Origin of the sequence: Salinisphaera shabanensis E1L3A, from assembly GCF_000215955.2 — a bacterium.
GTDB classification, from domain to species: Bacteria; Pseudomonadota; Gammaproteobacteria; order Nevskiales; family Salinisphaeraceae; genus Salinisphaera; species Salinisphaera shabanensis.
Genome location: NZ_AFNV02000013.1, coordinates 56,989 through 114,659, shown reverse-complemented (window position 1 = coordinate 114,659; position 57,671 = coordinate 56,989). Strand labels below are relative to the sequence as shown.

The window sequence follows — 57,671 nt, the reverse complement described above, 5'->3', positions numbered from 1 at the left end:
GCCTGGTCAATTCCGGTCAGGAGTCGATCAATTACTTCGTATCCGGTGGTTTTCTCGAAGTCGAGCCGACGCTCGCGACCGTGCTTGCCGATACGATCGAGCGAGCGGCGGATATCGACAAAGCCGCGGCCGAAAAAGCACGCGAGAGCGCACGGGCGAGCCTGCGTGAGGCACACGAGCGTATCGATCGCGAACGTGCCGAGTACGAGCTGGCTCTGGCTGCCGCGCGTATCAAGGCGCTTGAGAAGGGGCGAAAAGGCTACTGACGCAACGCCGCCCGTCCACAATCGATAGACACGCGCCTATGGTGTGCAGATAAAGCTAGCGCGGGCCACTGATGGTCTGTCGGTGTGTCGTAGCGCGTTATTTGAACGGCGCGTGCGACAACCGACGATAACGCCCTAATCGCCGCGCTGTTGCTCGGCCTCGCGCAGCACGCGCCGACTGGTACGTGCCACGGTCCAACCGATGAGCACCACAACGACGATGGTCGCCACCAGCCCGCCGCCGTAGAGCAGCCATTCGTTTGTGCCCCATTCAGCCGGATTGGTCGCGCCCAGCAGTTTCTGGCCGCTGGCGCCGAGCCAGATCAGAAACAGTTTGATCGGCAGCATGCCGAGCACGGTCGCAACCAGAAACGTCGTCCAGCGAATGGTGCTGGCACCGAGTACGTAGCTGGTGAGGTTGAAGGGCACCGCGGGCGACAAGCGGATCAGCACCGTGATCCAGAACCCGCGTTGTTCGACCGCGGCTTCGATCTGCTGGGCGAGGCGGTTGCTGTTCACCTTGCTCGATACCCAGTCCCGTGCCAGCCAGCGTCCGCAGACAAAGCCGATATTGGCGGCAATGAGCGCGCCGACCAGAACCGCGGCACTCCCTGTCCAGAAGCCGAATATCGCACCCGCGATCAATTCCACCAGGCCGGTAGGCGCAGCGAGTGCGCCGAGTGCGCCGTAGATCAACGCAAAGATGACGGGGCCAGCCCAGCCGAGCGACTCGAACTGGCTGCGCGTATCGCGAAACAGTTGTCCGAAGTCGAATACGGTCGAGCCCAGTATGAAAACGAGTACGGCGATCGCGAGCAGCGCCACACGTAGTTTGGTTTTATTCGACAACGCAGGTTCCTAGGCAGACAGCTGGATCGGGCGGCTCTGTCGGCAGTTTGTACGCCGGCAGGCCCGGCCGGTGTCGGAGGGCTTGAACGCTATTGTCGCACCCGCGGGCCCTTGGGGCACGGCATTGAATGACGGCGTGCGACTAAAGATTTTGTATTCGCGGCCGCTATTAACGGTGCCATTTATATTGCGCACAATATAAAAGCGCATAAGGTAATAATGAATACCGTCGCATCCGACGCGGGTTTCGCGCCCGCTGTGTCAGACAATACCGCTTCCTTCGATACGGCCGGTTCGGCCGGGCAAAAACACAAGACCAAACGCAACACGCCGCTCAAGCACAAGATCTGCTGGGTCGCGGCTGCGCTCGTGCTCGGCTTGTCGGGCGTCGTCGCAGACGTGGCATGGGAATCGCGCAGCCGGTTGTATGAATCCCGCCAGCAGGGCCTGCGCGATAGCGTGGGCATGGCGGTTAATATCGTGGACGGACTCAAAAGCGCCGTCGACCAGGGCGAGATAAGCGTCGACGAAGCAAAAAGCCGGGCTGCGGCAGCGCTGTCCGATATGCACTTCGGCGCAAATGACAATAATTACGTTTTTGCCATCGATTCCGACCTGCGGGCCGTTGCCCACCCGCGTCTGGCTGCCGGTGAAGATCTGTCGAACGTCAAGGATCAGGACGGCGTCTTCATGTATCGCCGTATGCTCGAAATCGCGCGCGCGGACGGCAAGGGTTTCGTCTATTACGCGACCCAGCGTGTCGCCGACGGCCCCGAGCTGCCCAAGATGAGTCTGGTGGAGCATTTCGAACCGTGGGACTGGACGATCGGGGCTGGCGTTTATATCGATGACATTGCGGCCACGTTTCATCGTGAGTTGCTCAAGTATGCGCTGGTGCTGGGCGCGTTCGGCCTGTTGATGCTTCTGATGCTCGTATACCTCGCGCGCGCGATCTATCGTGATCTCGGCGGTGAAACGTATGAAGCGCGGGCGCAGCTCGAAAACGTGGCACGCGGCGATCTCGCGACGGCGTTGACGCTGGACGCATCGCGTGAAAACAGTTTGATGGGCAGTGTCGAAAACATGCGCCGGGATCTCGCAGAGCTGATCGCCGGTATCGGTCATGGCAGCGAGTCGATCGAAGGTGCGGCCCGCGAGATCGCACAGGCGAACGCCGATTTGTCGGCACGAACCCAACAACAGGCGGCGTCGCTTGAAGAAAGCGCGGCAAGCCTGGAGCAGTTGACGGCGACAGTGGCCAACAATGCCGAAACCACGCGGCATGCGAGTTCGATTGCCACCGACAGCCGTACGGCGCTCGATAACAGTCGGCAACTGGTGGGCGATGTCGTCGATGCGATGGACCATATCCGTCGCGATGCCGATGAAATTGCCCAGATCACGACGGTGATCGACGGCATTGCGTTCCAGACCAACCTGCTCGCGCTCAACGCCTCGGTCGAAGCGGCGCGTGCCGGCGAGCACGGGCGCGGTTTCGCGGTGGTCGCCGAAGAAGTGCGCAAACTCGCGGCCCGCTCGGCTGAGGCAGCGAAGAACATTACCGGTTTGACCGAACGCTCGGTCAAGCAAGCGCGCGAAGGTTCGGAGCGTGTCGAGCAGGCACGTGAATCGATGGCGACACTGGGCGAACATGTCGAGCGCACGCAAGGCTTGATGACCGATATTTCGAATGCGACCAGCGAACAGTCCCACGGTATCGGCCAGGTCAATCAGGCCGTAGCTCAGATGGACGAGATGACCCAGCAGAACGCAGCCATGGTCGAACAGGCTGCCGCTGCGTCCCAGTCGCTGCGCGAACAGGCCGAATCGCTACGCCAGCGCATTCTGCGCTTTCGTATTGGTTGATACGCGCTATCGACCGGCATGAGCGGTATCCGCCTGCCGGGCTGATAGCGGCGCTCGCTTGCGCCGATGGCCGTGCGATGACAAGCGGGCAGCTAAAGCCATTCATGTTACGCGCGCGGCGGCCTTTACTGTGTACCCTGCGTATCGGCCGCCCGCTCGTGGCAGGGCGGCACAACCCGACACGACAAGGAACAATCGGTCGCTATGAGCAATCTCTCCAAACTCGCCGCGGTCGTCGGCGGCCTCGTGATTCTGTTCGCCCTCGGGCTGATCGGCTACGTGGTCGCCCCGTACTTCGTTGGCGAATCGGCCGAAGATCGCAGCGCGTTTCTGCATGATGTCGCCGAACAGATCAATACGGATCTGCCCTCGCAGGTGGATGAGAGCACCCGCCTGGAGAGCACCACGGTCGATGGCGAAACGCTGCAGTTCAACTACACGTTGCTGCCGCCGCTGGCCAACGATCTCGACTCGGAGAATTTCATGGACCGCTATGGCGCCGGCATCCAGCAGATCATCTGCGAGAAGGGCCGGCTGCGGCGCATGCTGCAGAAAGAGTTTCGGATCGCCTATCGATACCGGCTCGACGACGGAACCGAGCTGGGCGATATCGATGTCGGCCGGGCCGATTGCGGGGTTTGAGTCGCCCCTTTTGTGTGTGGGCCTGGCCGGCGTGCTCTGCGCCGCCATCGCGTCAGTTCTCGCTAGCCCAACCTTGCAACGGGATTGATGTAGGCCGCCACCGTGGTCGATGCCAGCAAGGCGTCGACACTTGCGCCCGCTTCTTTGCCTGCCCTGATCAGGGCTCTCAACCACCACGTCGGGTTTTGGTATCGCGTGGTCTATAGCGATCTGGTCGGGGCAGGGCAGGCGGCCGGTCTCCACTGTATCCATCCGGTATTCGGCCATGCCGAAAGCACGGCACCGAGGGCAGGCATTTGCCGCGGCAATAGCACGTCACGTGGCGGACGCAAGTGGCGTATCGGTGCCGGGCGGTAACAGGTTCGCGGATTCGGCGTCGGCCCGCGAATCCTTCCCATCGGTTCGATTCAGCGCCCCAGGGGCGATTGCCGCGGTTCGAGCTGCGCGTTCGATTGCCTCGTCACACGGTACCGACGCTGGCTGCTGTGTTGGCGCATCCACCCGCTACCGTTCTGCGAGATAAGCATCTCCACTCTTGCATGAGACCGGTGAGTGCGCCGCCCCCGCCGCTGCGGCGGCCGTTAAAATTGATTGCTTTAAGCAACGTTATAATATAACGTTGCTGCAATCGCGCTGGGGCGCGCTTTTATTCGAGGGAGTCATGCCTGCTGTAGTCAAGAAAGTCCTGCCGGTAATCGGCTGGGGGATAGGCGCCTGCGTGCCTGTGATGTCGATCGCTGCGGAAAACGAAACCGCGCCTGCGAATCTTATGGTCGAGGAACTCGACCTGATGACCGTTTCGGCGCTACCGCTGGGTACCGATCCCGCGTATACGCCGGCATCGTTCGATCTGCTCGAAGGCGAGGCACTTTTCGAGCGCAGTGCCGCAACGCTGGGTAACACGTTGGACGGCTTGCCTGGCGTGCATTCCGATACGTTCGGCGCCGGTTCGAGCCGCCCAGTGATTCGCGGTCAGACGTCGCCGCGTGTGAGCGTGCTTTCCGACGGTTCGGCCCTGTTCGATGCCTCGGCCATATCGCCCGACCATGCGATTACCGTGGACCCGCTGCTCTCGGAGCGAATCGAAGTATTGCGCGGGCCGTCGACACTGCTTTACGGCGGTGGCGCGATTGGCGGCGTCGTCAACGTGATCGATAGCAAGATCCCCAAGGAGATGCCCGACGGCCCGTTCGAGGGTTTTGCCTCGGTGCGTGGCAATACCGTGGCCGACGAGCGCGCGGCGGCCTTCGGCGTGACCATGCGGGCGGGCGACAACTTCGCCTTGCGTGCCGAAGGCGCCGATCGCGATGCCAACAACTACGAGGTCAACGGTTTCACTCGGCCCACGATCGATGGCACGTTCGCCGAAAGCAGCGTCGGCTCGCTGGGTGCGTCGTGGATAGGCGAGAAGGGCTATCTGGGGGTGGCGTACACCGGTCGTGCGGATACTTACGGTTTGCCTGGCCACAGCCATGAATTCGAAGGCTGCTCGGCGCTGGGCAGCACCCTGGCCTGCGACGACGTGCACGACCACGACCATGGTCACGGCGCGCACGATGCACCGTTCGTCGATCTCGACAGCCAGCGTGTCGACGTGCGCGGCGAATACCGCGATCCGATCGCCGATATCGAACGCGTGAAGATGCGGTTTGGTCGCAGCGACTACCGCCACGACGAAATCGAGCACGGTGAGATCGGCACGACCTTCCGCAACAAGGGCTACGACACGCGTGTCGAGGTCGAGCATGCGCCGGTCAGGGGCTGGGCGGGCGTCGTGGGCGCCCAGTATTCGGACTCCCAGTTCAATACCCGGGCCTGGAAGCGACGATGCCCAAGACCGATACCGAAATCGTCGGCCTGTTCGCTGTCGAACGTTATCGAATCAACGACGAATGGCGTGCGGAGCTCGGCGCGCGCCAGGAATGGCAGGATCTCAGCCCGGTCGATGACGTGCGCGGCCGCCCCGATGTCGATAACACCGCGACGTCGCTGTCCGGTGGGCTGGTCTGGGAATTCCGCCCGGATTACAACCTGGCGCTGTCGCTTTCACGCTCGCAGCGCCTGCCCAATGCCCAGGAAACCTATGCACGAGGCGTGCATCTGGCCACCAACACCTTCGAGTGCGGCCTGCTCAGCTCCGAGTTCACCTGCGGTGGGCCGGGCAGCGGACATGACGTGGAGCCGGAAACGTCGCACAACGTGGGTCTGAACCTGCGCAAGCTGGCAGGTGATCTCACCTTCGATGCGGGGGCGTTCTACAACCGTGTCGATGACTATGTGTATGCGCGCACGCTCGATCAGATCGAGGAATTTCGCCTGATCAAGTACACGCAGGACGAAGCCGAATTCGTCGGCGGCGAGCTGGAAATGACCTATCGCTGGAACGATCTCGTTTCAACCACGCTGTTCGGTGATCTTGTGCGCGGAAAGCTGACCGGCCCCGAAGGCGATCTGCCCCGTATTCCGGCCGACCGTGTCGGCATGCGCGTGGATGGCACCTGGCGCGATTTTGAAGCGCAGGTGGAGTATTTGCGGGTACGCGATCAGCGTCGCATCGCGGACTTCGAAAGCGAGACGCCGGGCTACAACATGCTCAATTTCATCACCAGCTACCACCTGGACCTGGAGCAGCGCTACAGCGTCTACCTGCGTGGCAGCAATCTGCTCGGCGAAGAAATCTTCAACCATTCCTCTTTTCTGGCGCGCACGGTGCCCGAGCCGGGCCGCAACCTGACCGTCGGCGCGCGCGTCGAGTTCTAAAAAAACTTCATTATAAAACGTTATAACAAATAAAAAGGGAATCCGGTCAATGAAATTCGATTATCGTCGCGGCGTGTTCATAGCCGCTGCATTCTGCGCGAGTCTTGCTTTGACGGCGTGCAACAACGATACCGGCAGCTCAGAGCTGCCCGGGGAGAGCGACGAGCACGATCATGATCACGACCACGGCGGTATCGACTCCGCCGGGCGTTTGATCATTACCCATGCCGATGGCACCAACTCTCGCGTGCATGTCTACGACCTGGAAGACGAGGCCATCGTCGGCAGTTATGCGCTGACGTATCCGGCGAGCTCGATCTATGCCAGCCCCGAGCATCGGTACGCGCTGTTGTTTCAGCGTGACAACGACCAGATCCAGGTGCTCGATAGTGGCCTGCATTTGCATGACGATCACGTGCATGCGGATGATCCCGCGATGCTCGGCTTCATTCTCTCCGGTATTCGGCCGACGCATTATCGCGTGAATGACGGTCAGGCCGCTGTGTTCTACGACGGCAATGTGGACGCTGGTGCGCTGGCCGGATTCGCCCTGCTGACCGACGAAAGCCTGGCCGCCGGGGGCGTGGTCGCGAGTCAGTCGTTGTCGCCGGCGCATCACGGCATCGCCGAACCGCTGGATGGCTTGGTTCTGGCCAGTGGTGTATCCGGCAGCGACGGTCGGCCGGACGGGATCGATATCTACGAATTGCATGGCGATCATTTCCATGGCGAGGGCGCGCTTGCGACGGCGTGCCCGGGGCTGCACGGCGGCGCGTCGAATGAGAGCTTCTCCGTTTTCGGCTGCACGGATGGCGTGCTCGTGGCGGAGTTGCATGGCGATCATTTCCACGAGGCGAAGCTCGATATGAGCGAACGCGTGGCAAGCGTGCTCGGCCATCACGGTCTTGATCATTTCGCCGCGTTCGCATCGCCCAGCACCAACCTGTACGAGATCGATCCGTCAGTAGACAGTGTCAGTGAAGTGGATTGGCGCGGTGGCGCCGAAAGCAGTCCCGGACAGCCGGTCAATGCGGTTCGATATGCGCTGGACTCGCACGGCGAGCATCCGCTGATTCTCGACGATGCCAACACCTTGCACGTGCTGGAGACGAGCGATTGGCGCGTGGCCGCTCGCCTGGCGCTGCCACTCGGTGAGAATACGAATACAGCGCCAGCGCTGGCATTCAGCGGCGCGTCGCATCACGCCTTCGTCACCGATGCGGCCAACCAGTCCATTCATCGAATCGATCTGGAAACGCTGACGCTCGATAGCGAGACGATCGCACTCGATTTCGCGCCCGAGGGTCTTGCCTGGACCGGCATTGCCGGTGCCGCGGACGATCATGATGGCCATGGCCATGGCCATGGCCATGGCCATGACCACGACCAGTGATCGATAGGCGGCCCGTGGGGGCTATCTCGTAGCCGCCGGTCCGTTGTTTGCAACCGTGCAAGTTGTAAGTCCGCGGTAGCGCCCGCTTTGGCGATGGGCCATTGCAGGGACGGCGGGCGCAGGCTCAGGTGGTCGCCAGGTGGGCATGGGTCGCGAGAGCGCGTGGCGCAGGCCGAACGCGAGAACGGGTAGAGCGACCGCCACGCGAAGAGTCCGGTCGTCGACGAGGCGGATCGTTGTGATCCGCCTCGTTCGAACGAGAGCCGGCTAGAACATCTCGGAGGCGCCGATCTCGCGCTCGCCGCCCGAAGGATCGTAGCGATTGTTGATGTGATCGCCGGTGATCATTTCCTTGTAGCTCTTGCCGGGGCCGACCATCGGGTAGACGCCGGCATCCGGATCGACCACGACTTCGAGGAAGGCCGGGCCCTGGAATTCGAGGAATTCCTTGACCACGCGTTCCATGTCGGCCGGATCGCTTAAACGCACGGCATACTCGTAGCCGTCGGCTTCGGCGGCCTTGATGAAGTCCTTCTTGTGTAGCGACTTGTCCGAGGCGGACAGGCGGCCCTTGAAGAACAGCTTCTGCCACTGTTTAACCATGCCGTCGCCGTTGTTATTGAGCACGACGACCTTCACCGGCAGGTTGTAGGTGGTGACGGTTTCCATTTCGCCGATGTTCATGCGAATGGAGGCATCGCCGTCGATATCGATGACCAGCTTGTCACGACGCGCGAACGCGGCGCCGATCGCGGCCGGCAGGCCGAAGCCCATCGTGCCCATCGAGCCGGAGGTCAGCCACAACCGTGGCTCGCAGAAATCGAAATACTGTGCTGCCCACATCTGATGCTGGCCGACACCGGTGGCGATGACCGCACGACCTTCGGTGTTGCGGTTGATCTCTTCGATGACCGCGTACGGCTGAATCAGCGCGGTATCGCGATCGTAGTTCATCGCAAAGTCGCGCTTGAGCGCGGCGACTTCCTCATGCCACGTCGAATAATCGGCCGAGAAACCGTTTTCGCGGCCATACGCGAGCACCCGCGACAGGCTGGGTGCGAACAGGCCCACGTGGTGCCAGTCGACCGCCTTGACCTTGTTGATCTCGGAGGCGTCGGCATCGAAATGCACGAGCGACTTGGCGTTCGGTGCGAACTTGTCCGGCACCCCGGCCACGCGATCGTCGAAGCGCGCGCCCACGGCGATGAGCATGTCGCAGTCTTCCACGGCATAGTTGGCGAACGCCGTGCCGTGCATGCCGAGCATATGCAGCGACAGCGCGTCCGTGGTGTCGAACGCACCGATACCCATGAGCGTGGTCACGACCGGGATCCCGAACGCCTGGGCGAACGCAGAAAGCTGTCCGGCCGCGTCGGCGTTGATTACACCGCCGCCAGCATAAATCAGCGGACGCTCGGCTTCGCCGAGCAGTTCGAACAGCTTGGCGCATTTGTCGTCGGTGAGCTGGCTTTCACGCAGCGCGCGCATGCGCTGGCGGTAACCGGGCACGGCCAGCAGCCCGCGGCCGCGATATTTGCCTTCCCAGTTCTGCACGTCCTTGGGAATATCGATCACGACCGGGCCGGGGCGACCAGAACGCGCGATCTCGAACGCGGTACGCACGGTGGCCTCCAGCTTGTCCGGATCGGTGACCATGAATACGTGCTTGGCCGCGCTGGAAAAGATATTGGACACCGGCGCTTCCTGGAACGCATCGGTACCGACCGCGGCGCGCGCGACCTGGCCGCAAATCAGCACGATCGGCACCGAATCGGCCATGCAATCGCGCACCGGCGTCACGCAGTTGGTCGCGCCCGGGCCGGAGGTGACCATCGCCACGCCGACCTTGCCGGAGGCGCGCGCATAGCCCGCAGCCATGAAGCCGGCGCCCTGTTCGTTGGCGGGCACGATCAGCGGCATCTGGTCGTGATTGTCGGCGTTGTAACGAAAGATGGCGTCGTAGGTCGGCAGAATGGCGCCGCCGGAATAGCCGAAAATCGTGTCCACGCCTTCGTCGGCCAGCACCTGTACGATCATCTCCGCACCGGAGAGCGAGGCGCCCGACAGTGGATGAGAATCGGTCGGCGTGGCGGCAGACTGGGCGTTGCGCATGGGTGCACCCTATGACGGCGTGGAAAACGGGCGATTATAGCGCACAAGAAAGACGCATCGGCGCGCGCGTTGAGCAAACAAGGGCGATTCGGTTGCTTCGCTCGGGTATTGGGCGTATTTTGCGCCGTTTGCACGCGCGCGAAGCTGCCTGAAATAAAGGCTGGAAAGGGATGAGACACGTCATATCGGTTCTGATGGCCAATGAAGCCGGCGCGCTGGTGCGCGTGGCGGGTATGTTCTCGCAGCGCGGCTTCAATATCGAAAGCCTGAACGTAGCGCCTACCGAAGACAGCACCGTATCGCGCCTGACCCTGGCCACCACCGGCACCGAGGACGTGGTCGAACAGATCAATCGCCAGCTGCTCAAACTGGTGGACGTGATCGACGTGCTCGATATGACCGGCGACGCGCATCTGGAACTTGAGCTCGCGCTTATCAAGGTACGTATCAAGGACAGCGGCGTGTCGATCGAGGCGTTGGCCGATCCTTATGATGTGGACGAGATCAGCCGCCACGGCGATCTGGCAACGTTGCGTTATCTCGGCGACGGCGCGGGGCTGAACACATTCGTAGCCACGCTTGAGCAGGCGGATGTGCTCGTGGAACTCGCCCGCAGTGGCGCGGTAACCATGACACCCGGTGCCGAAGGACTGCACTATCAGGTGCCCACGTCCGAATCGGCCGAATATTTCTAGTCCATTCAGAATATTGCGGCGCGTAGTTCGCTGTATTGTTTAAAAAGCAGGAGAAAGACCTTGAGCATGAATGCGTATTACGACAAGGACGGCGATCTGTCCCTGATTCAGAGCAAGAAAGTCGCCATTATTGGCTACGGCTCGCAGGGGCATGCCCATGCAAACAACCTCAAGGACTCCGGCGTCGACGTCGTCGTCGGCCTGCGTGAAGGTTCATCGTCGGCCAAGAAGGCCGAGAACGCCGGCCTGAAGGTCGCCAGCATCGAAGACGCGACGGCCAGCGCCGACGTGGTCATGATCCTGACCCCGGACGAACACCAGGTCGCGCTCTATAACGAGCAGATCGAGCCGAACATCAAGCAGGGCGCAGCGCTCGGCTTTGCGCACGGCTTCAACGTGCACTTCGAGCTCATCGAGCCACGTGCCGATCTTGACGTGATCATGATCGCGCCCAAGGGCCCGGGCCATCTCGTGCGTGCCACCTACGAAAAGGGCGGCGGTGTGCCGAGCCTGATCGCTGTGGCCCAGGACGCCTCCGGCCAGGCCAAGGACGTAGCGCTGGCCTATGCGGTGGCCAACGGTGGCGGTCGTGCCGGCATCATCGAAACCAGCTTCCGCGCGGAAACCGAAACCGATCTGTTCGGCGAGCAGGCCGTGCTGTGTGGCGGCACCATCGCGTTGATCCAGGCCGGTTTCGAAACGCTGGTTGAAGCTGGCTACGAGCCGGAAATGGCCTATTTCGAGTGTCTGCATGAAGTCAAGCTCATCGTGGACCTGATCTACGAAGGCGGCATCGCCAACATGCGCTACTCGATCTCCAACACGGCCGAGTACGGCGACATCACACGCGGCCCGCGTCTGATCACGGACGAAACCAAGGCCGAAATGCGCAAGATTCTGTCGGAAATCCAGACCGGCAAGTTCGCGCGCGAGTTCATCGGCGAACACCAGGCCGGCAACCCGACCCTCAAGGCAAGCCGTCGTCTGGCGTCCGAGCATGAAATCGAGCGTGTGGGCGACAAACTGCGCGGCATGATGCCGTGGATCGCCAAGGACAAGATCGTCGACAAGTCGCGTAACTGATCCTGGCGCGCTGACTCGGCCACACTGAAACGGATTCCGCCGCATGCGGCGCAAGACGCTCTTTCATCTCGTGCCGGAAGGCTGGGCCGTACTGGTGGGTCTGGCTGTGGCGTTCTTTATCGTGAACGCCGTAGTCAGCTTCTGGGTGGCCAGCCCGATCCTGGTGTTGCTGGTCATGGCGGGTCTCTATTTTCGGGACTCGCCACGCAACGTGCCGGCCGAACCGCTGGCGATTATCGCGCCGGTCGACGGCAAGGTGATCCATCGGCGGGAATGCTACGACCCGTTTCTCGACCGCGAGGCCATCAAGCTGTCGTTACGGGTCGGCCTGCTGGCCAACTATCTGATCCGTTCGCCGGTCGAAGGCACCGTGGTGGAGCTTTCGGGCGAGGCGGTCGAAAACCTCGACGGCTGTGCGTCGCACATACGCACCGACGAGGGCGACCATGTTGTCATCGTCATCCGTGAGGGGCGGCTTTTCGGGCGGCGCCCTTGTCGCAGCAATTACGGCGAACGCGTGGGTCAGGGCCGCTGTTGCGGCATGCGCCGGTTGGCGCGGCGGGTCGATCTCTATCTACCGGTGAACTCACGGGTCGAAGTCGAACTCGGCGACTCGGTGCGCGGTGGGGCCTGCGTGCTCGCCAAGCTCGTGCATAAACCGACCACCCGTGGCACTGACGGCGAAGATGTTGCAACGGGATTCTCTGGCCCTATAGGTCTGCGCCGCTCGGTGCTTTAGACTTGGGCCATGAGTGATAACGAATCCGTGCGGGACAGCCGCCGCAAGCGGGGCATCTATCTGCTGCCCAACCTCTTTACGACTGGCACCCTGTTTGCCGGTTTCTACTCGATCATAGCCGCCACCCAGGGCCGCTTTGTCGTGGCAGCGGTGGCGATTTTCGTTGCCATGCTCACAGATATGCTCGATGGTCGCGTCGCACGGATGACCCATACCGAAAGCGATTTCGGCATTCAGTACGATAGCCTCGCCGACCTTGTCGCCTTTGGCCTTGCGTCGGGCTTCTTGGCGTATGTGTACAGCCTGGAAAGTCTCGCTTACTACAGCAATGTGGCGGGCAAACTCGGCTGGCTGGCCGCGTTTTTCTATACCGCAGCGGCTGCACTGCGCCTGGCGCGGTTCAATATCACCCGCGGCGGCGCGACCGAGAAGAAGGTCTTTCTTGGATTGCCCAGCCCTGCAGCAGCTGGCTTGCTCGTCGGTTTCATATGGGCCAGTGCCGATTTCGGTATCGATGGCAGCACGTTGGTGTTGCCGGTGCTGGCGCTCACGATCGCGGCGGGCGCGCTGATGGTGTCGAACGTGCGCTATGCCAGTTTCAAGGATCTGGATTTCGGCGAGCGCGTGCCGTTTCGCTATATTCTGATCATGTTGGTCGTGTTCGTGGCGATCGTGATCGACCCGGCGCGTATTCTGTTTCTGGGTTTTCTGATCTATGCCTTGTCCGGTCCGATACAGGCACTGCGCCGACGCCGTCGTCGCCATACGCCGGGCTGAACGCGGCACTTTCGTGGTGGCCGGGGCCCAGACCCGATTGAGCTAATGCCAGGAGCGAGCCATGACGCCCGGCGATCGTAAACGCATGCTGGATGCACTGGGGTTGGTCGACTGGCGGCCGCGCCCCGATCGTATTCATGCGTCCACCGGTAACGTGGCTGATGAACCCGCGGTTGCGGCGGCGGCTGACGTCGTAACGGACGAACAAGCAATGGAGCGTTCGCCGGCCCCACCCTCGGTCGAGCAGGGCGAGGCCGCGCCTGCACAGGCAGATGCGTCACTGGATGAGGCGCCGGCTGCATTCGCGAGCGCTCGTGCCGAGGCATCGGATGCGGTGGCGGAACACGATCAGCGCGACGAACCGGCCGATCCCGTACCCGAACCACCTGTCGAGCCGAGCACGCATGGTCAGCCCGGCGATGTCTCGCAAATGGATTGGGACGAACTCGAAGCCTGGCTTGCCACCTGCGATCATCGCGGCGCAAGCCGACCCGTATTCGGTATCGGCGCGCGCGATGCTGATGTGTTGATCGTGGGCGAAGCACCCGGCGCGAACGAAGACGCCCAAGGCGTGCCGTTCGTGGGCCGTGCAGGCAAATTGCTGGACCGCATGCTGTTTGCGATCGGCTGCTCGCGCGAGACGAATGTCTATATCACCAATATCTGCAAGTTCCGGCCACCCAATAACCGGGATCCGAACGCCGATGAAGTGGCTGCCGATTGGCCGGTGCTCGAGCGCCAGATCGAGCTGATGAATCCGAAGCTGGTGGTCGCGGTTGGCCGTGTCGCGGCCCAGACGCTGCTCGACAGCAAGCAAAGCCTGGGCAAGATGCGGGGCACGCTGCATCGCTATCCGCGCCGCGAGCTGGACGTACTGGTGACCTATCACCCGGCGTTTCTGTTACGTAGCCCCGGGCAGAAGGCCAAGGCCTGGATCGATCTCAAGCAGATCGCACGGCGGATCGCCCAGGCATGAGCGTCGAGCCACGCCAGCTTGTCGAAGTGCGCGGCATGCACGTGCGTGACGTGCCCGCGGTGCTGGAGATCGAACAGGTTTCCTACGGCTATCCCTGGAGCGAACGTATCTTTCGCGACTGTCTGCGCGTGGGCTATCGCGGCTGGGTGGCCACCGATCTCGACTCGCGCGTCGTCGGTTATGCGCTGCTATCGGTTGCGGTCGGTGAAGCACACGTACTCAACCTGTGTGTGGCGCCGGATGCGCGCGGTCATGGTGTGGCCGATCGGCTGCTCGATGCGCTGATCGCCCAGGCCGAGCATGAGTGCGCCGAGCGGGTACTGCTCGAGGTACGTCCATCCAACAAGGCGGCACGCCGGCTTTATAAACGGCGCGGTTTTCAACGCATTGCCTCCCGGCCGGGCTACTATCCTTCCCCGGACGGCCGCGAAGACGCTTTGCTGCTCGAACTGGCGCTTGTCTAGAACCACACGGACTTGAGGTATGAGCGAATCGCGCGACCGCCGGGCCCAGTTCGGCTGGGCTTTCTACGACTGGGCGAACTCGGCGTTTGCGACCACGGTCGTGGCCGGCTTCTTTCCCATATTTTTCAAAAGCTTCTGGAGTTCCGGCCATCCGGCAGAAACCAGCACGCTGCAGCTGGGTGTAGGCAGCGCGCTGGCCAGCCTGGTGGTATTGGTGCTCGCGCCGTTGCTGGGCGCGGTCGCCGATCGCAGTCGTCGCAAGAAACCGTGGCTGGCGCTGGCGACCGGCCTATCCGTGGCAGCGACTGCGGGCCTGTTTTTTGTCGGCGAAGGGCAGTGGTTGTTTGCCCTCACGCTGTTCGTGATCGCATCGGCTGCCTTTTTTCTGGCGATGGTGTTCTACGACAGCCTGATTGTGGATGTGGCCACGCCGGCAGATTACGACCGCGTATCGGCGTTGGGCTACGGGCTGGGTTACCTCGGTGGCGGCTTGTTGCTGGCGGTGAATGTGGCCATGACGCTTTGGCCGGAAATGTTCGGCCTTGCCGATCGTGCGGCCGCCGTGCGCTGGTCGTTTCTGAGCGTGGCCGTCTGGTGGGCGCTGTTTGCCTTGCCCGTGTTTCTCTGGGTGAAAGAAGAGCGTGACGCGGATACGCCCAGTGCCGGACAAGCCATGCGGGAAGGGGTCTCCGAGTTGCGTCGGACCGCGCGGCGTATTTTCGACGAAAAACCCGTGCTCACCTTCCTGATCGCTTACTGGCTGTATATCGACGGCGTGCATACGATTATTCGCATGGCCGTGGATTTCGGTCTCAATCTGGGCTTTGGCGAAACAAGCTTGATCACGGCACTGCTCCTGGTGCAGTTCATCGGCTTTCCGGCCGCGGTTACCTTCGGCTGGCTGGCCTCGCGCTGGGATACCAAGAAGGCGATCTATCTCGGTCTGGCGGTGTACGCCGCGGTCACTGCCTGGGGCTATTTTCTCGCTTACGAATGGCAGTTCTATGTCATGGCGATGGTGATCGGGTTGGTGCAGGGCGGGGTGCAGTCGCTATCGCGCTCTTATTTCGCCCGGCTGATTCCCGAGGGCCGTGCAGGCGAGTATTTCGGTATCTACAACATGATGGGCAAGTTCGCGGCTGTGATCGGGCCGCTGCTGGTCGGGGTCACAGCGGCGGCCACCGGCAGTGCGCGTCTGTCGATCCTGTCGGTGCTGATTCTGTTCGTGGCCGGCGGCTGGCTGCTCACCCGGGTTGACGCCCGCGCCGCGCCCAGCCCCGAGTGAACTTCGCCCTGTCTGGTGTTGCATGACTGAACAGGTGGCCTCTCGCGGATAACCCGGTGGGGAAACGCGGTTTGGCGCCCGGGCGCCTGTTTGCGGATCTCGCGAGGATGGTTGTGCCCGGCTAGGGGGCCGTCTGCGGCTGGGGAACGAAGGTCTTGATCACTGCCTCGGCCGCGCTCACCACGTTCTGTGCCGGGGCGTGCCGATCGTAGAACGTTAGCGGGGATAGATAGGCGCCTTCCCAGAGCAGCATCAACGTGTCGCCGAGTGCGTCCGGCGTCGGCGTTCCCAGCTCGGCGGCGAGTCGCCGAAAACGCTGGCGCATATCGGTTTTGTACTCTTCGATGATTGCCTTGGCCGGATGCTCGGTCTCGGAGAGCTCGACCGCGACGTTTGAAAGCGGACAGCCGCGCGAGGACTCGGCGCAGGTCTCGATCAGGTGGGCTTTGAAAAGCGCTCTGGTCTGCGCCAGCGGGTCGTCCTTGTACTGTTCGAGCGTGGTTTCCCAATGGGCGAGGCCTTGTTCGACTTCGTGGCGGACATAAGCCGCGACGAGATCGTCTTTCGACGCGAATGCCCGGTAGAAGCTCATCTTGTTGGTGTCGGCCTCCGAGACGATCGCATCGACGCCGCGGGCGACGTGGTGGCCGCTATTCGCGATCAGAATATCCAGGTCGCGGCCGGCCAGCTGGGCGCGCCGCAGGCGCACAGCAGCGCGGATTTTCAGCTGCTGATCAATACCAAGGGCCGGCTGAGCACCGCCGAAGAGTTCGAGAACATCGTCGTCAAGACGGGCGAGGCGGGCCAGATAACCTACTTGAAAGACGTCGCCCGCGTACAGATGGGCGCCAATACTTATGCGTAGCGGGCGCTGCTGGACAACGCTCCGGCGGCGGCTATTCCTGTTTTCCAGCGCCCGGGCAGCAATGCGCTCGAGATTTCCGAGCAGGTACGCGCGAAGATGGCGGAGCTCAAGAAGAGTTTCCCCCAGGGCGTGGATTATCAGATCGTCTACGACCCGACCGTGTTCGTGCGTGAGTCGATACGCGATGTGGTGCACACGCTCATCGAAGCGATCGTGCTCGTCGTGCTGGTGGTCATCTTGTTCCTGCAGACCTGGCGTGCGTCCGTCATTCCCCTGATCGCGGTGCCCGTGTCGCTCGTCGGCACGTTCGCGGTGATGTATCTGTTCGGGTTTTCCTTGAATGCGTTGTCGCTGTTCGGCCTGGTGCTGGCGATCGGCATTGTCGTGGACGATGCGATCGTCGTGGTCGAAAACGTGCAGCGTAATATCGAGAATGGGCTCACGCCGGTCGATGCGACGCGCCAGGCCATGCGCGAGGTCACCGGGCCGATCGTTGCCACGGCACTGGTGCTATGCGCTGTATTCGTGCCGACCGCCTTCATCAGTGGCCTGTCGGGCCAGTTCTACAAGCAGTTTGCGCTCACGATCGCCATCAGCACGGTCATTTCGGCATTCAATTCGTTGACTCTGAGTCCGGCGCTGTCGGCGCTGTTGCTCAAGGAAAAGGGCGCAGCACCCGATCGGCTCACGCGTACGATCAATGCGCTGTTCGGCTGGCTGTTCCGGCCCTTCAATCGCTTCTTCGCGGCGGCCTCCACCGGCTATGTCCGGGGTGTCGGCCGGGTCTTTCGCATGGGCGGCATTGCGGTGTTGATCTATGCCGGCCTGATCGGACTGACCTGGCTGGGTTTCACCCAGACACCGACCGGCTTCGTGCCGCAACAGGACAAGCAGTATCTGGTTGCCTTCGCGCAACTGCCGGATGCGGCCACCCTGGATCGCACCGAGTCAGTCATCCGCCGCATGGGCGATATCGTTGCCGAACAGCCGGGTGCCGAGAGTGCGATTCAGTTCCCGGGGCTGAATATCAACGGCTTCACCAATAGTCCCAATACCGGCATCGTATTCGTGTCGCTCGATCCGTTCGAGGCGCGTACCAGCGCCGACCTCAGCGCGAACGCGATCGCCGGCGCGCTCAATCAGAAGTTCGCGGGTATTCAGGATGCCTTCGTGGCGGTGTTTCCGCCGCCGCCGGTCAACGGCCTGGGCACGATCGGCGGCTTTCGTATGCAGATACAGGACCGCGCCGATCTCGGCTCGAAGGCCCTGTATGAGCAAACCCAGAAACTGGTTGCCGCCGGCAACGCCGACCCGGTGCTGGCCGGGCTGTTCACCGGCTTCCAGCAGAACGTGCCGCAGATCGATGCCGACGTGAATCGCGACAAGGCGATTGCCCAGGGCGTGAACCTGCAGCAGCTGTTCGACACCATGCAGGTGTATCTGGGTTCGCTGTACGTGAATCAGTTCAATCGGTTCGGGCGCAGCTATCAGGTCAATGTGCAGGCCGAGCCGGACTTTCGTCTGGAACCGGACGATATTCTGCACCTGAAGACGCGTAATGCCGACGGCCACATGATTCCGCTGGGGGCGTTCGTCACGCTCAACGCCTCGTCCGGCCCGGACCGGATCATGCACTACAACGGCTACGCCACGGCCGAGATCAACGGTGGGCCCGCGCCGGGCTTCAGTACCGGTCAGGCGCAGGCTGCAATGGAACGGGTGGCCCAGCAGACCCTGCCCAACGGCATGAGTTTCGAGTGGACCGACCTGACCTACCAGCAGATTCTGGCCGGCGATACCGGCATGCTCATCTTTCCGCTGGTGGTGGTGCTGGTATTTCTGGTGCTCGCGGCACAGTACGAAAGTCTCGGCTTGCCGCTGGCCGTGATCCTGATCATGCCGATGGTGCTGTTCTCGGCCCTGCTCGGCGTGCAGATTTCGGGCGGGGATAACAACATCTTCACTCAGATCGGGCTCATCGTGCTGGTTGGCCTGGCGAGCAAGAACGCGATTCTGATCGTCGAGTTCGCCAGCGACCGCGAGGCCGAAGGTGCCGGTCCGCTGCGGGTCGTACTCGATGCCGCCCGCCTGTGACTACGCCCCATTCTGATGACATCGGTGGCCTTCATTATGGGCGTCGTGCCCCTGGTCATCTCCACCGGCACTGGCGCGGAAATGCGCCGTGCCATGGGCGTGGCCGTGTTCTCCGGAATGATCGGCGTGACCTTCTTCGGGCTGATGCTGACGCCGCTGTTCTATCTGCTGGTGCGCAAGGCCACGCGCTCACTGGCGCGCCGGCGGGCAGGGCGTGCCGACGCCACGACACGTGCCGATCGACTGGCGCCGCCGGCCGGAGAACAGCAATGAAATATCGTTTTCTGATCTTTGTCGCGTTGTTGGGGCTGACCGCCTGTGCGGTGGGCCCCGACTACACCGCTCCGAGCACGCCGCCGGCCGAACTGCGAGCCATCGATGAAGGTGAATTCGTGGCGATAAGGCCGGAAGCAGCCTGGTGGCGCCAGTGCGATGACGCCGCGCTGGATTCACTGGTCGCCCGGGCGCTTGCCGCGAATCTTGACCTGCAACGGGCGCTGGCCCGTGTCCGCACGGCGCGTGCCGTGTTCACCGGCGAGAAGTACGACTATGCGGCGCATGTGCCGCTCGATGCCCGCTATACCCGCAGCGACCGGCAACAGCCGGGCGTGAGCGATCGTCCGGTCGAAACCGAGCAGTACAGCCTCGGCCTCGATGCGAGCTGGGAGATCGATCTGTTCGGCCGTGTGCGCCGCTCGGTGGAAGCCGCGTATGCGGATCTGGGTGCAGAACAGGAACAGCTACGCTCGGTCGAGGTGATGGTGGCAGCCGAAGTGGCACGCAACTACTTCGAGTTGCGCGGCGCGCAGCGCCGAATCGCGGTCGCCCGGCGCAACCTGGAGAACGCGCGCCAAACGCTCGACCAGACACGCGTGCGCTACGAGATCGGCACGATTTCGCAGGTGGACGTCTATCGCAGCCGCGCTCAATTCAAGGCAATCGAGGCCGGTATTCCGCCCTTGGAGGCCAGCGAGCGCCGAGCGGCATTCCGTCTCGCTGTCCTGCTGGGGCAACGCCCGGGCGCGCTGGATGATGAACTTCAGCCCGAGCGCATCGCGACCTATGCAAAAGCGCTGCCGATCGGTGATACCACCGACCTGCTGCGTCGGCGGCCCGACGTGCATGCGGCCGAAAGACGCCTTGCCGCAGCCACTGCGCGTGTTGGCGTGGCCACGGCCGAGTTGTTTCCGCGGGTCAGCGTGACCGGGTTCGTGGGGTTCATTTCAGGTGATTACGCCGACCTGTTCAACTTCAGTTCCGATGGCGCGCGTGCCTGGTCCGTCACACCGAGCGTCAGCTGGGCCGCCTTCGATTTCGGGTCGCTACGCGCTTGCCTCGAAGCCCGAGAAGCACAGGCCGATGCCACGCTCGCGGATTATCAGAAGGCCGTGCTCACCGCACTCGAAGATACCGAAAACAGCCTGACCGCCTACGCGAAACAACAGAGCCGGCTGTCGAGCCTGGTCGAGCAGGCAGATGCCGCGGCCCATGCCGCAGAGCTGGCCGCCGTGCAATACCGCGCCGGCAGTCTGGACTTTCTCAATTTGCTCGATGCGCAACGCGACAGCTGGCTGTCGACGACGCTGTCGCTGCTGCGCAAACCGCGGTCAACGTTAGCGTGGCCGGTATCTACAAGGCCCTGGGCGGCGTCGGCCAGCCTGAAAAAACCGATGTTCTGCGCCAACGATGAATACGAAATTCCTATCTGTATCCCTGCCTGTACCTAATTGTTTGGAGATCGCCATGAAACATGAACCGGCCAGCGCGCCTGCAAATCAATCCGATACCGCACCATTGCGCTCCGATAATGTGCTCTCTGCAGCATAGCCGATCGGACGTCGGCTGAAACACGATATGGATCGTTTGTTCGGTCGCGGCGAGTTGCGGGTGCTGGCCCGCGGGGACGACGAACGCGACCGTTCGTATTCGCTTAACCGATCCCGTGCCGTGCGATCGACGCCGAGCGGCCGGGCGTGCCGCATACTTAATCAATCCATTGCAGATTGTCTGGACATGCAGAGTCAGTCGCGCCAGGTCGCCTGGATGTTAGCGGGGCCAGGCCACCGGTCGGAACGGATGCTTCTCGCAAAGGCGGTTGCGCTCATCGAGCAGCAGGTGGATCAGCTCGGTCGACGTATCGTCGAACTCGGCGGCGCGGTGGAGGGTAGCGTTCGCCAGGTAGCCGCACGCTCCGGGCTGAATGAACACCCGGCTGCGGCCGACGACGTGGCAGCACATATCGAGTCGGTGGTCCTGGCGTTTGGGCTGGTCAGCGGTGCCATGCGCGAAGATTGCGGCGAACTGTCTGCGCTGGGCGACGAAACCAGTCGTAAAGTGCTCGGTCGTACGGCAGAGCAGTTCACCCACTGCCACGAACGGCTTGAAACCCTGTTGTCGGCTATGCGGGAAGCAGCTTTGCCGATCAATAGCGGAGACCTCCGGCGGGCAGGCGACCAGAGGCCGTGACTCGACGGTGCAGGATAGCGTTGCGCTGTTCTGCCATCGCCGGTTTGTGCCCGTCGGTGCGGTTTGCGATCTCATCCAGTGCCCGTCCATATCGACTGACGCGTTCATTGCTGCCGCGGGTCGTTTGGCACGGACGTACAGATCAACCCGGCTTCAGCCGCCTGCCGGCTAGCGTGCCAAGCGGTGTACATGCGCTGCATGACGGCCATACTTGACCTGAACTCTGGTTGAGGTCTTAGTCTGCGCTACCTCCATGAAAACGAATGAGTTTGAAAACCGATGGATAAGCAGTACAGCCCCTGGAATCGTGACCTGTTTGCGGATTGCGCGGTATGCAATATCGGTGTGGCCGATATGATCTTTGTATCCGGCATGGGTTCGGAAGATATCGATACCGGCGAAATCCGCCACCCCGGCGATGTCGAGGCGCAGGTCCGTTATGCCTACGATCGGATTGCCGCCATTCTGGAAAACAACAAGTCCGGGTTTGGCGACGTGGCCCGGGTGGTGGCCTATCTCAGCGACATGCGGCACAAGGACGTCTATGAGCGCGTCCAGGGCGAGTATTTTGCGGGCTTGAACATGCCGGTGCACTCGCTGATTGAGGTCAACGCGCTGGCCTGGCCAGGGATGCTGGTCGAGGTGGAAGTAACCGCCGTGCGGCCGCACTGAGCTAGCCACGCCACCCAATTCGCGCCGAGCATCGTATCGGCCCGGTACAGAACCTCAGGATTGATCTGGCGGTCTGTTCATCCACGCTTTTACTGCCTCGGGTAATTCGCGCGGCTGGGGATCGTAGCCCTGGCTGCGCAGCCAGTCGCGTACGGCCATGCCGGTGCCGCCGGGCCAGTACTCGGCTTTCGCTTTGTCGACATGGAAATAGTCGACCAGCTCCGGATCCAGCGTGATCTCACCTTCGCCGATCAGATGAAAAGCCAGCAGCAGCTGGTTCTTGCGGGCGAAGCCATAGGCGCCGACAAAGCGTGTGATCCGGGTCTGGATACCGAGCTCTTCGGCCACCTCGCGCACGATCCCTTCTTCCGGGGTTTCGCGTGGCTCCAGAAAGCCGGTGACCAGGCCGTACATGCCTTCCGGCCACAAAGCATTACGGGCAAAGACCAGCTGGCCTTCGTGTTCGACAATACCGGCCACGACCGGAACGGGGTTATCCCAGAACACATAGCCGCAGGTATCAGTGGAGCAGACCAGTCGCTCGAAATCGTTGACTTCGCGGCGCACGAGCGGGCTCGCGCAGACGGGGCAGAATTGGCGTGGGTCGTTCATGAGGCGCTTCTCGATGGGCGGCGACGTTCGGGCGCGCGTTTGCCGGGCCGAAAGGCACGCGCTGCACGGATGAACGTATCGCGTTCGTGTGGGCGGCTGGCGTGGGCCGGGGCATAACGCAGCCGCGTGTATTGTGCGGCAAGCGATTGCATATCGTCTGCCAGATCCGCCCGCACCGCTGCGATCCGGTCGGCGTAGGCACGCGCGCCTTCATCGGCCCGCCTGGGGTAACCGATTCTGGCGAGGCGCGCGCAGACACTGCGCCAGGCGGCAACCACCGCGTCCGGGTCGACAGCGCGACGGCTACGCCAGGCCATACCGACAGAGACCAGCGCCAGCAGCGCGACCACGCCCGCGGTGAGCGCCAGCAGCGGTCGGCCCCAGCCGCCGCCCAGGCCAAGCAGGTCGAGCATGCGTTGTTGCAGCTGTGGGCCATAGGCCAGAAACCAGCGGTTCCAGCCGGCGTTGATGCCGTCCCAGAGCATCTGCACGCGATACCAGGTCGCGCCGCTGGCACGTGCCATATAAGGCAGCGACGAGCGATCGGCGATCGAAGCCGCAACACCGGCTTCGATACGCCCCGGCGCCACGGCGGCTGTGGGATCGACACGCACCCAGCCACGCCCGGCCAGCCACACTTCCGACCAGGCATGGGCATCGGAATTGCGCACCAGCCAGTAGTCGCCGACCGTGGCCCGCTCGGCGCCCTGATAACCGGTGACCACGCGCGCGGGCACGCCGGCGGCGCGCATGAGAAACGTGAATGCGCCGGCGTAGTGTTCGCAGAAACCGGCCAGGGTATCGAACAGGAAATCGTCGACGCTGGCGTCCTCTCGGGTTGCCGGCGGGCTGAGCGTGTAGCGATAGGGCTGTTGTCGAAAGCGTTGCAATGCCGCCTCGACAATGCGGGCCGGCTCGCGGTACTGCGCGTGCCAGCGTGCTGCCAGGCGCCGGGCGCGTTCGTTGCCTTCGACCGGCAGCAGCAACGCACGGCGACGCGCGCGGGCATCCAGTTCGCGATCGAGTACGCCGCCGACGACGGATGTCGTGCTATAGCGCATGCGTGCATTGACATCGTCTTCCACGCTCAGCGTCGCACCTGCGTTGAGCGTGCTCGATGTATCGGCGGCCAGGGGCACGTCGAGCGCGATCAGCCAATCGTGGCGCGTGGGTTCGAGGGTGATATCCACGCGCTGACGCCGGCCGGAACCGGGCTCGACCCGACCGCCGGCCAAGCGTCGGTCCGCATCGTTGCGCGACCAGGTTCGACCGTCGAAATCCCAGAGCACGGGCCCGCGCCAGTAGCGTTGCGCGGGCGGCACGTCGCCGTCGACAAAGCGTGCCCGCAAGGCAACGCCACCATCGAGCGCAAGATTCGTCAGACTGCCCGGCGACATGCTTTCGGACAGCCCGGTACGTGCCTGCGCCCCGGCATCCGACGGTAAACCCCAGATCGGTCCAGGTATACGCGGGAACAACACGAACAGCAGAACGGCAACCGGCAACGCCTGGGCGAGCAGCTTTGCGCTTTCGCCGAGCGTGGAGCGCGGCGTACCGGCACTGGCGATATCCACAAAGGCTGCGACCAGCACCCAGGTGCCCACCACCAGATAGAGCGCCATTGCCAGGCTTTGTGAAAACAGGAACTGGGTTGCCAGCAGAAAACAGGCAAGCGATAGAAACACCATCGCATCGCGATGGGTACGAATCTCGCAGAGCTTGAGCGCGAGCAGCAGGACGAGAAGCGACACGCCCGCTTCCTGGCCGTTTACCCGCCCAAAACCGGCGAACACGGCGCCGAACGCCGCGGCGGCCAGTACGAAGCGGACCCAGCGCCCGGGCAGCGGCCATTCGCGCAGCGCACCCACGAACTGCCAAGTCATGATCGGCACCGCGAGACCCAGCACCCAGATCGGCAGATGCAGCGCATGCGGGATCGCGATCAGGCTCAGGCACACAATCAAACGCAGCCGCTGGCCCGCATCCGGCGCGTTCTCGAATCGGCTCGTGGTTGTCGTCGTGGCGCTGTTCATGCGACGGCCAGAGCGCGCAGGCAGGCCACCCGATGGGCCGGGCCCTGGTCGGGCCCGAACTGTTTCGTGTTCACCTGCAGGCCGTAGGCCACGCCGGCACGATCAGCCACGACCACCCAGCGGGCGAGCTGCGATAGCCTTGTTTCGCGATCAGCTGCACTCACGCGGTCTTCGGTCAGGCATACGGCGTCGCTTTGCCGGTCGGCATATTCGCGGACGCGCAGATCGTCGCTGCGTGCGCTGGCCTTCCAGTCGATATGGCGCGGCGAGTCGCCGGCGACATAATCGCGATGGCCGAGAAATTCGTCGGTGCCGAGCAGGACCAGCCGGCGCGACGATTGCTTGGCGCCAGCGCCGCCGGGCAGCCGATCATGGCCCGCGCAGCGCGGATACACGAGTACCTGCGTGTTTGGCTGCAGCCAGCTCCAGGCTCGAAACAGCCCTACGGGATAAATGCTCTCGACGCGCAGGCGCGGACACATGCAACGCCCGCGTTCGCTGGCGACGTGCTCGACAGTAACGGTCTGGGTCTCGCCCGGGGCGATATCCACCTGCGTTGTCGCGCCCTGACCATCCGCGCTGATCCGTAGCGCGCGCCGTCGGCGCGCATTGGCATGATCGAGCGTGATATCGAACTTCAGCGTATCGCCGGCGAACACCGGCCCCGCGTGAATCGTGCTCAGGCGCAGGCCGACGAGATTGGCGTGGGCATGGTGCATGGACACCAGGGCGATAGCGGCGAGCCAGAACGTGAGCGCAAACGCGAGACTGTTGCTGTAGTTGGTGGCACCCAGCAGCATCACCAGCAGCAAAATGGCAAACACGGCACCGTTGCGCGTCGGCAGGATGTAGACGCGGCGGCGCGATATCGTCAGCGGCAGGCCGCTGGGCGGATTGCGGCGTTCGATGAAACGCGCACGCAGATCGCGGGCATGGCGGCGAAGACGAGCCACGTTCGAAAAGCCGCCCTAGATCACGCCGATCTGTTCGCGCATCAGCGCCGAGGCGCGGCCTTCACCGGCGTCACGACGGGTCAGACGATGGTCGACAACCGCCGGCAGAACCGCCTGAATGTCTTCGGGCATGACGTAGTCGCGTGCGTCCTGTAACGCCCAGGCTTGGGCGGCGCGGCGCAGCGCCAGGCCGGCGCGCGGTGACAGCCCTTGTTCGAATATGCCGCGGCGACGACTGAACGCGATCAGTTCGAGCAGATAGTCGAGCACGGCGTCACGCGTGTGTACCGATCGCACGGCTGCCTGCCATCGGCCGAGTTGTTCGGCATCAGCCAAGGGTGCGAGCGGGGTGTTCGTGTCGCGCTCGCCGGCGAGCAAACGCCGCTCCGCCGTTTGTGGCGGATAGCCGAGTTCGATACGCATGAGAAAGCGATCCAACTGGCTGTCGGGCAGGGCGAATGTGCCGCTATGATCGAGCGGATTCTGGGTGGCGATTACCGTAAACGGCTGCGGGAGGGCGCGCGTGCGGCCTTCGATGGTGACCTGGCGTTCGGCCATGGCTTCAAGCAGCGCGCTTTGCGTGCGCGGGCTGGCGCGATTGATTTCGTCGGCGACCACCAGCTGCGCGAATATCGGGCCGGCGTTGAAGGTAAATGCCGCCTGGCCGCGATCGTAGACCGATACGCCCAGAATATCGCTGGGCATGAGATCGCTGGTGAACTGGATACGCGCGAAGCTCAGGCCCAAGGCGTCGGCCAGGGCATGGGCGAGCGTTGTCTTGCCGACACCCGGCACGTCTTCGATAAGCAGATGACCGTCGGCGAGCAGGCAGGCCAGGGCCAGGCGAATGCGGTCATCTTTGCCGAACACGCGGGTTGCTGTTGCCGTACGTATAGCGGCAAGCGATTCCGCGATATCGGTTACACCCAGCTCAGGGGCAGGCGTGGCGTCGGCTGACACAGTCGGCGGCATGGGCGTACGAAGCTCGGAAAGCGCAATAGAAACCAGATTACCGAATACGTGCCGGCATGGACACGCTCCATGCGTCGGCTACGACGCAATTCCTGGTTCTTACGTCGGAGCCCGCTCGAAACGATGCACCGCCCGCGGCTGCGACGCGGCGCAACGGGTTCGTCAAAGCCAGCATGACGTGCTCAATCGGCTTTCGGCGCCTCAGTCGCGCGGATCGTGCTCGTCTCGGGCATCGGACGCCTTGCGTTCGTAGTCGCCTTCGATTACCGACTGCGGCGAACGCTTTGTCGACGAGTTGCCGGCACCGCGGCCGGCATAGCGCTCGTTCGCGGCCGCAGCGCCGGCCGGCGTCATGATCACGACGCGGGACACCAGACGCCGCGCGATCTGCTGACGCAGGCCGGGCACGAGGAGCACGAAGCCCAGCGCATCCGAAATGAAGCCGGGTGTGAGCAGCATGAAACCGGCAAACAATAGCGCCGCACCGTCGAGCATCGGCAGCGCCGGCATCTCGCCACGCGCCTGCGACTCGCGAATTCGCGCGAGCACCGTCAAACCCTGTCGGCGCACCAGTTGGCTACCAATCACGGCGGTCAGAATCACCAGCGCGATGGTCGGGAAGAATCCGATCATGCCGCCGATCTTGATGAGCAGAAACAGCTCGATAATGGGCAGGGCGATGAACAGAATTAGAAGTCGCAGAGCCATGGATTCTCTCCGGTAAGCGGTCTATAAGGCCGCGATGCGGGCGCGTTGTTCGGCCAGCTCGCTGGCCTCGCGTTCGACGTTGACCTGCTGTTCGCGGGCCTTGGCCACCACATCGGCCGGCGCCTTGGCCACGAACGACTCGCTGGCCAGGCGGTTGCGGATGCCGTTCAGGTCTTTTTCCAGCTTCGCGAGGCGTTTGTCCAGCCGGGCGAGCTCGGCTTCCTTGTCGATCAGACCGGCAAGCGGCACGCGAAGTTGCATTTCGCCCACGAGTGCCGTGGCCGCATCGGGGGCGTCGTCGGCAGCGATTTCGTCGATGGATCCCACACGAGCGAGAAAGTCGATTGCGGCCCGATGGGTGGCCAGGCGCTCGCGGTCGCTGTCGCTGGCGTTGGCGACCATCACTGGCATGGGCTGGCTGGGCGCGATATCCATTTCGCCGCGAATCGTGCGCAGCCCGTCGATCACGTGGCGCAGCCACTCGATTTCGGCTTCGGCGGCCTCATCGATACGGGCTTCATCGGCACGCGGGAACGGCTGTACGGAAATGCTTTCGCCGTCGCTGGCGAGCGCTTCGCCGCGCGCCAGAGGCGCGACGCGCTGCCAGATTTCTTCGGTGATGAACGGCATCAACGGATGCGCCAGGCGCAGCGTGGCTTCGAGCGTGCGCAACAGCGTGCGGCGCGTGCCGGCCTTGGCGGCATCGCTGGACTCACCCGAGAGCACCGGCTTGATCAGCTCGAGATACCAGTCGCAGAAATAGTGCCAGATGAAGTCGTGAATCGCCTTGGCGGCGAGATCGAACCGATAGTTGTCGAACTGGGCCGCGACTTCACGCTCGACGCGTTGCAGGCGCGATACAATCCAGCGATCGGCCTGCGAGAGTTCGACCGCGTCGTCGCCTGCCGGCGTGTAGTCGTCGGGAATCTGCATGAGCGTGAAACGCGCCGCGTTCCAGAGCTTGTTGCAGAAATTGCGATAGCCCTCGACACGGCCCAGATCGAAACGAATATCGCGGCCCGGCGACGCCAGCGCCGCAAAGGTAAAGCGCAGCGCGTCGGTGCCGTGGGCGGCGATGCCGTCGGGAAAGGCCTTGCGCGTAGCTTTTTCGATCGCCTTGGCTTTCTGTGGCTGCATCATGTTCGCGGTGCGCTTGGTCACCAGCGATTCCAGGTCGATGCCGTCGATCAGGTCGATCGGGTCGAGCACGTTGCCCTTGGACTTGGACATCTTGGCGCCGTCGGAGTCGCGTACGAGGCCGTGCACGTAAACCTCGCGAAACGGCACATCGCCCATGAATTCCATGCCCATCATGATCATCCGGGCGACCCAGAAGAAAATGATGTCGAAGCCGGTGACCAGCACGGAGGTGGGGTAGAAGGTTTCTAGCGCCTTCGTCTTTTCCGGCCAGCCGAGCGTGGAGAATGGCCACAGGCCGGAAGAGAACCAGGTGTCGAGAACGTCTTCGTCCTGAGCGAGGGCGATGTCCGCGCTCAGACCGTGCTTTTCGCGCACCTCGGCTTCGGATTGGCCGACATAGATATTGCCGTCGGCGTCGTACCAGGCGGGAATACGATGGCCCCACCACAGCTGGCGCGAGATGCACCAGTCCTGGATGTTGCGCATCCATTCGTAGTAGGTTTTGTCCCAGTTGCCGGGCACGAACCGGATGCGCCCGGTTTCGACGGCCTCGATCGCCGGCTTGGCCAGCGTCTTGGCATCGACGAACCACTGGTTGGTGAGCATCGGCTCGATCACGTCGCCGGAGCGGTCGCCGTAAGGCTGCATGATGGCCTTGTCCTCGACCGCGATCATCAGGCCGTCGCCGTCGATGGCCTCGACGATCTGCCGACGCGCTTCGTAGCGATCCAGGCCGCGGTATTCGTTGGGTACGAGATTGATCGCATCCACGTCGACTGCGTTCGGCGTGGCCCCGCTGGCCACGATTTCAGCCGCGCGGGCGGCGGTCTGTTCGTAGGCTTCGCCGTCGACGCGCAGCGCCGCCTTGCTGTCCATCAACCGATACATCGGGATGTTATTGCGCTTGGCGACTTCATAGTCGTTGAAGTCGTGGGCGCCGGTGATCTTGACCGCGCCGGAGCCGAAGTCCGGGTCCGGGTATTCATCGGTGATGATCGGGATCAAACGACGTTGGGCTTTCGGGCCGACCGGAATCTCGCAGCGCAGACCCACGATCGGCGCGTAGCGGGAGTCGTCCGGGTGAACGGCAATTGCGCCGTCGCCGAGCATGGTTTCCGGGCGCGTGGTGGCAATAGAAATATAGTCGCGGGTTTCGCGAAAGGTTTCGTTACCGTCTTCGTCGGTTTCGATGTATTCGTAGGTGGCACCGTTCTCGAGCGGATATTTGAAGTGCCACATATGGCCGGCGACTTCTTTATTCTCCACTTCAAGATCGGAGACGGCGGTGTCGAGCACCGGATCCCAGTTCACCAGACGCTGACCGCGATAGATCAGGCCCTTGTCGTACATGGCGACGAACGTATCGCGTACGGCCTCGGACAGGCCGTCATCCATGGTGAAGCGTTCGCGCGACCAGTCCACGGAGGTGCCCAGCCGGCGCATCTGGCGGGTGATATGCCCGCCGGACTCGGCTTTCCAGTCCCAGATGCGGTCGGTAAAGGCTTCGCGACCGAGTTCATGGCGCGATTCGCCTTCGGCTTCGACCTTGCGCTCGACCAGCATCTGCGTGGCAATACCGGCATGGTCGGTGCCCGGCTGCCAGAGCGTGGGCTGGCCAAGCATGCGGTGATAGCGGGTGAGCGCGTCCATGAGCGTGTGCTGGAAGGCATGGCCCATATGCAGGCTGCCGGTCACGTTCGGCGGCGGCAGCATGATGCAGTAGGGATCGCCCGGCGCATCGTAATCGGGCGCGAAATAGCCGCGCTCTTCCCATACGGGGTACCAGCGCGCCTCGATGGTATGGGGGTCGAAGGTCTTGTCCAGCTCGGCCATCACAAAAGCCTTTTAGCCCGATATCCGGGCCTGTCGTTCGTAAATTGAAGAAAAGCGCTAGCCGGCCGCGATCTTGTGCGTGGTCAGCGCGTAGCCGCGATCCTTAAAGAAACGATACCGCGTGCGCGCCGCATCGACATCGGCGGGCGCCACGATTTCGTTGTGGCGTGCAAAACGCGAAAAGAAACGGCTGACCTCGCCGCCAAGGTTGATCAGCACGTCGTCGAAGCCGGACGGCGGTTCGCCGCTGCCGATCACTACGGGCGTGAGATCGTCGTCGGATTCGAGTGCGCCTTTCTGTGCATGCGGTACGAAGCTACCCTGCCGAAACACCCAGAGCAGCGAATCCAGCGCCTCGGCCGACGCGTCGTCAGCCACATGCAGATAGACCCGATGCCCGTTTTCGTGCGCCTTTTCGGTTAGGCGACAGGCAAAACGTGCGCTGGCATCGTCGGCCTCGTCTTCCAGAATATAGAAGAAGACTTCGGTCACGAATAAACCTCGGATTCGCTCATCGGCAGAGGCCTCCCGGAACCGGCTTTCCCTAACTTGCAGGGAAAGCCGTGGCTCTGGGACGGCCACCTTGTACGGCACATATGCGGTTCGCGTAGGCCGGGCGTAACGCCTCGGCGGTCATGGGCAGACGCTCGATTGCGCTCGCCCACACCGGATCAGGCGTTACCGGAATTCGCACGCTCGATCAGGTACTGAACGAGCAGGCCGACGGGCCGCCCGGTCGCGCCTTTTTCCTTGCCCGATTTCCAGGCCACGCCGGCGATATCCAGATGTGCCCAGCGCAGCTTGCGCGCAAAGCGGTGCAGAAAGCTGGCCGCGGTAACGGAGCCGGCTTCCTTGCCGCCGACGTTGGCCATATCCGCGAAGTTGGAATCCAGCTGCGACTGGTAGTCCTCCCACAGCGGCATAGGCCAGGCACGATCGCCGACCAGGTCGCCCGCATCGCGCAGGCTACGGCGCAGCGGGCTGTTGTTGGACCATAGACCGGCCGCATGCGAGCCGAGGGCGACCACGCAGGCGCCGGTGAGCGTTGCCATGTCGACCACCGCATCCGGCTGGTAGTTACGCTCGACGTAGGTCAGCGCATCGGCCAGGGCCAGACGGCCTTCGGCATCGGTATTGAGAATTTCTATGGTCTGACCGGACATGCTGGTGAGAATGTCGCCCGGCTTGTAGGCGTCACCGTCGGGCAGGTTCTCGGTGGCCGGTACCACGCCCACGACGTTGATCGGCAAACCCAGTTCGGCGGCCGCCTGCACCGCGCCGAATACGCTGGCCGCGCCGCCCATGTCGTATTTCATCTCGTCCATGGCCGCACCCGGCTTGATGCTGATGCCACCGGCGTCGAAGGTCACGCCCTTGCCAACCAGCACGATCGGCTTGGCGTTCTTCGGTCCGGCCATGTATTCCATGACGATGAGCTTGGCCGGCTGGCGCGAGCCGCGGGAGACACCCAGCAGCGCGCCCATGCCCAGCGATTCCATATCGGATTCTTCGAGCACGTTGGTCTTGATGCTCTTCTGCGCGTCGGCCAGTGCCACCGCCTGTTCGGCCAGGTAGGTGGGCGTGCAGATATTGCCCGGCATGTTGCCGAGGTCCTTGGCGAACTTCACGCCGTTGGCCGTGGCCACACCCTCGTCGACGCCGCGTTCGGCAGCCGGCAGGTCCGAGCGCCGTGGCACCTGATAGACGATGCGCGAAAGCTTGCGGCTGTGTTTTTCATAGTCCGGACCGCGGCAGGCTTCGAAACGATAGAACACGTCCTCGAAGGCAAGCAGCGCCTGTTTGACCTGCCAGCCGAAATCGTCACGGCCCTTGACGTTGAGCTCGGTCAGATAGATCGCGGCGTCCACACCGCCCATCGTATCCAGCTCTTTGGCAGCGGCCTGGCACGCCTGTCGGTAAGAGCGTGCGTTGAAATCGCGCTCCTTGCCACAGCCCACCAGCAGGATTCGATCACAGAACAGATCATCCAGGCCGTGTAGCAGCGTGGTCTGGCCGAGCTTGCCGTCCATGTCGCCTCGGCGCATGACCGATGCAATCAATCCGCCGCTGGCCTCGTCGAGCGCCTCGGCTTGCGTTGAAGGCTTGCGGCGATCGAAGATACCGACGACCACGCAGCCGACCCGCTGCTTTTCCGGGCTGCCACTTTTGACGAGATATTCCATGGACTACTCCTGCAAGGCTGTGAGTTCAGACCGCACAAAGCGTCTGCAGTTTCTGCCCTTTAAAGGGTTACGCACGAGACACGCTTTGTCGCTCGGTGATTGTATGGCGGCGCAGTTTACAGAAAGCGGCGAAAATATCACCCCCGCTGGGGCGACGACCGTTAATACTAAACTATTCTGCATGTCGAACTGTCTTGGCCTGTCATGACCGGCATCATCTTTCGATATCTGTTCGCCGAGGTCGGGCGCACCTGGCTGGTGGTCGCCGGCGTTCTTGTTTTTCTTACACTTGGTTTGGGTTTTGCCCGCTTCATCGCGGACGCGGCGGCCGGCGAGCTGCCTGTGAATACGGTGCTCGAACTGGCACTGTTCAAACTCGTCGAAAATCTCGAAATCGTATTGCCGGTATCCATGCTGCTCGGGGTTTTGCTGACATTGGGGCGTCTTTGCCGCGATAACGAAATGGCTGCCTTGTTCGCCGGCGGTGCCGGCCTGCGCGAGGTGTATACCCCGTTCATCGTCGTAGCACTGCTCGTCGCGACGCTGGCCGGGACGATGTCGATCGTTGCTGCACCGCACGCCGAGCGCGCTCTGGCGCGCGTCGGCGCCGAAGGCGCAAACACGGTCATTCAGACCCTTGAGCCCGGGCGGTTTCGTACCTTTCTCGACGGTGATGCGGTGTTCTACGCGGAAAAGCGCGATAGCGATGACAATTTGCGCGATGTATTCATCCGCGTGTTACGCGAGTCGAGTGCGGGCAAGGCCACGCAAACCATCGTGACCGCCGAGCGCGCGCGCCAGCAGATCGACGACGACACCGGCGCGGTGACCCTCATTCTCGATAACGGCTGGCGCTACGAAGGTAATCCGGGCGATGCGGCCTACCGTGTCATCCAGTTCGGCGAGCATGGCGTGCAACTCGCGCCGCCGACCGGCAAGGCCAGTGATGATGTCGATGCGCAGTCGACGCTTTTGCTCATGACAAGCGACGATCCGGAAGCGGCGTCTGAATGGCAGAAGCGCGTGTCGGTGCCGCTGTCGGTGCTTATCCTCACGCTCATCGCGTTGCCGCTGGGCCGGGTGCCGCCGCGCGCAGGCCGTTATGGCCGGGTGATCGCGGGGGTGCTCGTTTACGTCATTTATATCAACGCCGTGCATCTGGCCGGCGTCGCTATCGAGGACGGCGCCATACCGGCGCCGATCGGGCTGTGGTGGGTGCATCTGATTGCGCTGGCCATCGCGATCGGCATGATCGCGCGAGAACAAGGCGTGTTCGCGCGGCGGCGCTCTGTTGCGGGAGCAAGCGCATGAATCTGATCGATCGCTATATCAGTCGTACGATTCTGGTGGCCACCGCCGTGGTCGCGCTCGTCGTGGCTGCACTCGTGGCACTGTCTGTATTCATCGGCGAGGCCGACAATATCGGCGACGGCAACTTCGGCGTATTGCAGGTCATCGCTTATACGCTGCTGAAGATGCCGAGCAATCTGTATCTGGTCATGCCCGTTGTGGCCTTGCTGGGTTCGCTGCTGGCGTTGGGTGCACTGGCTGCAGGCAGTGAGCTGATCGTGGTGCGTGCCTCAGGCGTATCCATGCGGCGTCTCGCGGTTTCGGTATCGGTTGCCGGCGTCGCGCTGGCACTGCTGTCGCTGGCGATCGGCGAATACGGTGGGCCGGCGGGCGTGCGGGCGGCCGATGCCCTTCGCGAACAGGCGCGCCATGGCCGCGTTGCGGATTCCATCGAAGACGGGCTTTGGCTGCGCCAGGGCAATATCGTTGTGCGTATCGACGGCACGCTGCCGGGCGGCGGTATCGACGGCATCGATGTCTTTCGCATGACGGGCGACGGCCAGCTCGAGCAGGCGCTGTCGGCCCCGAGCGCGACGCTGCGCGATGGGCATCTCGTGCTGGACGAGCCGAAGTTCACGACCCTCAACGAAGAATCGACCGAAACCGGAGCACCGCAGACGCTGGATATCGATATTGATATCGATGCCGATGTGCTCGAACTGGCGGTGACCGACCCCAGCGAGCTGTCGAGCCCCGGGCTCTGGCGCTATATCGGTTATCTCGATCGCAACGAGATCAACGCCGAGGATTACCGGCTCGCGCTATGGCGCAATATCGTCAACCCGATCACGGTTTGGGTACTGGTGGTGTTTGCGCTGCCGTTCGCGTTCGGTTCGCTGCGCAGCGCGAGCGCAGGCCAACGCTTGTTCGTGGGCGGATTGATCGGTCTCGTTTTCTTCCTGGTCAACGAGATCGTGGCAGCCAGCGGCCCGGTCTACGGTGTGCCGCCGTGGTTGGCAGCCAGTCTGCCCACTATTTTGCTCGCGATCGCGACGCTTGTATGGATGCGACGTCTGGATTAGCGCAAGGGCGTCAGCGCTGCCGTGGTTGTACGACCAGTTCGGTACGGCTGACGATGTCCTGCAGGCTGCGCCGTTGGGCATCGACCAGACACCAGAGCATGCCCACGATCGAAAGCCAGGATACCCAGGCGGTGAGATAGCGCAGTATGGCCTGATGCCATTGCACCGGGCCACCGTCGTGGTTGCGCAACTGCATGCGCCAGGCCTTCATTCCCAGCGTCTGGCCACCGTGCATCCAGAACCACGAAAAGAACAGATAGGGTACGAACAGAAAATAAAGACGGACCAACGGGTTGTGCCCGTCGACGGCATGGCCGTGATTGAACGGCAACAAGGCCAGGCCGGCGAGTAGCAGCAGTCCGACCAGCAGGAACAGGTCGTAGACGCCGGCGGCGATACGACGCACCAGTCCGGCGGGATAGGCCGACAACGCCATTAGTGGCCTCCGATTACCGGCAGACGATCGAACCAGGGCGCGGCTTCTTCGAGCTGAGCGGCCAGACGCAGCAGCAGCGACTCGCTCGACGGCGCGCCGACGAACTGACTGCCCAGGGGCAGGCCGTCCGGGGTCATATGCAACGGCACCGACATGGCTGGTACGCCGGTCAGGTTGGCAAGCTGGGTAAAGGGCACATGCTTGAGATTCTCGCGTGCGATCTGTTCCACGATGCCGGAGCGGATGAGTGCCCGCCCCGTCGGCAGCCGTAGCAGGGGACGTAGTGCCATCTGTTGCCATCTCGGCGTGACCGACTCGCCGATGCACGATGGCGGATTGGCCAGTGTCGGGGTGAGCAGCAGGTCGTATTCGGCATGGAACTCGGCCAGCGCATAGCGATAACCGCGCCAGCGTTCGAATGCCTGCATATATTCGGTCGCGGAAAACGCGCGGCCGACATGGGCCATTGCACGTGTGTCGAGCTCGAATTCGTCGGCCTTGGCGCCAGTGCGCGCACGTACGTCGTCGACCTGGATCGCCATCTGCACGAACCACATCGACAGGAAATCACGTCCGAGTTGCAATCCGTCGATGGCTGGTGCGGCGCGTTCGACCGTGTGGCCAAGCGACTCGAGCAGTTTCGTGGTCGTGTCAATCGCCGCATGCGCTTGCTCGTGTAGCGGGATATCCAGCGGCGATGTATCGAGCACACCGATACGCAGGGCTTTCGGCGCTGTTTCGATCGCCGCGAGGTAGCCGGCCTCTGGTTCGGCCAGGCGTACGATGGCGCCTTTTTCATAGCCGGCGATCGCGTCGAGCATGGCCGCGCTGTCGCGCACCGAGCGGGTGATTACATGATCGACCGCCGCGCCGTGCATTAAATCGCTGCGCGCTGGCCCGCCCGGCACGCGTGCACGGCCGGGCTTGAGTCCGAACAAGCCGCAACAGGCGGCCGGGATACGAATCGAGCCGCCACCATCGTTGGCACCGGCCATGGGTACGACCCCGGCGGCCACGGCCGCCGCGGAGCCGCCCGACGAGCCACCGGGGGTGTGGCCTGTATTCCAGGGGTTGCGGGTAATGCCGAACGCTTCGGGCTCGGTAACGCCTTTGGCGCCGAATTCGGGCGTATTCGTTTTGGCGAAGATATTGACGCCGCTGGCCATGAAACGGCGCGTGATTTCGGCATGTTCCTGTGGCGCAAAGCCGGCACGTTTGAGCGCCGCGTTGCCGTAGCCGCTGGGCACACCGGCATAGTCCTGGAACAGATCCTTGATCAGGAATGGAACACCCGCGAACGCGCCGTCCACGCTTTCTTTCGCGCGCGCATCGGCGATCGTGTCCATTCGATGGACAACCGCATTGAGCTGTGGATTGACGTCGGCCAGTCGTTCGCGGGCCAGATGGAGAAGGGCCGTGGCATCGACCTGGCGTTCGGCCACCAGGCGGGCCAGCCCGAGGGCGTCGTGTTGAACGTATTCGCTGTATTTCATGGCGGCGCTGTTGGAGTTGACGGGCGACAACAGCAAGCGAGCTTAGCAGCCGTGGACCAGTTGAGCGCCCAACCGTTGTAAACTAGGCGCAAAACGTTTTCAGTCTTTCAATTTCGGGGCGACACCATCAACGAGTTACGCGTTATCGAAGCGCACGAGCACGGCATCGCGCGGGAACAGATCAGTCGGGCCGCGCTCGACACGCTCGAAGGTTTGCATGGGGCGGGTTTTCGCGCCTGCCTGGTTGGCGGCGCCGTGCGCGACTTGCTGCTGGGCGTACCGCCCAAGGACTTCGACGTTGCCACCGATGCCGAGCCCGAGCAGGTGGTCGAAGTGTTCGGCCGCAAGGCACGGCTTATCGGGCGGCGTTTTCGTATCGCGCATGTGCGCTTCGGCCGGGAAATCGTCGAGGTTTCGACGTTCCGGGCCGATCCGGGCACATCCGAGCCGGACGCCGATACGCGTGAACTCGATGACGCGGGCCGCGTATTACGCGACAACGTGTTCGGCTCGATTGCCGAGGACGCGCGCCGGCGTGATTTCGCCATCAACGGCCTGTATTACGATATCGCCGACGACTGTGTGCACGATTACGTCGGCGGCATGGACGATGTGGCCGCCTGTCGTTTGCGCCTGATCGGCGACCCGGCCGTGCGCTATCGCGAAGATCCGGTGCGCATGATTCGTGCCGTGCGTATCGCCGCGAAGCTGGGGCTGACAATTGACGAGCCCGCGCGTCCGCCGCGCGAACTGGTCGGGCTACTCGCCGATGTGCCGGCGGCGCGCATGTTCGATGAAGTGCTCAAGCTATTGATGAACCCGGCCGGCGCACGCGTGTTTCGTATGCTGCGCGAATACGGGCTGTTCACGCCGATGTTCGCGCAGACCTCGGCCGTGCTGGATTCGCCCTCGGGCGCGGCCAGCGAAGCACTCATCGAACAGGCTATTACCAATACGGCGGCGCGTATCGAAGCCGGCAAGCCGGTTACGCCTGCCTTCCTGTTTGCAGCCTTGCTGTGGCCGGCGGTGCGCGAGCATGCCGCGACGCTCGAGCGCGACGGTATGGCACCGGCGCCGGCACTTGCCAGTGCGCAGAGCGCGGTCGTAGGCGAACAGATTCAGCGCGTTTCTATTCCCAAACGCTTTTCGATTCCCATGCGCGAGATCTGGCATTTGCAGCCGCGTTTTCATCGGCGCCGGGGTAAGCAGCCTGCGCGTATGATTGCGCATCCACGTTTTCGCGCGGCCTACGATTTTCTATTGTTGCGGGCCGCGGTCGGCGAGGTGGATCAGGAGCTGGCGGACTGGTGGACGATGGCGCAGAACGACCCGTCCACACCGGCACCGGGCTCGGGCGCTAGCGCGCCGGGCAAGCCGCGTAAACGTCGCCGCGGCGGACGCCGTCGTAGTGAATCCGCCTGAGGCGATCGTCGGAAAACCGGCCGATGCCGGCAACGGCGAGTTCAACTGCCTTGCGATGAGCGTTGCCTGGGTTGGTCTGGGTAGCAATCTGGAATCGCCGTCCGATCAAGTCACCACCGCGATCGACGCTCTCGATCGTTCGCCGGGCGTGCGCGTGTTGGCGATGTCGTCGCTCTACCGCACCGTGCCCATCGGCGGGCCGCCCGACCAGCCGATGTTCTGCAACGCCTGTGCGGCGCTCGCGACGAGCCTCGGCGCACGGGCACTACTCGATTTGATGCACGCGATCGAAGCCGAGCACGGGCGTGTGCGCGACGTGCGCTGGGGCGCACGTACGCTCGATCTCGATCTGCTGGCCTACGACGATCTGCGTTGCAGCGATCCGGCGTTGCAACTGCCGCATCCGCGCGCCTTCGAGCGCGCCTTTGTGTTGGTGCCGCTGGCCGAGATCGCACCGGCGCTTACGCTCGGCAGCGCTGGGCGGGTGGCCGATCTGGCCCGGGTGATCGACGCGCAAGGTGTCGAGCGCTGGGATAAAAAAATGAAGGCGGGGGCCTATATCGCGATCGAGGGCCCGATCGGCGTGGGCAAGAGCACGCTTGCCACGCGTCTTGCCGCCACGCTGGGCGCACGAGAATTGCGCGAAGCGCCGGAAGACAATCCGTTTCTGGCCGCGTTCTACGACAATCCCACCGCCAACGCGTTGGCCGCGCAGTTGTCGTTTCTGCTGCAACGCGCTCGCCAGATCGATGCGCTGCGCCAGGTCGATCTGTTCGAGGGTGGCTGTATTGCCGATTTCATGTTCGACAAGGATCCGTTGTTCGCGCGCCTGACCCTCTCGGGGCCGGAGTTGGCGTTGTATGAAGAGATTTATGCGCGGCTGTCGTGGGCGGCCCCGACGCCGGATTGCGTGATCTATCTGGATGCGCCGGTCGAGGTGCTCATGGCGCGAATCGCCCAGCGCGATCGCCTGGCCGAGCGCCCGCTTACCGAAGATTATCTACGTACGGTCGTGGCGGCCTATCGAGCGCTGTTCGCGCGCTACGACGCGACGCGGCTGATTCGAGTCGATGCGTCGGCGCTGGATCTGGTCGCCCGTGAGTCGGACTATCGTGCGGTCGTCGAGGCGCTGACCAGCGACGCGTCCCATGTGGTGCTCGATAACGGTGCGTTGTAGCGCTGACTTGTTCACAGGCCACCGCATGTCAACACGTCTTTGGTATAGTCCCGCGCCATGAAGACCAGTCCCTACCCGCATCTGCAGCAGCGTGACGCCAAGCCCGTCACCGTTTCCGATTTGGCGCGCATGAAGGCCGAGGGCGAGAAGATCGCCTGCCTGACTGCCTATGACGCCAGCTTTGCCGCGCTGGAAGATCGCGCCGGCGTGGACGTGGTGCTCGTGGGTGACTCGCTGGGCATGGTGGTTCAGGGGAATTCGACCACGGTGCCGGTCACCGTCGATGACATGGTTTATCACAGCCGTATTACGGCCGCCGGGCTTTCGCGCGCGTTCCTAATGACCGATCTGCCGTTTCTTTCCTACGGCACCAAGCACGACGCCCTGGAAACCTCACGCCGTCTCATGGGTGAGGGCATGGCGCAGATGGTCAAGTTCGAAGGGGGCGAAATTCAGGCAGACACGATCGAACATCTGTCGATGCGGGGCGTGCCGGTATGTGCCCATATCGGTTTGCAGCCGCAGCTCGTGCACAAGATGGGTGGGTTCAAGGTTCAGGGGCGCGGCGATGCGGCACAGACCATGATCCGCGACGCCAAATTGCTTGAGGAATCCGGCGCGGACGTCATTCTCCTCGAATGCGTACCGTCGGCGCTGGGTGCCGAAATCACCGCGAACGCCAAAGTGCCGGTCATCGGTATTGGTGCCGGGCCGGACACCGACGGTCAGATTCTGGTCATCTACGATATCCTCGGTCTGTCGCCGGGTCGCAAGCCGCGGTTCGTGAAGAATTACATGGACAACGCGGACACGCTCGACGCCGCAGTCACCGAGTATGTGGCCGAAGTGAAGGACGGCCGCTATCCCGGCGCCGAACACGCTTTCTCTTAAAACGCGGCTGTAATGCAAAGACTGGAGACAGCGCACGATCTGCGCGCATGGCGCGCCAGCGCCGATGGCACGCTTGGGCTCGTGCCGACAATGGGCAATCTGCACGCGGGACATCTTGCCCTGGTGGCAGCGGCGCGCGCTCGATGCGAACGGGTGGTGGTCAGTATTTTCGTCAACCCGCTTCAGTTCGGGCCGAACGAGGATCTCGACAGCTACCCGCGAACGCTGGATGCCGATGTGCGTGCGCTCGAACAAGCCGGCGCCGATGCCGTATTCGCACCAAGCGTGGATCAGATGTATCCGCATGGCGGCACGACGGCGACCACCGTGCGGGTGGAGGGCATCACCGACATGCTCTGCGGCAGCCGCCGGCCGGGTCATTTTGAAGGCGTGGCCACGGTGGTGACCAAGCTGTTGAATCTCGTCGGCCCGGATTGTGCTTTCTTCGGCGAAAAGGATTTTCAGCAGTTGGCCGTTATTCGCCGGCTGGTCGACGATCTCTGCATGGCCGTTCAGATCGTCGGCGTGCCGACCGTGCGCGAAGCGGATGGACTTGCGCTGTCGTCGCGCAACCAGTATCTCAGTGCCGAGGAGCGCCAGTGCGCGCCGGCACTGTCGGCCGCACTCGAAGATTGCAGAATGCGCCTGCTCGAAGGTGACCGGAATTTCGCTGACCTGGAAGCGCGTGGTCGGGCCTTGCTGGACGAGGCCGGGCTGGAAACCGATTATTTCGAGATCCGGTCGCCCGAACTGATGGCGCCAAGTACCGATATGTGCGCCTTTCGCGTGCTCGCCGCCGCGTTTCTCGGGCGCGCGCGCCTGATCGACAATATGGCGGTCGAGGCCACACCGAATTAGTGGTCGAGCGCGACGTTTTTCGTTAGTCTTTAGGCGAATTTCCCCGTTTTCGGATCACAGGAATCAGTCATGCAAGTGACGCTTCTCAAGGCAAAACTTCATCGCGCCTGCACCACGCACGCCGAGCTCGATTATGAAGGCTCCTGCGCGATCGGCGCGGATCTGCTCGATGCCGCTGGCATTTTTCCCTATGAGCAGATCGAGATTTACAACGTCACCAACGGTGAACGCTTCTCCACCTATGCGATCAGCGCGGAAGCCGGCTCACGGGTGATTTCGGTCAACGGCGCAGCGGCACATAAGGCCAGCCCCGGCGATCGACTGATCATCTGTGCCTATGCGCGCATGCCCGAGGGTGAAGCGCGCGCGCACAAACCGCGCCTGATCTATCTCGACGAGAACAATCAGGTCACGCATACACGTAACGCCATTCCGGTACAGGCGGCCTGAGCCGTCTCCGGCTTCTGTGCCGGCTAAGCTGGTGAGCGATATACGTCAGAAGCCGGCCTGGCGAGAGCTGGGCCGGCTCGCCGCTCAGATGCAGCGCGCACGCGTTGACTCGATGTTCGAGCACGATCCGCGCCGCGCAGAGCGTTTTACGCTCGAAGCGGCGGGTATCACGCTCGATTATTCCAAGCAGCGTATCGATCAGGCGGTCATGCAAGCGTTGAGCCGCCTGGCTGAAAGCCAGCATTTTCACGCTGCTCGCGAGGCGTTGTTTTCCGGCGCGCCGATCAATAATAGTGAGGGACGCGCGGCCTGGCATATTGCATTGCGTCGGCCGGCCGACGCGCCGTTGTACGACGAAGTGCATACGGTGCGTGCCGAAATGGCAGCGTTCGTGGACGACGTACGCCGAGGGCGATGGACGGGTTATACCGGCGCGCCCATTAGTGATGTCGTCAATATCGGTATTGGTGGCTCGGATCTCGGGCCGCGTCTGGTTTGCGATGCGCTGGCCTCGCTTCGCCAGCGCATCCACTGTCATTTCGTCGCCAATGTCGATCCGGCGGATCTGGACGACACGCTCATGCGCATGGATCCCGAGCGCACGTTGTTCGTCGTAACGTCCAAATCGTTCACTACGGCGGAGACGTTGGCAAATGCCCAGGTCGCCCGCCAGTGGCTGCTCGACAACGGGGCGTCCGAGGCTGATATCGCAAGTCATTTCGTTGCGGTTTCTACCAATTCGCAAGCCGTGAGCGCGTTCGGCATCGATCGCATGTTCGGTTTCTGGGACTGGGTGGGCGGCCGTTTTTCGTTGTGGTCGGCGGTCGGTATCTCGATCGCGCTCGGTCTTGGCATGGAGGTGTTCGACGAACTGCTGGCCGGCGCGTATGCCATGGACGAGCATTTCCTCCAGGCCCCGCTGGAAGAGAATCTGCCGGCCACGCTTGGGCTGGTTGGTGTCTGGAACAACAACTTCCTGGGCCTGCCAAGCCACGTGGTCGTGCCCTATGCACAGCGTTTGGCTGCCTTGCCGGCCTATCTGCAACAGCTTGAAATGGAGAGCAACGGCAAGTCGGTGACCCGTGGCGGAGAGCCCAGCCGGATCGAAACGGTGCCGACTGTCTGGGGAAGCGTCGGTACGAACGCTCAACATGCGTTCTTCCAGATGCTTCATCAGGGCGTACTTGCCGCGGATGTCGATTTCGTATTGCCGTTGTCGAATCCCGATGCGGCGGGCGATGAGCGCGAACGCCAGCGTGTGGCGAACTGTATCGCCCAGGCCGAGGCGCTCATGTGCGGGCGCGATAATCAGGCGCTTGTCGACGAATTGACGTCGCAAGGGGCGAGTGGCTTCGCGCTCGAACAGTTGTTGGCTGCGCGTCGATTCGACGGCAATCGTCCGAGTTCGACGATTGTTATGGATCGGCTCGATGCCCGGCATCTCGGCGCACTGCTAGCCGCCTATGAACACAAGGTATTCGTTCAGGGTGTGCTCTGGGATATCAACAGTTTTGACCAGTGGGGCGTCGAACTGGGCAAGACCATGGCGGGTCAGCTGCTGGGCGAGCTGGACGGCGGTGTCGATGCGGTCGACCACGACGCCTCGACTGCTGCCTTGATGAATCGAGTACGCCGTGCCTGGAACGAGCACGACTGAAAAGCCGCCTCCGAGGCCATCGCCGTGATGTCGGCGATGACGCTAGAATGAGAGCATGACCGAATCCAGCGAATATCTGCCCGAAGTTGTTTATGGCGCAGAGCAGGTGGCTGCTCTTGATCGTCGCTTTATCCAAGAATTCGATGTCGACGGTTTCGAACTGATGCAGCGGGCTGCGCGCGCCGCCTATGAAGAGCTTGCGCATATCTGGGCGATGCCGGGCACGCTCTGTGTCTTCTGCGGGCCGGGAAACAACGGCGCGGATGGATTGCTCGTAGCCGATCTTGCCCGCGAGGGCGGCTGGGAGGTGCATGCAATCAGCCTCGTCGGCACCGAACAGTATAGTGGCGATGCGGCCAAGGCCTTGTCGCGCTATATGGATAAGGGCGGCACGGTCGAAAACTTCTCGAACGCGACAATCGAGGCGGATGTGGTGGTCGATGCGCTGCTCGGCACCGGATTGAACCGCGATGTCGAAGGCGATTTTGCGGCCGCTATCGAGCGCATCAACGAAGCCGGCGACGCCGGAATCGGCGTGTTTGCGATCGATATTGCATCAGGTATCGACGCCAGCACGGGGCACGTCTGGGCGCATGCAGTACGTGCCGATGCCACCGCGACCTTTATCGGGCTGAAGCTGGGCATGCTCACTGGCGAAGGCCCGGCGCATTGCGGTGATATTGCCTTCAGCGCGTTGGATGCACCCGACGCGCTTTATTTCGAGCAACCCTATGTCGCAAGGCGGCTGACCCATCGACGTTTGCGCAAAGCGCTTCGGCCGCGCTCGCGTAACCAGCACAAAGGCGACAATGGCCACGTGCTCTGCATCGGTGGCAACCGTGGCATGGGCGGCTCGATCCGCATGAGTGCAGAAGCGGCGTTGCGTTCCGGTGCCGGCCTCGTGAGTGTGGTATGCCACGCGGATCATGCGGGCGCCATGAGCCAGGCACGCCCCGAGTTGATGTGTCTGGGCGTGAGCGAACAGGAGTCGATCTCGACGCTGATTGAAGCCTGCGACGTCATCGCTATCGGGCCGGGCCTGGGCAGCGACGCCTGGGCCGAAAATCTCTGGCATCAGGTCATGGCCTGTGACAAGCCGCTCGTGGTCGATGCGGATGCGCTGAACCGGCTCGCGCGCGAGCCCTTCGAACGCGACAACTGGATTCTCACCCCGCATCCCGGCGAAGCCGGGCGCTTGCTCGACTGGCCGACCCCCGAGGTTCTTGATGATCGAGTGAAGGCGGTACAAACGTTGCGAGAACGCTACGGCGGCTCTGTGGTGCTCAAGGGCGCGGGTAGTCTGATTGCCACGCCGGAAGAGTTGTGGCTGTGTACCGATGGCAATCCAGGCATGGCGGTGGGGGGCATGGGCGATCTGCTGACCGGCGTGATCGCAGCGCTCGCCGCGCAAGGCCTGGACACGTCCGCTGCGGCGAGCCTCGGTGTTTATGTTCACGCACGCGCTGGCGATCAGGCAGCGGCAGCCGCCGGCCAGCGCGGGATGCTGCCCACCGATTTATTCGACGCCATCCGCAGCTTCGTCAATCCTGGTCGTTCATGATCCGACTGGCTGATGCTGACGCCACCGATACGCTCGGTCTGCGCCTGGCTGAGGCGTTACGGTGGCTCGATCGTGGCTTGGTTGTGTCGTTGGCCGGTGAACTGGGTGCCGGTAAGACGGCTCTTACCCGGGCGACATTGCGCGGGTTGGGTCATACGGGCCGGGTGGTATCGCCCAGCTATACGCTGGTGGAGCCTTATCCACTCGCTTCACGCACGCTTTTTCATCTCGATCTCTACCGTCTGGGCGATCCGGAAGAACTGGAATTTCTCGGTGTTCGAGAGGTCGATACGACCCAGGACTGGGTATTCATCGAATGGGCTGAGCGTGGGGCCGGGTTTTTGCCGCCGCTGGATCTCGATATCACCTTGCAGTACGACGGCGAGGCGCGTTGTGCGCAGTTTCAGGCACTCAGTACCGTGGGCACGCAGCTTCTCTCGCGGCTTGACACCTAGAGATAGGCTCGTGCTTTCAAGTGGATATGAAGGTAAAGGCGCCTATCAGCTGTTTTGATTGATAAAAAGTAGTTGCGCAGAAAAAAGCACGGCGCTAGTCTCGCAATCGGGGAATATTATTCACGATGGTCTAGGCAGCGAAACTATGCGCGCGAGCATGCAATGGCTTGTTTTCGGGCTCCTGGTGAGCCTGAGTACACTCGCCGTGGCGAAACAGGCCACTTTGCAGGATGTTCGGTTATGGGCATCTTCCGACAAAACGCGCGTGGTTTTCGATCTGGGTGGTCCCACCAACCCCGATCTGTTCATGATCGACAACCCATTGCGGTTGGTGGTTGACCTGCCGAACGCCCAGGCGCTCAATAGCGTCAACGGCGATATCGATGGCAGCGGCGTGGTCAAGCGTGTGCGCACGGGGGTGCGCCATGGTAAGGATCTGCGAATCGTTCTTGATCTTGGTGGCCAGGTCACGCCGAAAAGCTTCATGCTCGACCCTGATGGCGACCATGGGTATCGCCTGGTCGTCGATCTCAAGCCCAAAGGTGGCGGGGCGCCGCCGACGGTGATTGCAGATCGGGAATCGAACGCGGCCGAGGGCAGTCACGGCGATGGCGCCGGCACGGCCGCGGCGAATGCCAACGCGCTTGCCCAGGTTTCCGAGCCGCCGAGCCGTCAAGCCAAGCCGTCGCGCGTGGCAAAAACGCCGGAACGCCCGTCGCGCGACATCGTGATCGTCATCGACGCTGGGCATGGCGGCAAGGATCCGGGCGCGCACGGGCGTGGCGGCACCAACGAAAAAGACGTCGTGCTGCAGATCGCACGGCGCTTGAAAGCCATGGTCGACGACCAGCCGAACATGCGCGGCGTGCTCACACGTGACGGCGACTATTACGTCGGTTTGCGTGAGCGCATGGTGGAAGCACGCAAGGCCAAGGCCGATCTGTTCATCTCGATCCATGCGGATGCTGCGCCGCGGGGTGCGCGTGCAACCGGCGCATCGGTTTATGCATTGTCACACCACGGCGCGACCAGCGAGCACGCACGGTGGCTTGCGCGGCGCGAGAACGCTTCGGATCTTGTTGGCGGCGTGAGTCTCAAGGATAAGGACGACAGTCTTGCCTCGTTCATGCTCGACCTGTCGCAAAGCGCTTCTATCGAAGCAAGCATGGATGCCGGTGGCCGGGTGCTGAGCGAACTGGATGGTCTGGGGCCATTACACAAGTCGAAGGTCCAACAGGCGGGCTTCATGGTGCTCAAGTCACCGGATATCCCGTCCTTTTTGGTCGAAACGGCTTTCATTTCGACGCCGGACGAAGAGCGCAAGCTCAAAAGCGCGGCTTACCAGCGTCAGCTTGCCAGTGCCATGCTGCGCGGCATCAAGGGTTACTTCGCCAGCTACCGGCCGGCGACGTTCATCGCCAAGGGCCAGGTTCATAAGGTGCGCTCGGGCGAAACCCTCTCGGAGATCGCGCAGGATTACGGCGTCAGCGTGGCGAGCTTGCGCAGCGCGAATAGCCTGAACGGCAATACCATCCGAGTGGGTGCTGAATTGCAGATTCCGGCGCCCGGCAACCAGCAGGTCGCAGACCTGCGTTAAGGCAGCCGGCGGACGCCTTTGTCCCGTCCCGGGCTTGCAGCGTGCCCGCGCGCAAACCGTGCTGCCAGCGAGTGGGCGATGCGGCGCGTACAAGGACGCCCTCGGTTCGCGGCAGGAATCAGTCGCGCCGATCGCCGGCACGCCCTAAACTAAAGCGACACAGCGCGGCGAACGGCCGCGCTCGATCAACGCCGCGCCCGGCGTGGCAAAGAGAGGCAGCAGGTGGTTCTTTTACTGGGCATCGCCGCGGGTCTGGCCTATGGCCTGACCGCGTTCGCGGGCGCGTTTCTGGCCGTGCCCCTGCTCGTGTTGTTCGCAGGCGTCAGTTTTCATCGCGCTCTACCGATTGCGTTGTTTGCACTGGGGATTTGTGCTGCTATCGCTGCCGGGGACGCCGTGCGCGCACGCCAGTGTGATGTGCAGTCGAGCGCCTGGCTGATGGCGGGTTCCTTGCCTGTGGCGTTGATGCTGGGCACGGTGGCGCATTCGTTGCCCGATATGGTGCTGGCGACGCTGTTCTTGATCGCCTCGATCGTATTCGGCCCGCTGCTGTTGATTACCGTGCGCGCCTATGCGAACCGAATTGCGCCGCCGCCGGCTGCGTTGTTACATGCGCCGCGGCGTAGCTTTGATGATGCCGCGGCCGTCGTACACAGAAGCATGGCGGACAATCTGCGCGTACTCTTTGCTGGCGCGGGCTGCGGCGTATTGACGGCCCTGGTGGCGGCGCCCGGCTCGTGGATTGGTTGGCGTATGTTCGAGCGTCGTTCACCTGGTCAGCCGCATATGGCCGTGGGCACCCTGGCGTTGGCCAGCTCGGTGATCGCGACCCTGGCGGCAGGTTGGCAGTTTTTGTTCGTATCGAACGTGCCCGGCTATACCGCCGGTTTATATGTGCTTGGTACGGCGGCAGGTATGGGTATCGCCCGGCGCGTTCATCATCTGCTGCCGCTTGGGCTGACGCATCGGTTGCTGGGCATTTTGATCGTGGTGGCCGCATTCGCACTCTGGGTCGTGGTGATGGGCGGCGCGACGGCCTCGGCATGAAGCCGCTGGTGTTGGTCGGCGGCGGCCACGCACATATCGCCTTACTGTCGTATGCAGAACGTCTCAAAGCCGCAGGGTTTGAGATCACGCTGATCGACCCCGGTAGCTTCTGGTACGGCGGTTTGACGACTCAGGTCTTGGCGGGGCAACTCACGCGCACTGCGCTCAAGTTGCCTTTGCGCGGTCTGTGTCGAGCGCATGGCGTGCACTATCGTGCCGATCGTGCAATCGGTATGGACGCCCGTCATCGACGGCTCTGGCTTGCCAGCGGCGAGATGCTGTCGTTCGATACGTTGTCGCTCAACGTCGGCTTGGAAGCGGGATTGTCCGTCGCCACCGGTAGCCACGCGCCACCGGCTTTGTGGTCGGCGGTGGATGTCAGTGCCCTGTTGCAGCTTGCCGATGCCCTGGCTGTCGAAAGTCGGGGCGGGGCGCTTCGACGTGTTGCCGTTGTGGGCGACGGCGCGCGTGCGCTGGAAGCAGTGGCGGGCCTGACCTGCAATACAGCGGCTTCATCGCTCCGAATCAGCTGGTTTGTGCCTCAGATGCGATTGCTGCCAGGCGCACCACTCGCACTCGAGCGCCGGATACGGCGCCAGTTTGCCGCGCGCGGCATAGAGATCGTGGCCCAGACCTCTATTGTCGAGAAGGTCGATGGCGCCATATGCAGTCGCGATGGCCGCCGTTTTGCTGCCGATCACGTGGTGGTTGCAAGCCCCGCGTCGGCTGCCCGTTTCGTGCATGCCGGGCGCCTCCCGGCCCAGGCCGAAGGGCTGTATGTCACACGCCGGTTGCAGTCGCCTTCGGATTCTCGAATCTATGCGGCGGGCGCGTGTGCGAGCGTGCTGGGTAGCGAAGGCCGGTATCTCGATAGCAACAGGCAGGCGCGGGTGCTTGCACACAATATCGAGTCGGGCGTGAGGCGTCGGCCATTCAAGAGTGTGAGTGCGGGCTTAGGCGTGACGACGGTGGATCTGGGCGGCTCTGCTGCGGCGTGGTATGGGCGCTTCTGGTGGCAAAGCCGCGCACTGGCAGCGCGCCAATCGCGTTCGCATGCGAAGTGGCTGGCTTTGGTCGAGCGTTACGCGCCCGAGCGCTGACGGCAAGGGTCGGCGGGTCGGTTCGCAGTACGGTAGCTGGCGGACATAAAAAAGGCGGCGCATCAAACGATGCGCCGCCTTGATCGTTGCCGTCGTTGCTACGACGGGTCGATCAGGCCGACTTCAGGTTTTCCCGAACTGCCTTCTCGATGCGCTCGCCGATGTTGGCATCGACGTTGCGCCAGTACTCGAACGCACGCTGTAGTACGTCTTCACCGACGCCGTCGGAGAGATGGCCGGCAGCGTTGTGTACCAGGCGCTCGCGTTCTTCGTCGTTCATCACCTTGTTGACGAGATCGTTGGCCTGATTGAAGTCGCCGTCGTCCTTGCGCAGCGTGTAGGCCGCCCGAACCATGGCGCCGTCGGCTTCCCAGACGTTATTCGCCGGGTAGGCGTTCGGGTTGGCATGGGCGCCGCCCTTGGTGTTGGGCGCGTATACCGGGTCGGTAGCGTTGCGCATACGCATGGCGCCGCCCTTGGTATAGCTGTTCACCGGCGATCTCGGCTCGTTGACCGGGATCTGCTTGTAGTTCACGCCCAGGCGGGCCCGGTGGGCGTCGGCGTAGGAGATGGTACGTGCCAGCAGCATCTTGTCGGGCGATACGCCGGTGCCGGGCACCATGTTGTTGGGCTCGAATGCGGCCTGTTCGATTTCGGTATGGAAATCGGTCGGGTTGCGGTCGAGCTTCATGCGACCCACCGTATGCAGCGGATAATCCTCGTGCGGCCAGACCTTGGTCAGGTCGAACGGGTTGATGCGATAGGTCTTGGCGTCTTCGTAGGGCATGATCTGAACCTGCAGGGTCCAGGTCGGGTACTCACCACGTTCGATGGCCTCGAACAGATCGCGACGATGATAGTCGGCATCGTTACCGGCCATCTGGTCGGCCTGTTCCTGGGTCAGGCACTTGATGCCCTGATCGGTCTTGAAGTGGTACTTCACCCAGAAACGCTCGCCTTCGGCGTTGACCCACATATAGGTATGGCTGGAGTAGCCGTTCATGTGGCGCCAGGTGGCGGGCACGCCGCGATCACCCATCAGCCAGGTGACCTGGTGCGCGGATTCGGGCGACTGGGTCCAGAAGTCCCACTGCATGTCGTGGTCGCGAAGGCCGTTGTCGGCACGGCGCTTCTGCGAATGGATGAAGTGCTGGAACTTCATCGGGTCGCGCACGAAGAACACGGGGGTGTTGTTACCCACCATGTCGAAGTTGCCTTCTTCGGTGTAGAACTTCAGTGCAAAGCCGCGCGGGTCGCGCCAGGTGTCGGGGCTGCCGGATTCGCCGGCGACCGTCGAAAAACGAGCGACCATGGGGGTCGTCGCGCCTTTCTGCAGGAAACTGGCTTTCGTGTACTTGCTGACGTCTTCGGTGACTTCGAACTGACCGAAAGCGCCGCCGCCCTTCGCATGGGGCTGCCGATCCGGGATCATTTCCCGGTTGAAGGCTGCCATCTGCTCCATGAGAAAGTGATCGTGCATCACGATCGGGCCGTCGTTGCCGACGGTCAGCGAATGCTCGTCGCTTGGATACGGCTCGCCGCCGGCGGTGGTATGCGTTTTGTTGATTTCGTCTGTCAAGGTTCTACCCTCCAGGTGGTGTGCATGCGACGCGAACGCCGCAATTCCTTCTAGTTGGTCGTTCAGTGATCGTCGTCCGACGTTACGGGTGCCGTCTGGCATGCCTTGCACACGCCCCAGTACATGACTTCAGCCTCGTCGATGTCGAAGCCGTGGTCATGGTTGGGGGTCAGGCAAGGCTTGGCGCCGATCGAACAGTCGACGTCCTCGATACGACCGCAGCTGCGACACACCAGGTGATGGTGATTGTCGCCAGTGCGGCGCTCGAAGCGGGCCGGGTGGCCGGCCGGTTTGATCTGTTGCACGAGATCGGCGTCGATAAAGGCGTTGAGTACGTCGTAGACCGCCTGCTTCGAAAGCGACCCGATACGCTGGCTTACGCCCTCGTGGACTTGCTCGACGGTGGCATGCGGATAGTCAGCAAGCCATTCGAGTACCGCCGAACGCGCAGCCGTCACGCGCATGCCGCGGGCACGCAGTTGTTGGACGATGGGTGTCACTTCTCGACTCATGGCGACGCAATAATCGGCGATTAACTTGAATGAGTCAAGTTAACGACTGGTTACAGTTTGGCGCGACCCCGGCGTGCGCCGTTGCGGCCGTCGCGGGACGGCGCATGCAAGCTGTGCCTCGGTGGCAATCTTTGCGAACCAAGCGCAGTTGGCTGAAACTAACGTGCTTTGACGCCGACCGCCCGCGACCCCGCGCCATGCCGATTCGCAGACTCGATGACCAGTTGATCAGCCAGATCGCCGCCGGCGAGGTGGTCGAACGCCCTGCGTCGATCGTCAAGGAGCTGATGGAAAACAGCCTCGATGCGGGCGCAGGCTGGATTCATGTGACCATCGAGCACGGCGGTCTGCGCCGCATAGTGGTCGCCGATGATGGCAACGGGATTGCACGCGACGATCTTGGGCTCGCCGTGGCACGCCATGCCACCAGCAAGATCGATAGCCTCGATGCGCTCGAATCGGTGGCCAGCCTGGGGTTTCGCGGCGAAGCGCTCGCCAGCATCGCGTCGGTGTCACAACTGACGCTGACTTCGCGGGCAGTAGATGCCGATCGGGCTTATGCGATTACGCCGGCGACGAGTGCCGAGCCGCGGCCGGCCGCGCTTGATCGCGGTACGCGGGTCGAGGTGCGGGAATTGTTTGCTCGTATTCCGGCACGTCGCAAGTTTCTGCGCGCGCCGGCGACAGAGTTCGCGCATATCCGCAAAGCATTCAACCAGCTTGCCTTGTCGCGTTTCGATATCGGTTTTGTACTCCACCATGACGGCACCGAAGTAGCGCGTATCGCGCCCGCTCACGGCCCCGACGCAATGCAGCAACGCGTAGACAAGCTGATCGGCGGCGCATTCGGTGACCATGCGGTCGCTGTCGATGAACAGGCCGCTGGTATGCGCCTGTCGGGCTGGATTGCTACGCCGGGATTTTCGCGCGGGCAGGCGGATCGTCAATATAGCTATGTGAACCATCGGCCGATCCGCGACAAGGTGTTCAATCACGGTGTTCGGCTGGCCTATCGCGATCTGCTGCATAACCAGCGTCACCCGGCGTATGTGCTCTATCTGACCCTCGATGCCCGGCAGGTGGACGTGAATGCCCATCCGGCCAAGGCCGAGGTGCGTTTTCGCGAATCCCGACTCGTACACGATTTTGTCTTTCGGAGCGTCGGCCGGGCGCTCGCCGCGGTGGAGGCCAAGCCGCATGCCGCACGGGAGGTCGAGCTGCCGGTCATCACCGCGGCGGCCCCCGCGGCCGATCAAAGCGCCGCGGCCTCGCGTGCTCCAGTCCAGCACGCGTTCGATACGCAAGCGCAAACGAGCGCCTTTGCCGGCATTGCCCAGACCCGCGCCGCCTATGAATTTCAGATGCCGGCCATGCCGGCTGCGGCTTCGGCGCCGGCAAGCGCTGTTGCCGACGTTGCCGCGGTCGAACAGGGCGACGACGTGCCGGCGTTGGGCTATGCGCTCGCCCAGCTGCACGATATTTATATTCTTGCCCAGAACAAGGAAGGTCTCGTGCTTGTCGATATGCATGCAGCACATGAGCGCGTGCTCTACGAGCGCCTCAAGCAGGAGTATTCGGCCGGCCAGATTCAGTCCAAGCATCTGCTGGTGCCCGAAACACTGTCGCTTTCCGAACAAGAGGCCGCGGCAGTAGAGACTCATGCCGAAGCGCTGGCCGCCGTCGGTCTGGAAATCACCCGGGCGGGGCCCAAGAGCGGGCATCTGCGTGCGGTGCCGGCACTGCTGGCCAATGAAGATTACGTCGCGCTTGCCTACGACATGGTGGGCGAGCTCGGTGAGGGGTTGCGCGGGCCGCAGGGGGTACGCGATCGGATCGATGACGTGCTGGCCGATATGGGGTGCAAGGCGGCCGTGAAGGCCGGGCGCCGGCTTACGCTCACCGAAATGAATGCGCTGTTGCGCGATATGGAACACACCGATCGCGCTGGGCACTGCAATCACGGCAGGCCGAGTTGGGTGCAGGTCGATATGGCCGGCCTCGATCGATTATTCATGCGTGGCAAGTAAGCATGGCCACACAGCAACCCGGTGTTGTCTTTCTGCTGGGCCCGACCGCGTCGGGCAAGACCGGGCTGGCCGTCGATCTGGTCGAGCGTCTCAATGCCGAAATCGTGTCGGTGGATTCGGCGATGGTCTATCGCGGCATGGATATCGGTACCGCCAAGCCCGATGCCGAAACGTTGGCACGCGCACCGCACGCGCTGATCGATATTCGCGATCCTGCCGAGCCTTACTCGGCAGCGGATTTTCGCGCCGATGCGCTCGCCGAGGTCGAGCGTATTCATGCGGCGGGGCGCTTGCCGTTACTGACCGGTGGTACCTCGCTGTATTTTCGCGCGCTCGAGCATGGGCTTAGCGAAATGCCTTCGCGTAACGACGCGCTGCGCGCACGCCTCACCGCGGAGGCCGAGCGCGAGGGGTGGCACGCTCTGCATCAACGCTTGCAGGGGATCGACCCGGAAACCGCGCAGCGCATTCACCGTAACGATGCCCAACGCATACAGCGCGCGCTCGAGATTCATGAGCTCACCGGCATCGCGCCAAGCGTATTGCATGCCCGCGACAACGTGCGCCGGAACGCTGCGGTGCTACCGTGGTCTATCTGCAAGATCGCGGTGTCGCCGCGTCGGCGTGAGACGTTGCACGAGCGTATTGCGCAACGCTTCGAGTCGATGTTGGCACAGGGGTTGTACGCCGAGGTTGAAAAGCTGCATGCGCGGCCCGATCTAAGCCTCGAATTGCCGTCCATGCGGGCGGTCGGTTATCGCCAGCTCTGGCAGGTGATGGATGGCGAGATGACACTCGAACACGGAATCGAGCGGGCTGTGTTCGCATCGCGCCAGCTGGCCAAGCGGCAACTGACCTGGCTGCGCTCTCTGGACGATGTCACGTGGCTGGGTAGCGAAGAAAAAAACATTTCAAATCAGGCGCTAAGCCATATAAGGGCAGCAGGTCTGGCCGCTGACCCCGTGATATAATCGAACGATACGAATTTTATAACCTTGCTTTTTTCGGAGTCTGAATCCATGGCAAAAGGCCAAACACTACAAGAACCATTCCTCAATGCCTTGCGCAAGGAGCGCGTGCCGGTTTCCATTTATCTGGTCAACGGCATCAAGCTCCAGGGTCAGATCGAATCGTTCGATCAATTCGTGGTGCTGCTGCGCAACGCAGTCAATCAGATGGTCTATAAACACGCCATTTCTACCATCGTGCCGTCGCGCAACGTGCGCTCGGAAATGCACGAGGAAATGGGCCACGACACCCAGGATAACGAGGTCGACGGCAATTCCTGATACAGCCCGCATGAGTAGTCGGCATGTTTGAGCGACCGCCCACCGGACAGGCGGCCGTGATCGTGCATCTCGCGTTCGGCCTCGACGAATACGACGAGGCCGATCGCGAGTTTCATGAACTCGTGACATCGGCCGGCGGCGAGGTGCTTGCGCATGTTGGCGGCAGTCGACGTACGCCCGACCCGCGTTATTTCGTGGGTGGCGGCAAGGTCGACGAGATCGCCGAGCTTGTCGTCGAACACAGCGCCGAACTCGTGGTCTTCAATCACGATCTCTCGCCGAGCCAGGAGCGCAATCTCGAAAAGCGACTGAACGCGCGCGTGCTGGATCGGGCCGGTCTGATTCTCGATATCTTCGCCTCCCGAGCGCGCTCGCACGAGGGCAAGCTGCAGGTCGAGCTGGCCCAGCTTCAGCACCTGGCGACACGTTTGGTGCGCGGCTGGTCGCATCTGGAGCGCCAGAAGGGCGGTATCGGTTTGCGCGGCCCGGGTGAAACCCAGCTCGAGACCGATCGACGTCTGCTCAATGAGCGCATCAAGATGCTGCGCCAGCGTCTCGAGAAGGTCAGCGCACGGCGGGAACAGGGGCGTTCTGCGCGAAGGCGTGCCCGCACACCGATCGTGTCACTGGTGGGCTATACCAACGCCGGCAAGTCGACGTTGTTCAATCGGTTGACCGGCGAAGATATCTACGCGGCCGACCAGCTGTTCGCCACGCTCGATCCCACGCTACGGCGTATGGACGTTCCGGTGGGTGAGCCGTTGATCGTGGCCGACACCGTGGGGTTCATTCGCGATCTGCCACATGAACTGGTCGCCGCGTTCAAGGCGACGCTCGAGGAAACTCGGGAGGCCGATGTTCTGCTGCACGTTATCGATGCGGCGGATGTCGAGCGCCGCGCGCACGCACGCGAAGTCAATAACGTGTTGGACGAGATCGGCGCCGGCGAGGTGCCCCAGATCGAGGTCTTCAACAAGGTCGATCTCATCGAGGACGAATCCGCACGTATAGAAACAGATGCCCATGGCAGGCCGCTACGTGTGTGGTTGTCGGCGGCGAGTGGCGAAGGCGTGGACGATCTGCGCGCGGTGCTGGCTGATTTCTGCAACCCCGATATGATCGCGGGTGTGCTCAAGGTGCCAGCGGCGGCCGGGCGTTTGCGCTCGGCGTTGTTCGAGCTGGGTGTCGTGGATGACGAAAGCTACGATGACGACGGCGCGAGCCGACTCACGGTGACCGCATCGCAAAGCGATCTGGAGCGTATTGTGGCCCAGGCAGGGCTGGTTTTCGAAGACGTGCTCGTCGAGCGCCGCGCGGCGCGTATGGCCTCGTCAGGCCCGGCATCTTCAATGCCCACGTCTGCGTAGGAGTTACGACAGTTCAAGGGGCGCGGACTTGAACGCCTTCGATGTATGCGCCACAGGCGTTCGACAGGGGTACGGGGGGTCGATAGAATCGCGCTTTCGCCCGACGTCGGCGTTTAAACCCCCGTTCCAGTCGCGTGTGGTCACGCCGCGGTCTGTGTGCGCCTGGCAATGTAGAGGAAATAACAGATTTGCTCATGGCAAATGAACGATCGATAACGCGATCGCCCCGACGGGCGGCCCAGGCAATTTCAGCGCCAGCGCGCCAGGCCCTCGCCGGGCGTGCCGACGTAGCGCGCAATTGCGATCTGTACACGACTGAAACCGGAGCTTGCTGATATGGCCTGGAATGAGCCCGGCAAGGGTCAGGACCCCTGGGGTGGTGGCAACAAGAACAACGGCAGCGGCCCGCCCGATCTGGACCAGATCTGGCGCAAGTTCCGTGCGCGCATGTCCGGTAACAAGGGCGGCAGTGGCGGCCCCGAAAGCGGTGGCAGCGGCGGCGCGGGTGGTCCGAGCCCGGCGATCTTGTTGTTCATTATCCCGATCGCCCTGGTGATCTGGCTTGCGACCGGTCTGTATGTCGTGCAGCCGGGCGAAAAAGGCGTTGTCCTGCGGTTTGGCGACTATACCCAGACCCAGGGCCCGGGCTGGCACTGGCGTATCCCGTACCCGGTCGACCGCGTTTACAAGGTCGATACGCAGCAGGTGCGTCGCGCCAAGAACCGCGCGGTCATGCTGACCAAGGACGAGAACATCGTCGAGGTCGAAGTGGCCGTGCAATATCGCATCTCGGATGCGATGAACTACTTGTTTCAGCTGCGCGAACCGGATGCGACGGTCGAGCAGGTGCTGCGTTCCGCGGTGCGTGAAATCGTGGGCACCAGTCGCATGAATCAGGTGATCCAGGAAGGCGTACAGGTCGAGGAGCTCGAGGATCGTGCGTTGCAGAACGTCGATCTCAAGGAAGGCTCCGGTCAGCCAGCCGAAAAGGACGCGTTGCAGGGTGTCGACGACAAGCTGGTCGACGAGATCAAGGCGCAGCAGGAAAGCTATCCCGAGATCACCGATCGTTCGCGTGCCGCGCTGCCCGAGAACGTACGCAAGATCGTGCAGAGCACGTTGTCGAGCTACGATGCGGGTGTCGATGTCGTAGCGATCAACGTGCAGTACTCGCAGCCGCCCGAGCAGGTTCAGGGCGCGTTCGAAGAAGCGATCAAGGCACGAGAGGAAGAAGAGCGCAAGAAAAATATCGCGCGCGCCTACGCACGTGACATCGTGGCCCGCGCCCAGGGTGAGAAGGCTCGGATCATGCTGGATGCTCGCGGTTATCGCGAGCAGAAGACAGCACGCGCCAAGGGTGAAGCGCAGCGTTTCACCGATCTGCTCGCACAGTACGAGAAGGCGCCGGACGTGACCCGCGAACGCCTGTATCTCGAAACGATGGGCGACGTGTTGTCCAACGCCAACCTGATTCTGGCGGAGCAGGGCGGCAATGGGCCGATGATGTATCTGCCGCTGGAAAAGATGCTCAACGATTCGCGTCGTAATAAACAGGTCGAGAATGCGGCCAACGATGGCATGAACGGCAGCCAGGGTAGTGACAGCGGCAATAGCGCCGGCACGGCCGACAGCGGTTCGAACGACAACAGACCGTCGTCCACCAGCCGTTCGTCCGACAGTCTTCGCAGCCGGGACCGCAACTCATGAGCCCCAAGCATATTTTCGCGATCATCGTCGTTCTCATCATCGGCTATACCGCGCTCGACTCTGCCTTCATCGTCGACGAGCGTGAGCGCGTCGTGGTGGTCGAGCTGGGTGAGATCGTTGGCCAGAACTACGAGCCGGGACTGCATTTCAAGATTCCGTTCATTCAGACCGTGCATTCCTTCGATCGTCGTGTCATGACGTTCACCGAGGAGATCGAGCGCGTGCTGACCTCGGAG

The 57,671-nt window shown here is 62.7% G+C and carries 48 protein-coding genes and 3 pseudogenes (2 of these 51 only partly in view); 36 read left to right on the top strand and 15 right to left on the bottom strand.

Features of this window, described 5'->3' with window-relative positions; translation table 11 throughout:
• On the top strand, window positions 1-266 hold the 3' portion of the coding sequence (locus tag SSPSH_RS09905) for a F0F1 ATP synthase subunit epsilon (protein WP_006914262.1). The gene continues 172 nt to the left of window position 1, outside the view; the window shows 266 of its 438 coding nt (coding positions 173-438); the start codon falls outside the window, past its left edge; it ends in the stop codon at window positions 264-266.
• 135 nt (window positions 267-401) lie between these two features.
• Here SSPSH_RS09905 and SSPSH_RS09900 read toward each other — a convergent pair whose 3' ends face one another.
• The gene (locus SSPSH_RS09900; RefSeq protein WP_006914263.1) at window positions 402-1,115 is read right to left on the bottom strand and encodes a TVP38/TMEM64 family protein; all 714 of its coding nucleotides are present in this window, start codon (window positions 1,113-1,115) and stop codon (window positions 402-404) included.
• A 219-nt stretch (window positions 1,116-1,334) separates the two neighbouring features.
• Between SSPSH_RS09900 and SSPSH_RS09895 the strand changes: the two genes are divergently transcribed.
• The 5 genes and pseudogenes from SSPSH_RS09895 (at window position 1,335) to SSPSH_RS09875 (ending at window position 7,776) form a co-directional block, all read left to right on the top strand.
• Window positions 1,335-2,981, top strand: coding sequence for a methyl-accepting chemotaxis protein (locus SSPSH_RS09895; RefSeq protein WP_006914264.1), 1,647 nt, complete (start codon window positions 1,335-1,337; stop codon window positions 2,979-2,981).
• Window positions 2,982-3,185: 204 nt separating this feature from the next.
• Complete coding sequence (locus tag SSPSH_RS09890; protein ID WP_006914265.1) at window positions 3,186-3,623, top strand: hypothetical protein; 438 nt, start codon at window positions 3,186-3,188, stop codon at window positions 3,621-3,623.
• Between the two features lie 661 nt (window positions 3,624-4,284).
• Window positions 4,285-4,704, top strand: a pseudogene (locus tag SSPSH_RS19465) (TonB-dependent receptor plug domain-containing protein); the annotation flags it as partial.
• 746 nt (window positions 4,705-5,450) lie between these two features.
• On the top strand, window positions 5,451-6,383 hold the full coding sequence (locus SSPSH_RS19460; protein WP_021031658.1) for a TonB-dependent receptor domain-containing protein: 933 nt from the start codon (window positions 5,451-5,453) through the stop codon (window positions 6,381-6,383).
• A 49-nt stretch (window positions 6,384-6,432) separates the two neighbouring features.
• Complete coding sequence (locus tag SSPSH_RS09875; protein WP_006914266.1) at window positions 6,433-7,776, top strand: hypothetical protein; 1,344 nt, start codon at window positions 6,433-6,435, stop codon at window positions 7,774-7,776.
• A gap of 267 nt (window positions 7,777-8,043) precedes the next feature.
• Here SSPSH_RS09875 and ilvB read toward each other — a convergent pair whose 3' ends face one another.
• Window positions 8,044-9,888 (bottom strand): biosynthetic-type acetolactate synthase large subunit, encoded by a 1,845-nt coding sequence (gene ilvB / locus SSPSH_RS09870; protein WP_006914267.1) that lies wholly within the window; start codon window positions 9,886-9,888, stop codon window positions 8,044-8,046.
• Between the two features lie 170 nt (window positions 9,889-10,058).
• On the opposite strand from ilvB, the gene ilvN reads away from it, so the two are divergent.
• The 7 genes from ilvN to SSPSH_RS09835 all read left to right on the top strand — a co-directional run bounded on the left by ilvN (window position 10,059) and on the right by SSPSH_RS09835 (window position 15,907).
• Entirely contained in the window at window positions 10,059-10,583 is a 525-nt protein-coding gene (gene ilvN / locus SSPSH_RS09865; protein WP_006914268.1) for an acetolactate synthase small subunit, read from the top strand.
• A 66-nt stretch (window positions 10,584-10,649) separates the two neighbouring features.
• On the top strand, window positions 10,650-11,666 hold the full coding sequence (gene ilvC, locus SSPSH_RS09860) for a ketol-acid reductoisomerase (RefSeq protein ID WP_006914269.1): 1,017 nt from the start codon (window positions 10,650-10,652) through the stop codon (window positions 11,664-11,666).
• 43 nt (window positions 11,667-11,709) lie between these two features.
• Entirely contained in the window at window positions 11,710-12,405 is a 696-nt protein-coding gene (locus SSPSH_RS09855) for a phosphatidylserine decarboxylase (protein ID WP_006914270.1), read from the top strand.
• A gap of 9 nt (window positions 12,406-12,414) precedes the next feature.
• Entirely contained in the window at window positions 12,415-13,182 is a 768-nt protein-coding gene (locus tag SSPSH_RS09850; RefSeq protein WP_006914271.1) for a CDP-alcohol phosphatidyltransferase family protein, read from the top strand.
• Between the two features lie 61 nt (window positions 13,183-13,243).
• Window positions 13,244-14,158 (top strand): uracil-DNA glycosylase, encoded by a 915-nt coding sequence (locus tag SSPSH_RS09845; protein ID WP_006914272.1) that lies wholly within the window; start codon window positions 13,244-13,246, stop codon window positions 14,156-14,158.
• Window positions 14,155-14,622 carry a ribosomal protein S18-alanine N-acetyltransferase gene (rimI, locus tag SSPSH_RS09840; RefSeq protein WP_006914273.1) on the top strand — a complete coding sequence of 156 codons (468 nt, stop codon included), beginning with the start codon at window positions 14,155-14,157 and terminating at the stop codon, window positions 14,620-14,622. The genes SSPSH_RS09845 and rimI overlap by 4 nt, the downstream gene beginning before the upstream one ends.
• 19 nt (window positions 14,623-14,641) lie before the next feature.
• On the top strand, window positions 14,642-15,907 hold the full coding sequence (locus tag SSPSH_RS09835; RefSeq protein ID WP_006914274.1) for an MFS transporter: 1,266 nt from the start codon (window positions 14,642-14,644) through the stop codon (window positions 15,905-15,907).
• Window positions 15,908-16,028: 121 nt separating this feature from the next.
• On the opposite strand, the gene SSPSH_RS18740 is transcribed toward SSPSH_RS09835, so the two are convergent.
• Window positions 16,029-16,499, bottom strand: coding sequence for a TetR/AcrR family transcriptional regulator (locus SSPSH_RS18740; RefSeq protein WP_006914275.1), 471 nt, complete (start codon window positions 16,497-16,499; stop codon window positions 16,029-16,031).
• A gap of 48 nt (window positions 16,500-16,547) precedes the next feature.
• Here SSPSH_RS18740 and SSPSH_RS09825 point away from each other — a divergent pair.
• The 4 genes and pseudogenes from SSPSH_RS09825 to SSPSH_RS09810 all read left to right on the top strand — a co-directional run.
• A pseudogene (locus tag SSPSH_RS09825) lies at window positions 16,548-19,139 on the top strand (efflux RND transporter permease subunit); the annotation flags it as partial.
• Window positions 19,136-20,556, top strand: a pseudogene (locus SSPSH_RS09820) (efflux transporter outer membrane subunit). The pseudogenes SSPSH_RS09825 and SSPSH_RS09820, both read left to right, overlap by 4 nt.
• A gap of 164 nt (window positions 20,557-20,720) precedes the next feature.
• The gene (locus tag SSPSH_RS09815) at window positions 20,721-21,332 is read left to right on the top strand and encodes a ferritin-like domain-containing protein (RefSeq protein WP_006914280.1); all 612 of its coding nucleotides are present in this window, start codon (window positions 20,721-20,723) and stop codon (window positions 21,330-21,332) included.
• 279 nt (window positions 21,333-21,611) lie between these two features.
• Window positions 21,612-22,004, top strand: coding sequence for a RidA family protein (locus SSPSH_RS09810; protein WP_006914281.1), 393 nt, complete (start codon window positions 21,612-21,614; stop codon window positions 22,002-22,004).
• Window positions 22,005-22,058: 54 nt separating this feature from the next.
• Here the strand turns inward: SSPSH_RS09810 and SSPSH_RS09805 are convergent, their stop codons facing one another.
• The 8 genes from SSPSH_RS09805 to SSPSH_RS09770 form a co-directional block, all read right to left on the bottom strand.
• On the bottom strand, window positions 22,059-22,616 hold the full coding sequence (locus SSPSH_RS09805) for an NUDIX domain-containing protein (RefSeq protein ID WP_006914282.1): 558 nt from the start codon (window positions 22,614-22,616) through the stop codon (window positions 22,059-22,061).
• Window positions 22,613-24,649, bottom strand: a complete 2,037-nt coding sequence (locus SSPSH_RS09800; RefSeq protein WP_021031655.1) for a transglutaminase TgpA family protein — start codon at window positions 24,647-24,649, stop codon at window positions 22,613-22,615. Before SSPSH_RS09800 ends, SSPSH_RS09805 begins: the two co-directional genes overlap by 4 nt.
• Window positions 24,646-25,602, bottom strand: a complete 957-nt coding sequence (locus tag SSPSH_RS09795; RefSeq protein WP_006914283.1) for a DUF58 domain-containing protein — start codon at window positions 25,600-25,602, stop codon at window positions 24,646-24,648. Before SSPSH_RS09795 ends, SSPSH_RS09800 begins: the two co-directional genes overlap by 4 nt.
• A 15-nt stretch (window positions 25,603-25,617) precedes the next feature.
• A complete protein-coding gene (locus SSPSH_RS09790) occupies window positions 25,618-26,574 on the bottom strand; it encodes an AAA family ATPase (RefSeq protein WP_006914284.1) in 957 nt (318 codons plus the stop codon).
• A 201-nt stretch (window positions 26,575-26,775) separates the two neighbouring features.
• Window positions 26,776-27,282, bottom strand: coding sequence for an FxsA family protein (locus tag SSPSH_RS09785; protein WP_006914285.1), 507 nt, complete (start codon window positions 27,280-27,282; stop codon window positions 26,776-26,778).
• A 21-nt stretch (window positions 27,283-27,303) separates the two neighbouring features.
• Window positions 27,304-30,255 (bottom strand): valine--tRNA ligase, encoded by a 2,952-nt coding sequence (locus SSPSH_RS09780; RefSeq protein ID WP_006914286.1) that lies wholly within the window; start codon window positions 30,253-30,255, stop codon window positions 27,304-27,306.
• 57 nt (window positions 30,256-30,312) lie between these two features.
• On the bottom strand, window positions 30,313-30,747 hold the full coding sequence (locus SSPSH_RS09775) for a DNA polymerase III subunit chi (RefSeq protein ID WP_006914287.1): 435 nt from the start codon (window positions 30,745-30,747) through the stop codon (window positions 30,313-30,315).
• Window positions 30,748-30,926: 179 nt separating this feature from the next.
• Window positions 30,927-32,438, bottom strand: coding sequence for a leucyl aminopeptidase (locus SSPSH_RS09770; RefSeq protein ID WP_006914288.1), 1,512 nt, complete (start codon window positions 32,436-32,438; stop codon window positions 30,927-30,929).
• Between the two features lie 204 nt (window positions 32,439-32,642).
• On the opposite strand from SSPSH_RS09770, the gene lptF reads away from it, so the two are divergent.
• Window positions 32,643-33,749 carry an LPS export ABC transporter permease LptF gene (lptF, locus tag SSPSH_RS09765; protein ID WP_006914289.1) on the top strand — a complete coding sequence of 369 codons (1,107 nt, stop codon included), beginning with the start codon at window positions 32,643-32,645 and terminating at the stop codon, window positions 33,747-33,749.
• Window positions 33,746-34,810 carry an LPS export ABC transporter permease LptG gene (gene lptG / locus SSPSH_RS09760; protein WP_006914290.1) on the top strand — a complete coding sequence of 355 codons (1,065 nt, stop codon included), beginning with the start codon at window positions 33,746-33,748 and terminating at the stop codon, window positions 34,808-34,810. The genes lptF and lptG overlap by 4 nt, the downstream gene beginning before the upstream one ends.
• 10 nt (window positions 34,811-34,820) lie before the next feature.
• Here the strand turns inward: lptG and SSPSH_RS09755 are convergent, their stop codons facing one another.
• Entirely contained in the window at window positions 34,821-35,246 is a 426-nt protein-coding gene (locus SSPSH_RS09755; protein WP_006914291.1) for an RDD family protein, read from the bottom strand.
• On the bottom strand, window positions 35,246-36,739 hold the full coding sequence (locus SSPSH_RS09750; protein WP_021031654.1) for an amidase: 1,494 nt from the start codon (window positions 36,737-36,739) through the stop codon (window positions 35,246-35,248). The genes SSPSH_RS09755 and SSPSH_RS09750 overlap by 1 nt, the downstream gene beginning before the upstream one ends.
• A 126-nt stretch (window positions 36,740-36,865) precedes the next feature.
• Between SSPSH_RS09750 and pcnB the strand changes: the two genes are divergently transcribed.
• The 11 genes from pcnB (at window position 36,866) to SSPSH_RS09695 (ending at window position 48,954) form a co-directional block, all read left to right on the top strand.
• Complete coding sequence (pcnB, locus tag SSPSH_RS09745) at window positions 36,866-38,161, top strand: polynucleotide adenylyltransferase PcnB (RefSeq protein ID WP_152522786.1); 1,296 nt, start codon at window positions 36,866-36,868, stop codon at window positions 38,159-38,161.
• Entirely contained in the window at window positions 38,148-39,338 is a 1,191-nt protein-coding gene (folK, locus tag SSPSH_RS18735; RefSeq protein ID WP_021031652.1) for a 2-amino-4-hydroxy-6-hydroxymethyldihydropteridine diphosphokinase, read from the top strand. The genes pcnB and folK overlap by 14 nt, the downstream gene beginning before the upstream one ends.
• Window positions 39,339-39,395: 57 nt before the next feature.
• The gene (panB, locus tag SSPSH_RS09735; RefSeq protein ID WP_006914297.1) at window positions 39,396-40,229 is read left to right on the top strand and encodes a 3-methyl-2-oxobutanoate hydroxymethyltransferase; all 834 of its coding nucleotides are present in this window, start codon (window positions 39,396-39,398) and stop codon (window positions 40,227-40,229) included.
• 12 nt (window positions 40,230-40,241) lie between these two features.
• Complete coding sequence (gene panC, locus SSPSH_RS09730) at window positions 40,242-41,087, top strand: pantoate--beta-alanine ligase (RefSeq protein WP_006914298.1); 846 nt, start codon at window positions 40,242-40,244, stop codon at window positions 41,085-41,087.
• A gap of 69 nt (window positions 41,088-41,156) precedes the next feature.
• Entirely contained in the window at window positions 41,157-41,537 is a 381-nt protein-coding gene (gene panD, locus SSPSH_RS09725) for an aspartate 1-decarboxylase (protein WP_006914299.1), read from the top strand.
• A 31-nt stretch (window positions 41,538-41,568) separates the two neighbouring features.
• Window positions 41,569-43,194 carry a glucose-6-phosphate isomerase gene (pgi, locus tag SSPSH_RS09720; protein ID WP_006914300.1) on the top strand — a complete coding sequence of 542 codons (1,626 nt, stop codon included), beginning with the start codon at window positions 41,569-41,571 and terminating at the stop codon, window positions 43,192-43,194.
• A 55-nt stretch (window positions 43,195-43,249) separates the two neighbouring features.
• The gene (locus tag SSPSH_RS09715) at window positions 43,250-44,755 is read left to right on the top strand and encodes a bifunctional ADP-dependent NAD(P)H-hydrate dehydratase/NAD(P)H-hydrate epimerase (protein WP_006914301.1); all 1,506 of its coding nucleotides are present in this window, start codon (window positions 43,250-43,252) and stop codon (window positions 44,753-44,755) included.
• The gene (gene tsaE / locus SSPSH_RS09710; protein ID WP_006914302.1) at window positions 44,752-45,210 is read left to right on the top strand and encodes a tRNA (adenosine(37)-N6)-threonylcarbamoyltransferase complex ATPase subunit type 1 TsaE; all 459 of its coding nucleotides are present in this window, start codon (window positions 44,752-44,754) and stop codon (window positions 45,208-45,210) included. The genes SSPSH_RS09715 and tsaE overlap by 4 nt, the downstream gene beginning before the upstream one ends.
• A 157-nt stretch (window positions 45,211-45,367) precedes the next feature.
• Complete coding sequence (locus SSPSH_RS09705) at window positions 45,368-46,807, top strand: N-acetylmuramoyl-L-alanine amidase (protein WP_040607909.1); 1,440 nt, start codon at window positions 45,368-45,370, stop codon at window positions 46,805-46,807.
• Window positions 46,808-47,029: 222 nt separating this feature from the next.
• Window positions 47,030-47,854 carry a sulfite exporter TauE/SafE family protein gene (locus SSPSH_RS09700; protein WP_006914304.1) on the top strand — a complete coding sequence of 275 codons (825 nt, stop codon included), beginning with the start codon at window positions 47,030-47,032 and terminating at the stop codon, window positions 47,852-47,854.
• Entirely contained in the window at window positions 47,851-48,954 is a 1,104-nt protein-coding gene (locus tag SSPSH_RS09695; protein ID WP_006914305.1) for an NAD(P)/FAD-dependent oxidoreductase, read from the top strand. The genes SSPSH_RS09700 and SSPSH_RS09695 overlap by 4 nt, the downstream gene beginning before the upstream one ends.
• Window positions 48,955-49,066: 112 nt before the next feature.
• Here the strand turns inward: SSPSH_RS09695 and SSPSH_RS09690 are convergent, their stop codons facing one another.
• Both SSPSH_RS09690 and SSPSH_RS09685 read right to left on the bottom strand, forming a co-directional pair.
• Window positions 49,067-50,533: a catalase gene (locus SSPSH_RS09690; protein WP_021031650.1), complete on the bottom strand. Its 1,467-nt coding sequence runs from the start codon at window positions 50,531-50,533 to the stop codon at window positions 49,067-49,069.
• Window positions 50,534-50,595: 62 nt separating this feature from the next.
• Window positions 50,596-51,045, bottom strand: coding sequence for a Fur family transcriptional regulator (locus SSPSH_RS09685; RefSeq protein ID WP_021031649.1), 450 nt, complete (start codon window positions 51,043-51,045; stop codon window positions 50,596-50,598).
• 197 nt (window positions 51,046-51,242) lie between these two features.
• Between SSPSH_RS09685 and mutL the strand changes: the two genes are divergently transcribed.
• From mutL to hflC, 6 genes are all read left to right on the top strand, one after another.
• On the top strand, window positions 51,243-53,072 hold the full coding sequence (gene mutL / locus SSPSH_RS09680; RefSeq protein ID WP_006914308.1) for a DNA mismatch repair endonuclease MutL: 1,830 nt from the start codon (window positions 51,243-51,245) through the stop codon (window positions 53,070-53,072).
• Window positions 53,073-53,074: 2 nt separating this feature from the next.
• The gene (gene miaA, locus SSPSH_RS09675; RefSeq protein WP_006914309.1) at window positions 53,075-54,043 is read left to right on the top strand and encodes a tRNA (adenosine(37)-N6)-dimethylallyltransferase MiaA; all 969 of its coding nucleotides are present in this window, start codon (window positions 53,075-53,077) and stop codon (window positions 54,041-54,043) included.
• A 48-nt stretch (window positions 54,044-54,091) separates the two neighbouring features.
• Window positions 54,092-54,361, top strand: a complete 270-nt coding sequence (gene hfq / locus SSPSH_RS09670) for an RNA chaperone Hfq (protein WP_006914310.1) — start codon at window positions 54,092-54,094, stop codon at window positions 54,359-54,361.
• Between the two features lie 23 nt (window positions 54,362-54,384).
• Window positions 54,385-55,728, top strand: coding sequence for a ribosome rescue GTPase HflX (gene hflX / locus SSPSH_RS09665; RefSeq protein WP_006914311.1), 1,344 nt, complete (start codon window positions 54,385-54,387; stop codon window positions 55,726-55,728).
• Between the two features lie 336 nt (window positions 55,729-56,064).
• Complete coding sequence (gene hflK / locus SSPSH_RS09660; protein ID WP_006914312.1) at window positions 56,065-57,435, top strand: protease modulator HflK; 1,371 nt, start codon at window positions 56,065-56,067, stop codon at window positions 57,433-57,435.
• On the top strand, window positions 57,432-57,671 hold the 5' end (the start) of the coding sequence (gene hflC / locus SSPSH_RS09655) for a protease modulator HflC (RefSeq protein ID WP_006914313.1). Its footprint extends 642 nt past the window's final position; only the first 240 of its 882 coding nucleotides appear in the window; its start codon is at window positions 57,432-57,434; its stop codon lies beyond the right edge, outside the window. Before hflK ends, hflC begins: the two co-directional genes overlap by 4 nt.

Bases quoted from the DNA above. Each gene is read 5' to 3' on its own strand.
- SSPSH_RS09800 (WP_021031655.1), bottom strand. From the start codon at position 24,649: ATGAACAGCGCCACGACGACAACCACGAGCCGATTCGAGAACGCGCCG.
- SSPSH_RS09895 (WP_006914264.1), top strand. From the start codon at position 1,335: ATGAATACCGTCGCATCCGACGCGGGTTTCGCGCCCGCTGTGTCAGAC.
- lptG (WP_006914290.1), top strand. From the start codon at position 33,746: ATGAATCTGATCGATCGCTATATCAGTCGTACGATTCTGGTGGCCACC.
- hfq (WP_006914310.1), top strand. From the start codon at position 54,092: ATGGCAAAAGGCCAAACACTACAAGAACCATTCCTCAATGCCTTGCGC.
- SSPSH_RS09845 (WP_006914272.1), top strand. From the start codon at position 13,244: ATGACGCCCGGCGATCGTAAACGCATGCTGGATGCACTGGGGTTGGTC.
- hflK (WP_006914312.1), top strand. From the start codon at position 56,065: ATGGCCTGGAATGAGCCCGGCAAGGGTCAGGACCCCTGGGGTGGTGGC.
- SSPSH_RS09715 (WP_006914301.1), top strand. From the start codon at position 43,250: ATGACCGAATCCAGCGAATATCTGCCCGAAGTTGTTTATGGCGCAGAG.
- SSPSH_RS09755 (WP_006914291.1), bottom strand. From the start codon at position 35,246: ATGGCGTTGTCGGCCTATCCCGCCGGACTGGTGCGTCGTATCGCCGCC.
- SSPSH_RS09815 (WP_006914280.1), top strand. From the start codon at position 20,721: ATGGATCGTTTGTTCGGTCGCGGCGAGTTGCGGGTGCTGGCCCGCGGG.
- SSPSH_RS09890 (WP_006914265.1), top strand. From the start codon at position 3,186: ATGAGCAATCTCTCCAAACTCGCCGCGGTCGTCGGCGGCCTCGTGATT.
- SSPSH_RS09855 (WP_006914270.1), top strand. From the start codon at position 11,710: ATGCGGCGCAAGACGCTCTTTCATCTCGTGCCGGAAGGCTGGGCCGTA.
- SSPSH_RS09780 (WP_006914286.1), bottom strand. From the start codon at position 30,255: ATGGCCGAGCTGGACAAGACCTTCGACCCCCATACCATCGAGGCGCGC.
- SSPSH_RS09835 (WP_006914274.1), top strand. From the start codon at position 14,642: ATGAGCGAATCGCGCGACCGCCGGGCCCAGTTCGGCTGGGCTTTCTAC.
- SSPSH_RS09805 (WP_006914282.1), bottom strand. From the start codon at position 22,616: ATGAACGACCCACGCCAATTCTGCCCCGTCTGCGCGAGCCCGCTCGTG.
- SSPSH_RS09750 (WP_021031654.1), bottom strand. From the start codon at position 36,739: ATGAAATACAGCGAATACGTTCAACACGACGCCCTCGGGCTGGCCCGC.
- SSPSH_RS09770 (WP_006914288.1), bottom strand. From the start codon at position 32,438: ATGGAATATCTCGTCAAAAGTGGCAGCCCGGAAAAGCAGCGGGTCGGC.
- tsaE (WP_006914302.1), top strand. From the start codon at position 44,752: ATGATCCGACTGGCTGATGCTGACGCCACCGATACGCTCGGTCTGCGC.
- SSPSH_RS09695 (WP_006914305.1), top strand. From the start codon at position 47,851: ATGAAGCCGCTGGTGTTGGTCGGCGGCGGCCACGCACATATCGCCTTA.
- ilvC (WP_006914269.1), top strand. From the start codon at position 10,650: ATGAATGCGTATTACGACAAGGACGGCGATCTGTCCCTGATTCAGAGC.
- mutL (WP_006914308.1), top strand. From the start codon at position 51,243: ATGCCGATTCGCAGACTCGATGACCAGTTGATCAGCCAGATCGCCGCC.
- SSPSH_RS09705 (WP_040607909.1), top strand. From the start codon at position 45,368: ATGCAATGGCTTGTTTTCGGGCTCCTGGTGAGCCTGAGTACACTCGCC.
- ilvN (WP_006914268.1), top strand. From the start codon at position 10,059: ATGAGACACGTCATATCGGTTCTGATGGCCAATGAAGCCGGCGCGCTG.
- lptF (WP_006914289.1), top strand. From the start codon at position 32,643: ATGACCGGCATCATCTTTCGATATCTGTTCGCCGAGGTCGGGCGCACC.
- SSPSH_RS09785 (WP_006914285.1), bottom strand. From the start codon at position 27,282: ATGGCTCTGCGACTTCTAATTCTGTTCATCGCCCTGCCCATTATCGAG.
- SSPSH_RS09685 (WP_021031649.1), bottom strand. From the start codon at position 51,045: ATGAGTCGAGAAGTGACACCCATCGTCCAACAACTGCGTGCCCGCGGC.
- SSPSH_RS18740 (WP_006914275.1), bottom strand. From the start codon at position 16,499: ATGAGCTTCTACCGGGCATTCGCGTCGAAAGACGATCTCGTCGCGGCT.
- SSPSH_RS09875 (WP_006914266.1), top strand. From the start codon at position 6,433: ATGAAATTCGATTATCGTCGCGGCGTGTTCATAGCCGCTGCATTCTGC.
- SSPSH_RS09810 (WP_006914281.1), top strand. From the start codon at position 21,612: ATGGATAAGCAGTACAGCCCCTGGAATCGTGACCTGTTTGCGGATTGC.
- miaA (WP_006914309.1), top strand. From the start codon at position 53,075: ATGGCCACACAGCAACCCGGTGTTGTCTTTCTGCTGGGCCCGACCGCG.
- hflX (WP_006914311.1), top strand. From the start codon at position 54,385: ATGTTTGAGCGACCGCCCACCGGACAGGCGGCCGTGATCGTGCATCTC.
- SSPSH_RS09850 (WP_006914271.1), top strand. From the start codon at position 12,415: ATGAGTGATAACGAATCCGTGCGGGACAGCCGCCGCAAGCGGGGCATC.
- panB (WP_006914297.1), top strand. From the start codon at position 39,396: ATGAAGACCAGTCCCTACCCGCATCTGCAGCAGCGTGACGCCAAGCCC.
- panD (WP_006914299.1), top strand. From the start codon at position 41,157: ATGCAAGTGACGCTTCTCAAGGCAAAACTTCATCGCGCCTGCACCACG.
- rimI (WP_006914273.1), top strand. From the start codon at position 14,155: ATGAGCGTCGAGCCACGCCAGCTTGTCGAAGTGCGCGGCATGCACGTG.
- SSPSH_RS09790 (WP_006914284.1), bottom strand. From the start codon at position 26,574: ATGCCGCCGACTGTGTCAGCCGACGCCACGCCTGCCCCTGAGCTGGGT.
- ilvB (WP_006914267.1), bottom strand. From the start codon at position 9,888: ATGCGCAACGCCCAGTCTGCCGCCACGCCGACCGATTCTCATCCACTG.
- panC (WP_006914298.1), top strand. From the start codon at position 40,242: ATGCAAAGACTGGAGACAGCGCACGATCTGCGCGCATGGCGCGCCAGC.
- SSPSH_RS19460 (WP_021031658.1), top strand. From the start codon at position 5,451: ATGCCCAAGACCGATACCGAAATCGTCGGCCTGTTCGCTGTCGAACGT.